The organism is Pseudoalteromonas xiamenensis, assembly GCF_030994125.1.
In the GTDB taxonomy this organism is placed as follows: Bacteria; Pseudomonadota; Gammaproteobacteria; order Enterobacterales; family Alteromonadaceae; genus Pseudoalteromonas; species Pseudoalteromonas xiamenensis_B.
This window is the reverse complement of the sequence record NZ_CP099917.1, coordinates 2,890,515-2,948,185: the sequence shown is the minus strand read 5'-3', so window position 1 is coordinate 2,948,185 and position 57,671 is coordinate 2,890,515. Positions and strand designations below refer to the sequence as shown.

Genomic DNA, 57,671 nt, shown 5'->3' with positions numbered 1-57,671 from the left:
ACAAACGTTTAATGGCTATCACACCAGCAATGCGTGAAGGTTCAGGAATGGTTCGTTTCTCAAAAGAGCATCCGTCACAATATTTTGATGTTGCGATTGCTGAACAACATGCCGTTACATTGGGTGCTGGTTTTGCCTGTGAAGGTTTAAAGCCTGTTGTTGCAATTTACTCGAGTTTCTTACAACGCGCTTACGATCAACTGATCCATGATGTTGCTTTACAAAATCTACCTGTATTGTTTGCAATTGACCGCGCCGGAATCGTCGGAGCAGATGGTGAAACGCACCAAGGTGCTTACGACTTGAGTTTCATGCGCTGCATTCCAAATATGGTGATTATGGCACCTAGTGATACGAATGAATGCAGACAAATGCTTTATACAGGTTACCATTGTGGCAAGCCAGCGGCGGTTCGATACCCTCGCGGCAGTGCTGGTACAGCAGAAATCCAGCAATCCATGACGAAGTTCCCTATCGGTAAAGCTAACGTAATTCGTTCAGGTAACAACGTTGCGATATTAAACTTTGGTACGCTTCTAGGCTATGCAAAACCTGTTGCCGATGAACTGGATGCAACATTAGTTGACATGCGTTTTGTTAAGCCTCTTGATACCGAGCTACTCGACGAATTAGTGTTGAATCATGACCGCTTTATCACATTAGAAGATAATGCTATTGCCGGAGGTGCAGGCAGTGCAGTCAGTGAATATTTCGCGTTGAAAGGTTATACGAAACCAGTGAAACACATTGGTATCCCGGATGAGTTTATCAAACACGGAACGCAAGAAGAAATGTACGCGGAACTGGGTCTTGATTCAAATGGGATCCTAGCCCAAATCAAATCGCTTTAAAAAGGAGCCTTCGGGCTCTTTTTTATTTTCTCAATCTGGTTATCTATCCGCTTCACTAAATCATCGCTTAATTATTGGCTTGCTTCAGTAACATTATTGCCATAGGGTAAAGAATATTCATTCGATGCGACAAACATTACAATGCAAAAGAAACAGTTCGAATCGTTTTCTAGCTTTTATCCCTATTACCTTGCAGAACACAGCAACCCAACCTGCAGAAGACTCCATTATATTGGCAGTTCCTGCGTGCTTCTCTTAGTGATATGCGCGTTGATATTCAATAACTATTACTTACTAGCATACACCCCGATAGCAGGTTACGGATTTGCTTGGATAGGACATTTCTTTTTTGAAAACAATAAACCAGCCACCTTTAAACACCCTTTATATTCATTTTTGGGCGACTGGGTGATGTATGGAGCTTGGATAAAAAGCCTGTTTAAACGTGTTTAATAAGCGAAGATGCGTCAATTCTAACGCATCCAAACCTGAACCTCGGCAAGTCCATTGCTTTGCAACGACTGGAGTTGCTCATCAATATTGATCGATTGCTCGAACTCAAAGGCATCCAATTGATTGTCAAAGATGATCGTGGCCGCACCATCTCCACCTCGACGTTTAACTTGGTGTAGCGCAATATCGGCCAAGTTCACTGAAGATTCCCAGCCAATCACCTGACCACCTAACAATGGCAACGGATAGAACGACCAGCCGAGTGAGACCGTCAGTTTAATTTGTTGTCCATTTGGCAAACTAAATTCGTGGTCAGCAATCGCTTTACATAGCTCACTAACATATTGTTGGATAGCTGGTCGCTTGAAATCTCGGAGTAAAAGTAAAAACTCATCACCACTCCAGCGCGCAACATAGTCTGAGCCCTGAGTACGCGTGTTCAGCAATGTCGCCAATTGTTGTAAGCAACTGTCACCGCCAATCGTCCCAAACGCATCATTAATTTTACTGAACTTATCGATATTTAAGATCATCAATACCAATGACTTGTCTTGCTGCTGCAGAGAATGCGCGTTACGTTGATAATGTTCTACATCTTTTGGTAATTGATCAAACAAGAAGCGGCGGCTACGAAGCCCCGTAAGTTCATCTGTGTGACTAACGAGTTTCAGCTGCGTATTTACTTGATTCAATTTTTCATTCGCTTTCCTAAGCTCTGTCGTACGTTCAGCCACTAAGTTCTCCAAAGCCTGCTGTTTCCTTCGTTCCTGTGTTCTGAAAACCCAGAACACCAAATAAAATAAGAAAATAAATCCGCTCGTGATGAGGAGTCTAAAATACACTGTTTCATCAAAACGACGTGGGACTTTAATCAACAATGTTCTTTGTACCGCATTACGCCAATCTTGTCCTTGACGCTTTACTTCTAACGTAAAGAGATACTCCCCTGGAGACAGGTTGGTGTAAATTGCTTCTCGTCTGCTTTGAACCTTGCGCCAATCGGTATCCAATCCTGATAAGCGATAACGGAATTCAATGCTATTTGGTGCGTAATAATCAATTGCGGTGTAGCGCAGCGTTATATCTCTTTCGCTGGTCTTGAGCGTGATAGATTCCCTCAACACATCACTGAATAACGTTCTGTCAGGCGTTTCAATGCTCTCCATCTGTACATTAAGATTGTCTTTGCCAAACAACTTCACGTTTTTAGGGATTTCTACGACACCTTGCAAACTTGGGTACCAAAACGCGGTTTGCGTTTCTACAACGGAATCATGACCAATACCAGAGCAGCATTGACTCGGACGTCCATCCAATTGCTTGTCGAATGAACTAATCACTTGCTCAATCTGCAAATTAACGATAGGACCCGTAAATTGATCTAGTGGCATACGGTACAGGCCTTTCATCGTACTAACCCAAATACGATTGATGGACTTATCGTAGTGTAATGAAAAAATTGAACCGTAGGGCAAACCTTGGGACGCGTCTAGCTGAGCCCACTCACCATTTTCACTTTTATAAAATAAACCGTCATTTAATGACCCGACCAATGTCGCTACACCGTCAATATGCAATACGCTGGTCACATAAGCGTTGTCTAACGTTGTTTGACCACCGATTTTTTCGATGCCTCTATCGTTATAGCGATACGCCCCTTTATTTGTACCGATGAATCCATAGCGAGGATAGTCAATCACATAGGTAATGAATTTACTGCCAAGAAAAGCGTTGTAAGTAAACGGCGTGATCCCTGAATAATCGAGTCGATACAACCCACGCCCAGTGCCGAGCCATAACCCGCCTTTATTAGATGGGCTTATTGAAAAAACGGGATTTTGTCTAAGTTCACGATAGCCAAGTGTTGAAAGTTGTTTATTTTCATACAACATGACTCCTCTATCGGTGCCTAAATACAGTCTATCACCGACAAACTCTAAATCGTGGATTGAAGAACGCTTCAGTACCTCTTGAGGAATTTCCTCAACGTAATTCTCATCTTTATCTAAATACCCAAGCCCATTGCTGCCTGCTATCCACAGCCGTCCATCGGGGCCTTGAGTAATCGCCATCACGGCTTGAGCTTCAGCAGCAACTGACGCGTGACGCTCAACTTTACCCGCATGCGCAAGCCAGAGTCCTTCACTGAAACTCGCAAACCAGACATTGCCGTCATGATCTCTGAATATATCTGAAAACCAGATGCTTTGATCGAGTTGAACAGGTTCAACCCACTGCCATTGTCTATCACTGTCACGGTAGAGTAGACGACCATACGTAGAGATCCAAAGACCGCCATCAGGGTCACTAACAAACTTATAAACGGCGGCATTACCCCCGACTGGAAATTGATACGGTCTTAGCTCATCATCAATATCAAGAAAATAAGCCCCTAACTCAGAGGCGAGTAACAGATTTCCTTCAATCCAACTGAGATCATGAATAATCGTTTGTGCTAATCGGTCTGGCAGCGACACTTTAGCACTGAGTTCCAAACGCAGTGCATCGGACGGCGCAGAAGTCGAATCGCTAAGACGAAGTAAATGGCGTTCATTAACAAGCCAAATCCCCTTTGGCGACCAAGCAATTTTACTGACTGAGCCGACGATTTGATTTATTGAATTGAGTGTTGGAACATCTGAAAGAGCATTGGGGTCTTGACGATTGATCTGAGGTTCTGTGAGTATAAATAAGCCGTTGGCCGCAACCCATATGCGCCCTCGCTCATCTTCCAGAATGTCTTTTACTGGTCCGTTAATTCGAAAAGACACGGTTTCGAATGAGCGTGGATTTAGCCTCACTAAGCCATTACGTGTACCAATCCAGATAAACCCATTGCTGTCTAGAAGCAGTTTATTGATACCGTTACTTGGCAAGAACTCAACATTTTGCGTGTTGAAATTCGTGAATGTACTGCCATCAAAACGACTTAGGCCAAACTGAGTTCCAATCCAAATGTACCCATCATTGTCTTGGACTAGGCTACTTAAAGACTGCGATGGTAGGCCATTTTGAATATTCCATTGCTTAACAACATAGTCGTTGATTGCCGCCTTGACGGGAAACAATACAAATGAAAGCAAGCAAAGTATAACCTTGCAATATAACCCGACTTGTCGTGTTCGCAATGACACCAGCATAATTCCTTTAAATTGTTAGGTAACCAGTTTTGATCAAAGCTTGTAAACAAATCAATGAAAATATACCAGCAAGAATATCATCTGCCATAATCCCAAAGCCGCCCTGCAACTTTCTATCCAAAGTTCGGATTGGGCCTGGCTTTGCAATATCAAAGAATCTAAAAAGGAGAAAACCCACCAATAATGTAAGCCAATTAATGGGTGCAAACATCATGGTAATATAGAATCCGGCAACTTCATCCCAAACTATCGCAGGATGGTCATGCACGCCTAGATCGTCAGCAGTTTTTCCACATGCCCAAAATCCAATCAAACAGAAGACTACTGCAATTGCTATCTGTAACCAGATAGGCCATCCATTTGATAGGAAGATAAAGGGTAACGCCCCCAAAGTACCAAATGTGCCGGGTGCTTTTGGTGCGAGACCCAAACCATAGCCCAACGCCAAAAACTGATGCGGACGACTTAAAGAATATTTAGACTGCTTCACTCTATTCCTAACTACTCGTTACTAAAATGCTCGTATCCACGCGCTGGTAAAGCAAACTTTTGCCCTCGTAAAGTCAACTCTAGTTGACCATTTCCTGCTAAGATCTGCCCGATGCATTTTGCTTCAACGCCATACTGCTTTAACTTATTCGCTAGTGTACTTTTGTTGGTATCAGAGACTGTAAATAACAACTCATAGTCATCGCCGTAACTTAAAACATACGGCCAACGTTCTTGTTCACTTAACGTTGCCTTCATCGCTTCTGATACCGGCACTTTTTCCACTTGAACCGTCGCATTCACATTCGATTTTCGAAGTATGTGCCCAAGATCCGCCACTAAACCATCGGATACATCAATAGCTGAAGTTGCAAGTCCGCGAAGCACTTGCCCTGCTGCAACTCGTGGTGTCGGGAAATAAAAACGTTTTTCGACATCCTGCCTATTTTCAGGAGTAATGTTAAGCCCTTGTTTTCGCGCTTCAATCGCAAGTCCTGCATCGCCAAGCGGCCCTGTCACAAAAATCCAATCACCAACTTTTGCACCACTGCGAGTCAGCGCTTTCCCTTTAGGAATAATCCCTTTAGCACAAACCGTAATTGTCAGAGGACCTTGCGTTGTATCTCCACCAATAACTTGAACGTTGTAGTATTCTGCAATTTCGTGAAGCCCTTCAGTGAACGCTTCAAGCCATTCTAAATCTACACTTGGTAGCGTAAGCGCCAGTGACACCCAAGTTGGCTCCGCGCCCATTGCCGCTAAGTCACTGAGATTTACAGCTAAAACTCGATGTCCAAGAGCTCTTGGGGGAATGTCTTCAAAGAAATGCACGCCACACACCAATGTATCGGTTGTGATAGCCAATTGACTGTTTTCAGGAACTGAAACCAGTGCGCAGTCATCGCCAATGCCTAAGTCCACATCACGTCGCGTGATACCTCGGCCTTTGAAATAGCGATTAATTAACTCAAATTCCTTCATACACAAAAAAGCCGGCCTACGCCGGCTCTCCTGAATTATTGCTTGGCAGAAAACTCTTTTGAACGAAGTAGTTTCACTGCTTTATCAAGCACACCATTAACGAATTTATGACTGTCTTCAGCACCGAACATTTTTGCGAGTTCAATACCTTCGTTAATAGCCACTTTGTAAGGGACATCTTCACGGAACTTAAGCTCATACGCACTCAAACGAAGGATAGCGCGCTCAACCATGTCTAAGTCATCAAACGGACGTGATAAATGTGGAGATACCACTTCGTCTAGTTGCTTTTGATTTACTACAACACCACGAGCAATATCTTTAAAGTATTCAACATCGATTTTTGATACGTCGTTTTCGATCAACATTTGCTGTTCGATGTCTGCAATCGGGTTACCACTTAGCTGCCATGAGTACACTGCTTGTAGTGCTAAAACTCGTGCTTTACGTCTCGCTGCTGGTTTCACTTAAATTCCTCTGAGATTCTTAAATAAGATCTAGTACGTTTACCATTTCTAGCGCACTAAGTGCAGCTTCGCCACCCTTATTGCCCATTTTAGTGCCCGCACGTTCAATTGCTTGCTCGATGCTTTCTGTTGTAAGCACACCAAATGCAACTGGAACATCATAATCAAGCGAGACACTCGCAAGACCTTTGTTTGATTCATTCGCAACCAAATCAAAATGAGGTGTACCACCACGAATAATTACACCTAACGCAATAATTGCGTCGTGTTCTTTTTTCATCGCAAGGCGCTTAGCTGCCAATGGCAGTTCAACCGCACCAGGCACATAAACGACTGTAATATCTTCGTCCTTCACACCACCTACTCGTTTAAGCTCGTCAACCGCTCCGTCTAACAAAGCACGACCAATAAAGTCGTTAAAACGAGAGATTACAATGGCAAACTTTTTACCCGGTGCGTATTTATTACCTTCGATGATTTTCATTCGCTGTTCCTAATTATATCTGAGCAATAGCCAAATAGACGCGCATAATAGCACATAAAAGTTAAGTTCGCCTACTGTGTAAAACCGTAGGCGATGATTCTAATTCTTCATTCTAAACTGAACGAAATGAGATGAGTGAAAACTTACTCGGTGTAACCTTCTGGTGCTACGTATTCCACCACTTCAAGGTGGAAGCCTGACAGCGCATGATACTTCTTCGGTAAACTCATCAGACGCATTTTTTGGATACCCAAATCAGCCAGAATTTGTGAACCCACCCCCACCGTGCGTGAGGTACCTTGGAATTTGTTCACTGACACGTGTTCGCCCGCATCTTGCTTAGCAAAATTCTTCACAATCGCTTCTAAATCAGACGTACGCTCTTGCTTTGCCAAAATGACCAATACGCCGTTGTTTTGTGCGATATGTTGCATTGCAGACGTAAGGCCCCAGCTACGTTCCCCTCCTCGGCTTGACTGCAAAATATCGTTGAATGTACTTTGCAAGTGAACACGCACGAGCGTTGGAGTCTCAGCAGTTACTTCACCTTTAATGAGTGCGTAATGAAGTTGGTTATCAATGGTGTCTTTATAGGTGACTAAATCGAACTCACCATATTCAGTTGGCAATTTGCAAACAGCCACTTTCTCAATCGTCGTTTCATTTAAATTACGGTATTCAATCAGATCCGCGATGGTCCCAATTTTAATACCGTGCTCTTTTGCAAACACTTCAAGTTCTGGACGACGAGCCATAGTGCCATCTGGATTAAGAATTTCAACGATAACGGAAGAAGGCTCAAGACCCGCTAAGCGCGCTAAATCACAACCTGCTTCTGTGTGACCGGCACGCGTTAATACGCCACCTGGCTGCGCCATGATTGGGAAAATATGACCAGGTTGAACGATATCCTCTGGCACTGCACCTTTAGCAACTGCAGCTTGTACTGTCCGCGCTCTATCCGCGGCTGAAATACCCGTTGTTACGCCTTTCGCCGCTTCAATCGACACGGTGAAATTTGTTGAGAACTGCGCACCGTTTGACTTGACCATTAAAGGTAGATTTAATTGTTTGCAACGCTCTTGAGTCATCGTTAAACAAATCAATCCTCGGCCATAGGTTGCCATGAAATTGATAGCTTCAGGGGTAATATGTTCGGCCGCCATGACCAAATCCCCTTCGTTTTCACGGTCTTCGTCATCCATTAAAATGACCATTTTACCGGCTTTAATGTCTTCGATAATTTCTTTTACGCTATTTAATGCCATGTTTTACCTACGCTTTAAGGTCTGCTCAACTCTATAACTAGCGAATAAAGCCAGCCTGTGCAAGCAAACTCGTTGTGAGAGTCGATTCTGATTTAACGGTGTCGTCCTTTCCAAGCAAGCGCTCTAAATAGCGTGCTATTTGGTCGACTTCAAGATTCACTTTGGTGCCTACTTTAAAATCCGCAATGGTTGTCTCTTGGGCCGTGTGCGGAACAATGGTCAGCTTAAAGCGGTCATCCTCAATGGCATTGACCGTCAAACTAATCCCATCAATTGCGACAGATCCCTTGTAAGGAATGTATTTTATCAAGTGGGATGGTGCTTTTAACCAATACTCGGTCGCTCTCGCATTCGGTGTGACTGCCACAATGTCTGCAACGCCATCAATATGTCCTGAAACCAAATGTCCACCTAAGCGAGAAATAGGTTGCAGCGCTTTTTCCAAATTAACCGTTTGTCCAATTTTATAGTCGCCAAAACGCGTCAGTGATAGCGTTTCATTCGACACATCAGCACGAAAACCATCTGAAAATTTTTCAACCACGGTTAAACATACGCCATTGGTCGCAATACTATCGCCCAGATGAACGTCTGCCATATCAAGGTTGCTGCTTTTTACTCGCACAGACAGGTCGCCCTGTTGCAATTTCAACTCGCTTAAATGACCTGTTGCTTCGATGATACCTGTAAACATAATTACCTAGCTTGTCTTGCGTGAATTCGAAGATCAACGCCGATTGATTGAACGTGTGTAAACTCCAATGCCATTGCATCAGATAAGTGAGCAAGTGGTTTTGTTGCAAAAAGGCCTTTACTGCCTTCGCCTAAAATTTTTGGAGCTAGATAAACAATGTACTCGTCAATGAGGCCTTCTGCATGGAATACACCTGACAATGTTTGTCCTGCTTCCAACCAGACACGGTTGACGCCTCGTGCAGCAAGTACTTTCAAAAGCGCAAGGCAATCCACCTTACCATTTTTTGCTTCTACGACGATTTCTTCCACGAAATGTGGCCACGGTGATACATTTTCAATAGCGGAAGGAGTTGTTCGCACAAGAATTATCGCCGACTCACAGGAAAATAAGGCAAGTTCAGGTGTCAGTCGATTATTTGAGTCAAGGATCACACGAATTGGTTGTCTGGGTTCTGTTTGTAAATCTGGATAAAAATGCTCTCGCACATTTAATTTAGCATTATCAGCAAGGACAGTATCAGCACCGCTAATAATCGCGCAACTTTGTGCACGAAACTGTTGAACGTCCATTCTCGCGTCCGCAGACGTGATCCATTTACTTTCACCATTGCTTAACGCTGTTTTGCCATCGAGACTGGCCGCGAGTTTACAACTGACGAATGGCAAGCCCAGTTCCATTCGTTTAAAAAAGCCTTCATTTAAGGCTCGCGCATCACTTTCAAGTAAGCCAAACGCAGTCTCAATGCCCGCGACTTCAAGCATTGCTAACCCTTTTCCTGCGACTTGTGGATTTGTATCCACCATGGCTGCAATAACTTTGCTTATCCCAGCGTCAATTAGACCCTTCGCGCACGGTGGAGTGCGTCCATAATGACTGCAAGGCTCTAATGTCACATAGGCTGTAGCACCGACAGCTTTCTCTTTCGCCATACGAAGGGCGTGCACTTCTGCATGCGGCTCACCAGCACGAATGTGAAAACCTTCACCAACAACTTCATTATTGTTCACAATGACACAACCGACATTAGGATTCGGTGTCGTGGTAAATTGTCCTTGCTTGGCGAGCTCAATCGCTCTTCGCATGTATTGTTCATCTAGTGAAGAAAATGCCGACACGTTAGTGCTCTCCTAACTTCGCAATTTCTTCGCCAAATTCTTTGATGTCTTCAAAGGAACGATAAACTGAAGCAAAGCGTACATACGCAACTTTATCTAGACGCTTGAGCGCTTCCATAATCAGTTCACCGATAAAATGACTAGACACTTCTCGTTCGCCAGTTGCTCGCAGTTCAGATTTGATTTTATGAATAACTTCTTCAATTTGTTCCGTACTAACCGGCCTTTTTTCCAAGGCTCTATGCAAGCCATTCAAGAGTTTATCTTCATTAAATGGCTCTCTAGAACCATCTTGCTTGATCACTCTTGGCATCACTAATTCAGCGCCTTCAAACGTCGTAAAACGTTCATGGCATTCAATGCATTCACGTCGACGCCTGACTTGATAGCCTTCTCCAACCAAACGCGAATCAATCACTTTAGTTTCTTTAGCTGTACAAAAAGGACAATGCATATGAAGTAGTTCCTTGAAAAAGAAAAGGCCGCTAAACAGCGGCCTTTATCATAACAAAAATCAACTCAGTTGTTAGCGTAATTACGCGTAAACTGGGAATTTTGCACAAATTGCTTTTACTTTCTCACGTACTGCAAGTTGTACAGACTCATCCGCGATGTTGTCTAGAATGTCACAAATCCAACCTGCAAGTTCACTTGCTTCTGCTTCTTTAAAGCCACGGCGTGTGATTGCTGGCGAACCAATACGCAAACCTGATGTAACGAACGGTGAACGTGGGTCATTTGGCACAGAGTTCTTGTTTACTGTGATATACGCATTACCTAACGCAGCATCAGCATCTTTACCTGTGATGTCTTTCTTGATTAGGTCAAGAAGGAACAAATGGTTATCTGTTTTACCTGATACGATGTCATAACCACGAGCTTGCATTACTGCAACCATTGCTTGCGCGTTTTTAACAACTTGCGTTTGGTACGTTGTGAATTCTGGTTGTAGTGCTTCTTTGAACGCAACTGCTTTCGCGGCGATAACGTGGCACAGAGGACCACCTTGGCCACCTGGGAATACGGCACTGTTTAACTTTTTATAGATTTCTTCATCGCCACATGCAGACAGGATCAAACCACCACGAGGACCAGCTAACGTTTTGTGTGTTGTTGTTGTTACAACGTGTGCGTGTGGTAGCGGGCTTGGGTAGATACCTGCCGCAACAAGACCTGCAACGTGCGCCATATCAACAAGTAAGTATGCACCTACTTTATCTGCGATCTCACGGAATTTAGCCCAATCAACGATGCCTGAGTAAGCAGAAAAACCACCGATGATCATTTTTGGTTTGTGCTCAAGCGCTAGCGCTTCAACTTGCGCGTAATCAATTTCACCTGTTTCAGCGTTCAAACCGTATTGGATTGCGTTGTATGACTTACCTGAGAAATTTACGTGCGAACCATGAGTTAAGTGACCACCATGCGCAAGGCTCATACCTAGAACGGTATCATGTGGTTGAAGTAACGCTTGGAAAACCGCTGCGTTTGCTTGTGAACCTGCGTGAGGTTGAACGTTTGCGTAATCACACTTGAATAATTCACATGCACGGTCAATTGCCAATTGTTCAACAACGTCAACGTGCTCACAACCGCCATAATAACGCTTACCTGGATAACCTTCAGCGTATTTGTTTGTTAACTGAGAACCCTGAGCTTCTAAAACGCGTGGGCTACAGTAGTTTTCAGATGCGATAAGCTCGATGTGCGATTCTTGACGAGCGGTTTCCGCTTCAATCGCTGCAAACAATTCTGAATCAAAATCAGCGATGTTCATGCTACGTTCTAACATGGGGTCTCCTAGGTACACGTATATTGTGAAAAGCCGTATTGTACGCCTAAATTGACCACTTGCCTACGCAAACGGGGCGTAACTTGAGTGAACATATTTAATCAAGGATTGAATTTATTTCACAGTCTTTTGACAATGATATTTTTTAATTTAAACATTTATAAAAATTATAAAAACAACCAAACTAAATAAATATTTTAAATGTAGCAACAAAAAGAGGCCTGTTGGCCTCTTGTACAACAATGGGGTTATTGCACCGCGAGCTTTGCGTAAACCGCCGCTTTTAACTCGGCGTAGTCCGCTTTCAACGGTTCCGCCAGACAAGGCTTAGCCAAGGCGTCAGACAAGGCCTTTGGCAGCTCTATGTCCGTGCCAAGGACTTCATCAACAGAGTCTTTAAATTTGGCTGGATGTGCTGTCGCAAGGAAAATCGAACTCGCGTTCGCAAGCTCATCTTCAACCATGCCTTTGTAAGCGATCGCAGTATGAGGTTCGACTAAATAACCCATTTCATGGAGTGTGTGCATCGCTTGTTTCGTTTCTTGTTCAGATACTGAACGTGAAAAAAAGTCATGCTTTGAGAACATTGTTTCTTTTAGCATTTGTTCCACTCGCGGCCAGTTATTAGGTTTGCTCACATCCATTGCGTTCGACAGTGATTCTTTCGTTGCATTTGGTGACCATGTATTGTCAACCAAATAACGTGGAACCGTATCATTTTGGTTTGTCGTAGCGCTGAGTCTTTGAATAGGTAAACCGATAACCGCAGCAATCATCGCGGCACATACATTACCAAAATTACCGCTAGGCACAGAAACATGGACACTATTACGCTTATCTTCCGGCAACTGAGCAACAGCCTCAAAGTAATAACAAACTTGCGCAAGTAGACGACTTATATTGATCGAATTCGCCGAGTTCAAACCAAGCTTCTGCTTCAATTCCTCATCCAAAAACGCCTCTTTTACCAACGCTTGGCAATCATCAAAACTGCCATCGACTGCGTAGCAGTGGATATTCTCACCCAAAGTTGTGAACAGCTTTTGTTGTGCGAGAGAAATTTTGCCTTCAGGGTATAAGATCACCACATCGACATTTGGCTTTTTATAAAATGCATGGGCAACAGCTGCCCCTGTATCACCACTGGTTGCCGTTAAAATAGTTACTCGCTCGCCTTCGCTAAACAGGCTTACGCATTCCGCCATAAAACGACCACCAAAATCTTTAAACGCCAACGTTGGACCATGGAACAGTTCTAAACAATATGTATTTTTTGCAACATTAACTAACGGCGCAGGAAAATTAAACGCACGTGACACCATGTCGCTCAACACATCCTTTGATAGCTCATCACCAATTAAATGACTCAGAATTTTTGCACTGCGTTCCGCAAAAGGCAGACTGAGCAAGGCGGATACTTGACTAAGAGGAGCTAACGTTTGCGGGAAAAATACACCTTGCTCTCGCCCTAGACCGATTTTAACGGCTTCAACAAACGAAACCTGTTGAGACGCATCTTTTAAATTAAATAAGTTCATATTTTTTATCCTTGTTACAACTCGCGAGTGCCAAAATGATCGAGCTTACATATGTGACTAAAACCCTGCTCGTTAAGATAATTTTCCTGTAACCACTGCTCACATTTCTCTGCTGCTTGTTGGCTTTTGCAAATTGAAAATAATGTTGGACCCGCACCAGAAATACTGACCAATTCAGCACCTAAACTCGGTAATGCGGCTTTCGCTTCTGCAAACCCTGCTATCAGTTCAGCTCGGTATGGCTCAGCGACTGGATCTTCCATAAGCTCAAGTGCTTCGTCAAAACGTCCCGCTTGCATTAAAAGTACAAAGGCGCTCAAACGCTGGGCAAAACAAACGGCATCATGAGTTGACTGCTCTTTTGGTAGTACTGCACGAGCTTTTGCTGTGTTTAATGCAAACCCCGGATAAGCAACAACGTAATACCAATCTTCAGGGGTTTGGACACTCATGGCTCGATTAGGCACAAGTTCAGCCGTCAGTTGAAGACCACCTAAATAGCATGGCGTAATGTTGTCGTAGTGACGACCACCTGACACTTTGCCTTCGAAATCAGCCATTAGTTCAATTAACTCAATTTGGCTTAACGTTGTTTTGGCAAAGGCATCAAGGGCCGCAAACGTTGCAACGACTGAACACGCACTTGAGCCCAAACCAGATCCGATTGGAAGACGTTTTTCAAGAGTCAAAGCAACTGGAGGCATTGTTGGCGCGACAAATTCACGAAAATGTTGTAAACATTGAAACGCTAAATTCTCTTGTGCATTTGACGGCAGAAATGACGCGTAGGCGCCAATGCATTCAAACGTATCCTGTGGCGCATCCTGCACATGAACGACATCACCAAGAAGACTGCCATCAATTGGGGCTAGTGCTGCCCCTAGAGAATCAAAACCAACGCAGAAATTACCGATTGATGCTGGTGCATACATACTAACCATGACTCACTCCTATCGAGACAATGTTTTGAGAATATCAGCAAATACGCCCGCTGAAGTCACTTCAGCTCCAGCACCGTACCCACGAATCACAAATGGACGAGGCTGATAATACTGACTTAATATGGCAAGCGCATTTTCACCATCTCGAATCGCATTGAGGGCATGCTGTTTATCAACGGCTTCAATTCCAACTCGACATTGCCCATTCTCAATTGTCCCAACGTAACGCAGCACCTTACCCTCTGCCGCAGCACTTTGCACTCTATCCGCAAATTGCGCATTCAATTCTGGCAACTTTTCCATGAATTCATCGACACTTGAGCCTTCTGCAAAGTGGCCTGGTACGACAGGTTCTACAACGATATCCGACAACTCAAGCTCAAGCCCTGATTCTCGAGCGATGATAAGTAATTTACGAGCAACATCCGTCCCGGATAAATCATCACGCGGATCAGGTTCTGTAAATCCAAGCGATTTCGCCTTTTCAGTTGCTTCAGAAAGCGATAACCCGTCTTCTATCGCACCAAACATGTACGACAAACTACCCGATAAAATTCCATTGAATGACAGTAGTTCATCACCCGCACCAAACAATAATTGGAGGTTATCAAGTACAGGTAGCCCTGCACCAACGTTTGTCTCGTACAAGAATTTACGACGCATCGATAACGCAGCAGCCTTCAACTCTTGGTAATATGCGAAGCTACCCGTGTTCGCCTTTTTATTCGCAGCGACAACGTGGAAGCCTGCACGTAAAAATTCAGCGTATTGGGACGCCAACTGTTGAGAGGAACTGCAATCCACAATGACTGGGTTGATTAGGTGGTTTGCTCTGACGAATTGTTCAACTCGCGTTAAACTGAATGGTTCCGCAACCTTGCCGAGCTCCAATTGCCAGCTATCAAACGGCACCCCATCAGAATTCAGGTAACATTGTTTCGAATTTGCCACACCATATAAATTCAACTTAATGTTGCGTGCTTCCAACCAAGCTTGCTGTTTTTCTAACTGCTTTACTAATTCCTGACCCACTAGGCCAACACCAAGTAAAAACACGTCTATCGAAGGGACATGCGTAAAGAAGTTCTCATGGCAAACTTTCACCGCATCGTTGCAGAGTGCGCCATCAATGACCGCTGAAATCGCACTTTCCGTTGAATCTTGCGCAATCGCAACTATGTTTACTTGTGCTTGCGCCAACGATGCGAAGAATTTTGCAGCCAACCCTTTGTGGGCTTTCATGTTATCCCCCACCAAAGTCACTATGGCGAGCTCGCGTTGAACTTGAATTGGCTCAATTAACCCCGCTTGTGATTCAAGCGCAAATGCCTGCTCAAGCGCATTTAGCGCCAACGCTAAGTCACTTTCGTGAACACAAAAGCTAATACTAAATTCACAAGAAGATTGCGTAATGAGTACGATTGAAACATTGTCATTAGCAAGTGCGCTAAAGACCCGTGATGCCATACCCACTTTACCTTTCATGCCTGGGCCTGATACCGTCAACATAGCTAGTTTTTCTAAACTTGATATAGCTTTAACCGTCTCATCACCTTGACGCTCATGGCTAATCATCGAGCCTGGTACGTCAGGGTTGTGTGTATTCTTGATTTCACAAGGTACGCCGACTTTTGCACACGGTAAAATAGTTTTCGGGTGCAAGACTTTCGCACCAAAATACGAAAGCTCCATTGCTTCTTTGTACGATAGCCAATTAATTTTACTGGCCTTTTTAATAAAACGAGGGTCCGCATTATAAACACCATCAACGTCTGTCCAAATTTGACAAACTTCGGCTTCTAAACAGGCTGCGGCAATCGCAGCAGAATAGTCTGACCCATTTCGGCCAAGTACGGACAACTCGCCCTGCGCGTTACTACCAGTAAAGCCAGGCATGATGTAATAGGGAAAGTTGTTTTGCTGCAGTTGTTGACGGAATGCGTCTTTACTCGCCACTAAATCAACTTCGGCCTCCAAATAGTTGCCTTCAGTCCGAATACAATCTGTTGCTTCCAAATAATAGGCATTGTCAGAGCCCATCATTGCTTGCATCAGTGCAACGCTCACACGCTCGCCAAAACTAATGACGTACGCACGTACTTGGTCTGGGCAATGTTTGAGTAATTTAACACCAGCCAATTTATCCGCGAGTTCATTAAAATTCGGCCAGTGCTCAACTTTACTGAATGCGGCTTCAACTTCTGAGCGCAGCCCTTCTGACCGCAGAATTAGCGCATCCCAACGTTCGCTGTAATCCGAACCTTGTGCCGCTAAGTCGGCAAGTCCAACAAGATGATCTGTCATGCCCCCTGGCGCAGATAGCACAACCAGCGAATCAGGCCCCGCATAGGACAATATTAATTCTTTTACCTTTGATAAACAGGCGAAATCCGCAAGGGATGAACCACCAAACTTTAAAACTCGCATAATTTATGTTCCTCATTCCAAAAACGAAAAAAGGCCTGTGTTCGTAGTGAACACAGGCCTTTTTTGAATACGCAACGACCTATGCCACTATCCAGTCAGGATGGTGGTGGTAATAATAATGGTCGTAGTATTCAATAATTCTTTTTTCATAACGCAATTAGACTGCCGTAAAAACAGCCAAACTGTCAAGGTGAATTTCGGGAATAGATTATGTGAATTTTTCAAGTTGGATTTTAACGAATGCCAAATTTATGCAAAACAGACAACAATGAGTCTGACTTAACAGGCTTTTCAATAAAGTCGAGCGCACCCAGCGAGGCAACTTTTGCCTTCATTTCGGATTGAATATCAGCGGATATGACCACCACAAAACTTTCAATTTTCTGCTCTTTGATCCCTTCAAGCACCCCAATTCCATCCACTACAGGCATAGTTAGGTCTAAACAAACCAAATCTATCTGCTTTGATTGCAACAGCGCCAATGCTTCCGCGCCATGCTGCGCCTCGACAATGTCAACATCCAGTGAAGCTTGCAAACAGCGTTTTACTTGTTTACGTGCGACTGTTGAATCGTCACAAACTAGGACAGAGTAACTCATCGTGTTTTCAAATATCCAAAAATAGCATCGAGCTCTTGACTGATAAGCTGTTATTGCTAAAAAGTTTAGTTCTCAATAGCAACCTCGTTAGCAACTTATACCACAAGAACGAAAAATAAGTTAAGTGATATAACAGTCTAAATTGTAAAAGAGGTAAAGATATTGAGATAAATCCATTATATTTATTTATTTTTAATCGGTTATTGGCTAAGTTTATAAGCAGACAAAAAGCTGTGAACTTATTTTGAGGAGCACGGGTTCATTCATGCTACAAAAAAGCCTATCAAAAAAGCTACTTACAAACGTGCTTTCGGTTTACTTCTTATTAACATTTGTCGTTACGTGCGGTCAAGTGGTTGCGGAGTATGTTAATACTAAAGACTATATTCGCAACGAATTGACCATGCTGCAAAAAACCTTCAGCCGAAGCCTAACTCGCGCTATATGGGAACTAAACACTAAGCAGACCGTAACCACAGCCGAAGGTTTACTCGCAATCCCGATGATTGAGGGGATTATTGTGCGTGATGACAGTGGCGAAATTATTTCGCAACTTGGTCGTTCTTTGGATATCCATGAACTATACAGTCAACAATTAGTTCAGGAAGAAGCAATAATCGAGGACACACCCTCTGGTCTATTTGGGTATACTTTTCCACTTATTTTCGAATTTTCAGGACGCGCTACCCAAGTTGGTGACGTAACGCTTTTTTCAAGCCGCGAAGTTGTGTTCAGCCGTATCATGATTTCAATCTACTTCTTGATTGGCAACGCGATGATCAAAACAACCTTTTTGATTATCCTATTTTTACTTGCGTTCAGAAAACTACTGACCGAACCATTGTCTCAGCTCACAGAACAAATTGAAGAATTCGAGCTTGATGATGCCGATGGCCATCGCATTGAGTTGGACACCACTGAGCGCAACGAATTGAAAGTGATGGAAGAAGCGTTCAACAAACTCATCGATAAAGTAGCTGAATACCGCAAAAAACTAGATCAAACGCAAAAAGAACTCATCATCAGTAATGAGAAACTAGATCAGCACAATCTGCAGCTAGAACAAGAAGTTGCGCGCAAAACATCAAATTTAAGCCAAGCAATGATGGATTTGCAGCAACAAAAATACGAACTTGAAAAACAAAAGCTTACTTTAACTGAGGAAGTCGATAGGCGTAGACAAACAGAGCAAGAGTTACTCACCAAACAAAAAGAGCTTGAACGGTATCTAGATGAACTCAATTTAGCCCAAGAACGCTTGGTGGGTTCAGAGAAAATGGCTGCCTTAGGGGGGTTAGTTGCGGGTATTACCCACGACATTAATACACCGGTTGGAATTGGCGTTACAGCAACGTCCTTCTTGCAAGAACGTCTAGAGCAAATAGAAATTGCGTACAAAGAAAAAACGCTTTCACCCAAAGCATTGGAAGAATTTATAAACGATGCGAAGCAAAGCACCAGTTTACTTACAACAAACTTAGACCGAGCCAGTGAGCTGGTCGCGAGCTTTAAACAAATCGCGGTTGACCAAGCAAGTGAAGCGGTCAGAACGATTAACTTTAAAGAATACTTAGGGGAAGTTATAAAGTCTTTGCACCCTAAACTCAAAAAGACCAAACACAACATCAATGTGAGTTGCCCTGATGATTTGATACTCAATCTTCCAGCGGGCGCGATTAGCCAAATATTCACAAACTTGATCATGAATTCTCTCATTCACGGTTTTGAGGAAATGAATATTGGTACGATTGATATTGCGATCACTGAAGACAATGATGACGTTAAAATTGTGTACAAAGACAATGGTAAAGGTGTAAGTAAAGCGCAGCTAGAAAAGCTCTTTGACCCGTTTTTTACGACTAAACGCGACCAAGGGGGTAGCGGTTTAGGAACTCATATTACACTTAACTTAGTAAAACAAACATTGAATGGCGAGATTGAGGTTGAGAGCGAAGAAGGCAAAGGCTTGACCTACTACATTCGCTTTCCAAAAGACATGCAGCAACCACCGTTAGAGATGTTTAGTTAAATCTAGAACCGTTATAAACAAAAAAGGAAGCCAGGCTTCCTTTTTTGTTTTTCCATCACGATTAAGGTGTGATAGCGCTTGCCTAAACGCGTCTGTTTGTATTGAACGTTACGGCTTATTAAATAGATCCAAAGCACTTTGCGTCATCGCAGTTACACCCGTTTTAATCGTCAATGGGTAATCAGGGGCAAATTTGCTTGAATGTAATGACGGTAATGTTTTCCCTGCGGCGACACTTTGTGCATAGAACGTTGGCTCGACAGCACCCAGCCAGAAGATGGTTATTGGCACTTGCTCATCAGTACGCCCGTACAATCCAAAATCTTCTCCTGCCATAACAGGTTCAGCCTTTTCAACATTACTTTGACCTATTGCCGTTTCAATACTTGCTTTCACTTTAACTGCTAGTTCAGGTTCGTTGTACGTTGATGGAATTCGCTCTTCTTCGTGTACATAGACACTCGGCATCAGCTCATCAGGTAAACCAGCACTTAAAGCAATACCATTCGCCATCCGCTTTATTGTAGCAACTTGTTGGTCTCTAACTTCAGGATCGTAGGAACGTAGTGTTAATTGTAACGTCACTTCATCCGAAATAACGTTATGCTTTGAACCACCGTGAATGGACCCGACAGTAATAACTGAAGGCTTCAATGGTGAGATTTCGCGACTGGTGATCGTTTGTAATGCGAGCACTAAGCGAGAGGCAATTACGACAGGATCGATTGTCGTATGAGGATAAGCGCCATGCCCGCCCTTACCTTTAACCGTTATATCGACGGAGTCGACATTTGCTAAAGCGTAACCTGGGGCAACCGCGACTTTACCTGCAGGTAAATTGGCGCTAACGTGCAAACCTAAAACGTAATCTGGCTTGGCGTATTTGCTGAAAAGTCCCTCTTTTAACATTGCCTTTGCACCACCGCCGACTTCTTCTGCTGGTTGCGCGACCAACATAAGAGTCCCCTTCCAACGCGACTTATTATTCATTAACTGTTTTGCTGTGCCCACTAAGCTGGTCATATGTATATCGTGTCCACAACCGTGCATTACACCAACCGTTTGATTGCTAGCATTGAGTGTCGTCACTTTTGATGCGTACGCCTTTCCTGTTTCTTCAGTAATAGGCAGCCCATCGGTATCTGCCCGGATCATTACCGTTGGGCCTTCACCATTTTGAAACAGCGCAACAACACCATGACCACCAACACCTTCGGTCACCTTCATACCAAGCGCTTTAAACTCTTCAGCAAGACGTTTAGCTGATTGCTCTTCATGATACGAAAGTTCAGGGTTTTGATGTAAATGGAGATAGAGTTGCTCGAGACTTGGTAGTTGTTTGTCTAGTTGTGCTGATAAAGTAGCCGCTGAAGTTTGGCTTGCAACCAATAAAGCCAAACTTGTTATTGTCCATTTCATAATTATCCCGTTCTTGTCGTTATTTACCTCCCAAGCTATCACATGCGAAGCTGATTTGGTAACTCCATCAGACGAAGTGAAAACAGGTGAAATATCGCTCCACGAAAGCCAAAGACAAATTTAGGTCAGCTAAAATAATCTTGTAAGATTTCGCAATAGATTAACTCTATTGTATCGAGATCAGTCAGTGGTAAATGTTCATTTACCTGGTGTATCGTATGATTGCGTACACCCACTTCAATGACTTGGGTATGTGCATTAGAAAAGAATCGACCGTCGGAAGTCCCACCAGCGGTGCTTAATTGCGGGTACTGACCTGTACACTTAAAAATGGCATGTTCTATAAGACCTAAAAAGCAGCCTGCACCTTGTTCACCTGTATAATAAGATTCACAAGGCCTTTCCCAAGCCAACTCAAACGTGTGTGACCAAGCTGATAAACAACGCTCTATGCATTCAATTACTTCATCACTGTTATAACCATGACTATAACGAATATTGAAGGTTATCTCACATTTGGCTGGCACAAGATTATCGACGACGTTTGGAATATTAATCCCCGTTACCTGCAATGTTGTTGCCGATCCTGGTTGATCGTTTTCCCAAGTGAGCGACGATAAGGCATTAACAATTTGACCAGCTAAGTGCGCAGCATTAATTGTATTTTGTGGATAAGCAACGTGTCCCGCTTTTCCTCTAACTTGAATCCGCGCGGATATCGCTCCACGACGACCATTTTTAATCGCATCGCCTACACGTAGCTCACTTGTCGGCTCCCCCACTAGACACGCATCCAGTGTAATATTATTTTCCGCAAGATATTGCGCTAAATATTTGGAGCCAAACTCTGCTTCACCTTCTTCATCCGACGTAATAAGCCAATAGAAAGAACCTCGAAGCGGACTAAGATCATGCAAATTAACCAACTTTTGGCATGCAGAGAGCATGGCTGCAATGCCACCTTTCATGTCACACGCACCACGTCCATACACCGCACCTTCAATTATGTCAGCTGAAAATGGCGCTGCTTTCCAAGCACTCCCTGCTGCAGGTACAACATCAACGTGACCGGCAAAAGCAAACACGGGACCTGGCAAAAAATGTCGAACAGCGATGAGGTTATCAACACCATTTAATGGCAAGCGAATTATCTCAAAACCCATCAATCCCAATTCAGAAGAAAGCCAGTCTAATAGCCCTGCGTCGTTAGGTGTAATAGAAGGAGCTTGGATCAATGTTTTTAGCGCGCTTAAAGCATAAGACGGTTGGTTTAAAACGTGAGTTTGAAGTGCCATGATTCCGTAGCCAAAGTTCAATTTCCACGTTCATTTAAGCAACCTATTATGATCAATACATGGCAATTTCATGGCAAAGAGATGTCACCGAGACGCAAATAAGTGCAAAAAGTTAATCTAAATCAAACTTTCAGAAAGATCTGAAACTACCTTTTAAAAATCTTGATCTAGAACAGTTTTTTCAAAAATGGAGAGAGTAATAATAAGCCCAACAAAGAGATTCGCCTTAAAAGGCCCAGGAGATGAAAATGAAAAAACAACTTAGCGCAGCACTACTTACTTCACTTTTGGTAGCAGCTCCTTTTGCAAACGCAAATTTAAGCGTGAACGTAGGTGCAATCAACGTTAATCCAACTAACTCTTCGTCGCCAATCGACCAAAACAATGCGTTGGGTTTGAGCGCTGACAGCAACACACAGCTAGGTATTACATTCGACTATGCGTACACAGACAACATCGTGTTTGAACTAGTTGCAGCAACACCATTTTCTCACACAGTAAACGGTGAAGGCGGTTTGAAAGGTGCAGAAATTGCAGACGTTAAACATCTGCCACCAACACTTTTGGCACAATACCACTTCTTTACGAAAGATTCAGCGTTCCGTCCATTCGTCGGTCTTGGTTTGAATTACACGGTTTTCTTTGATGAACAACCAAGTGCAGCGCTGAAAGCAACTCTAGGTACAAATGACGTAAAACTTGATTTAGATTCGTCATTTGGTTTAGCACTTCAAGTCGGTTTCAACTACAAGCTAAACGAAACATGGGGTCTACATGCCATGGTGTCTAAAATGGACATCAATACAGACGCTACAGTATACGCAAACGGCGCTAAAGCTCTTACTTCAGATGTTGAGCTTGACCCAATCGTTGCAATGTTTGGTGTGAAGTACAACTTCTAAGAATTCGGGCTGGAATCAGCCCAAACACTATCATTTCATGATATTGACTTTCTCAATCCCAAGGCCACGTTTGTGGCCTTTATCCTTTCAGATTGAGTAAAGGGCAAGCAGATAAGCTCGTTATTGATTTGACGATTTTTTCTCTTCCAACATCGCTTTCCAATGCATCACTTCTTTTGGCAATATTGGCGCTACTCCATCAAACCCTGCCACATCCAGCATTTCTTCAACTGGCACGACGCCTTGTTTACGTCTAAACACACCTCGAATATAAGCGATGGCATGTAATCCTCGATGAGAGTGAAATTTTTGTTCAATATAAAAATACTTGTGGTCCCAACCGACCAGACGTGTAGTTACCGTAAATTTTTGCAGTGGTTTGATATCTCGAATGTAGGTGATAGCAGTCGCATTGACGATAGGAAACCAGCGCTTCTGATAAATCGCACCGAATAAACCTACACGCTCAGTTAACCACATACGAGCCAAATCCATAAACGCCAAATAACGAGAATTCGTCAGGTGCATATTGATGTCGCAATCACTTGGCAACGCGCGAAATTCTATATCAATCGGTGTGAGCAACGTGTCGTACTGGCGATTTTGTTTAATTCGCCAAAGTAAAAGAATGAGTCGGAAATATAAATTCATAACTAATGGTCTAACCAGTGTGCAAAAAATTCAGTCTATCACAATCATTTTTAGAACAGATAGATGCGAATAGAATTATTAATACTGAAAAATGAACAAAGTGAGCTGTCTGTTGTCACTATTCAGTTTTCGCTTTGGAAACGATGACAACGTTGTCCCTAATTACAGACTGAAGGTTGCTAAAAGCATAGGACTACACTAACCTGATAAATAGTTGTAACTATAAGAATATTATCTATGAAGAAATTTTTTCTTGGGGCGTTCCTTTTTTTATCAGCCTCCCCTCGTTTGCTGAATTTGAACTACCTGGTAAAGGTGTTATTCGTTACTCTACGGGCGTTGAAAAGCCATTTAACTTTGGTTTTGCATGGTCTCCAGTGGAAGACAAATTTACGATTGGTAACAAAGCATACAACATGGATCTACCCGAGAGCTACTCCGTAGCAGTCACGTTAAGTAAGGATGATTCACAGGTCTGGGTACAAGAATTTGCGCAAAGCTTTATTGAAGGGTTTGAATGGGAAATTGGTGACCACAAAATCATTCTCCGTAAGGCAACATTTGCTCAACCAGTTAAAGGTAATTATGTACTCTCTCTTGACGGGGTAGATTACTTTTTAATGAAAAACAACGTTAGCATTACGTTCAACTTTGAACATCGCGGATTAACCAGCGTGCGTCTAGAGGGTGTAACAAAAGACATGGGCACCAAACATTAGTGTGATGCCCTAAAGATTTAACTTACTATACTTTTACCGATTTACGATTAATTCCGTATTCGCGTAACTTATTAGCCACCGCAGTGTGGCTCAACCCCAAGCGTTTCGCAAGCTGTCGAGAGCTCGGATAAGCAGGGTATAACTTTCTTAAAAGCGTCGCTTCAAACCGCTTCACGACATCTTCCAAGCTACCTTCAAAATCGGTATCAAGGTAACCCAAATCACCGGTAAATGTTGGCAACTGCATGTGGTCTATACGAAGTTCTTTTCCATCAAGTAATGAAACAGCTCTATAAACTGCATTTTCTAACTGACGAACATTGCCAGGCCACGGATACTGCTCTAAAAATTCCAAACAGCTATCTGCTAATCTAGGTGCTTCTTGCCCCGTTTGATGTGCATACTTCTGAATAAAGTGTTCAGCTAATGGCCCAACATCCGCTTTACGCTCTCTAAGTGGAGCAATGTCAAGCGTTAACACATTGATACGATAGTACAAATCCTCACGGAATGTCCCCTCTTGCACCATTGCAGGCAAATCTTTTTGCGTTGTCGCAATGATACGCACATTTACCTTAACTTCGCTCTCACCACCCACTTTTCTGAACGTACCGTCTTGTAAGAAACGCAGAAGCTTAGTTTGCAGCTGTGCTGACATTTCACCCACTTCATCTAAAAAGACCGTGCCGCCATCGGCTTGCTCAAGTACACCGCGCTTAGACGGTGAATGCTCGTCTTTTCCAGCGTATCCAAATAACTCCGACTCTGCCGCTTCATCAGGTAACGAGGCACAGGATAACGCGATGAACGGTTTGATTGAGCGGTTCGACGCAAAGTGACACGCTCGGGCAAGCAGTTCTTTACCTGTCCCCGTTTCGCCCGTTATCAAAATAGGCGCCTCTAGTTGGGCCATCTTTCGAGCTTCACGAACTACTTTTCGCATCGCCGTGCTATTACTGTGAATTGTCGCAAAACTTTCCTGACCATATCGGCGAAATGCGCTTACCTGTTGACCTAAACGGCTCTGCGATTTGATATTGATAACAGCGCCAGCGAGCACGTCCCCCTCGGCGCCTTGAGGCACTGAGATAGGCAAAATATCTGCGATATAGTCTTCACCCGCGACTTCGACACGTGTGGTTTGGCCTAACACCTCTTTCCCTTCTAACCAACGGGCAAAATTAAAGCCTTTAAGCAACGTGTTTATCGAAGCACCTAAAATCTCCGACTCCCGCATATTCAAGTCTTTGGCCGCAGCATCATTACAATGCCTTACATTGCCTTTCGAATCGATGGATATAATGCCATCTGGTAGCGCACTTAATAATGTATTTAGTTCGTTATGCTCTCGCTCAGAAGGCAAATAGGCAGTAGTGCGAACATCTTCAACACCATCGATTAAGCGAATCTCTGGCATGATTTTTTTAAACTGTTCGAACTCAATAGGAGGGAAACTGACGTACATTCGACAGTTCACCGAGTCAACTTCAATACCTTTCAAGTCAACACGATATTTAACCAGTATATTCAAGATCTCTTGGGCAATACCAATACGATCCGCGCAGTGGATCTCGAGACGCATTTGTTCCTCAAACAGGGTTAGGTCAATTGATTGGATCATACTCTAAGAATAGTCGGTCGCCTAGAGGATTGTAAACATTTTTGAACACCTCCGACGTTTAAATCGTACTTTTTCACTCTATTCAAAGTGTATGAATGAGTAAGGATATAACCTATAAAATTCATAAACTTAAATAAAGAAAACCCACATATTTTTCTGGTTCTATGGGTATTTTAAAACAAAATACCTAAAAAGACGTATGGTATTTAAACGTTCAGCAGGAGCAAGATTCAAACAAAAAATTTGTACTAGTGTATTGAATCAAATCGATTTGTTGGCTTATTCAACCCATCTGCGTGGTCATTTTCATGTCAGAGTTACTTTATTAAACGCAAAAACAGACATACTTGTTCATTCTCAGTAAATAACGAGTGATTGCGAGAAGGTCTTCAACATTTCAATGATTTGGCAAATTCATCGGAACAATCCGTCAAATATCCAAGTGCGATGATTTAACAAAAAAGCCAGTTGAACAACGGGCTTTTCAATGGAAGTGCTGTCCTAAAGGCTTCCACAGAGCCACGCTACTGGGTATACTGATGTGCTTTTAAGATAATTGAAGGTCCGCTTAGAGACCCAATTCAACTGGCCACCCGTTCACGACGACAAATATAACAATGGCCTGATGACAAAATTAGTTAGGAAGAGTTTATGAGTTCAGTACCTAAGACAGGTGATTTTTTAGGACACCCTAAAGGATTGTTCCTGCTGTTCGGCACAGAGATGTGGGAACGCTTCGGTTATTATGGCATGCGTGCCATTTTAGTATTATATCTTGTTGCTTTAACACAAGATGGTGGTTTTGGTTGGACAAATGCAGACGCATTAAGCCTTTATGGTACGTTCACTATGGCCGTTTACGTAACGCCTCTACTCGGTGGTTGGTTGGCTGATAACGTACTGGGTCAACGCAAAGCAATCATCATCGGTGGTTTTTTAATGGCTGCAGGCCACTTTATTATGGGTATTCCTCATAGTATGGTTGCAGGCCACGAAGAAAACGTCTTCTATTTAGGCCTTGCACTTCTTTGCTGTGGTAACGGTTTATTCAAGCCAAACATTTCGACAATGGTTGGTGATTTGTATGCAGATGGCGACAAGCGTCGTGACGGTGCGTTTACTATATTCTATATGGGTATCAACTTAGGTGGTGCATTAGGTCCACTTGTTGCTGGTTATATTGCTTCGGTTGCGGGCTGGCAGGCTGGTTTCATTACCGCGGGTGTTGGTATGATCATCTCTGTTATTCTGCAAATGACGCTAAGTCAAAAATACTTAGGTGACATTGGTCGCGTGCCAGCAGCTAAGCTTTCACAAGCGATGTCTTCAAGCAACACTAAAGAGCCACTCAGTAAAGAAGAAAAAGACCGCATCAAAGTAATCTTTACTATGAGCGTATTCAGTATCATTTTCTGGATGGGTTTTGAGCAAGCTGGCGGCTTGATGAATATTTTCGCCAATGATTACACCAACCGTATGCTAATGGGCTTTGAAGTACCAGCGTCGTGGTTCCAATCACTTAACTCTATTTTCATTATCGTGTTCGCGCCAATCGTCGCCATGATTTGGTTGAAGCTAGATAAACGTGAACCTAATTCACCAGTAAAATTCGCTATCGCCCTTATCTTCTTGGCACTTGGTTTCTTAACGATGATGATGGCGCTTATCACTGAAGGTGGCAGCGGCGATTCAATGCAAATTAGCATGATGTGGCTTGTATTATTCTACCTATTCCATACGCTGGGTGAGCTTTGCTTATCGCCAATCGGCTTATCAATGGTAAGTAAGTTGGCTCCACTGCGCCTTGCTTCAATGTTGATGGGTATTTGGTTCCTATGTACTGCCGTTGCAAACAAAATTGCCGGTGTTGTAGGTTCATTTATCGGTGAAGGTGAAGCCGCTGTAGAAAATGCGATGGGTATCTTCATTGGCTTAGGTGCGACAGCATTGCTGTCTGCTGCAATCATGTACTTCCTAAGCGACAAGCTCGTTTCTTGGATGCACGGTGCAGAAGGCACACATGAACCAGCAACACAAGAACACGTGTTAACTGAAGAATTGGAAATCTCTGCAGCAAAGCAGTAATCCATCACTTCAGAGACAGAGGGCGCAATTAGCGCCCTTTTGTATATAAATATTTACAGTTTATTGCGTTTCTTTCTTTTTACTGTGTGCTAACACCCCGTCTTAAAAATCATTCCTTTTTTACAAAAAAACAAATTAAACAATTTAAATCAACAACTTAACAGCAAAAAATTCAATTCACTCGACCTGTTCGACGTGCAATTAGCGTCAATATCCCCCCAAAATTAGTCAAAATTAAAATTGGCGCATTTCAGCGGAAATAAATGGTTTCTTGTGCAACTAAATTTACATTTCCAACAATCCCATTTAGGGCCGAGATCTTCCTCTTTGAAACGATTTGCAAGATGATCAGTCCACAATATAAAACGTATCGCAGCCGTTAATTGCGGGAGAAAGACAATGAGTGAAGTAAACAATCCATTAGGCCTTGTAGGCATCGAATTTACAGAATACGCGACTCCTGATGCAGATTACATGCACCAAGTGTTCAGTGACTTTGGTTTCTCAAAACTAAAGAAGTTTAAAGACAAAGACATCAGCTACTACAATCAACACGATATTCATTTTCTTCTAAATAACGAACGTGCTGGTTTTTCTGCTGAGTTTGCAAAAAGCCACGGCCCTGCAATTTGTTCTATGGGCTGGCGTGTTGTTGATGCTCAAAAAGCGTTTGATCTTGCGGTAGAGCGTGGAGCTAAGCCAGCAACAGAATCAGCAAACAAAGATCTCCCTTACCCTGCAATCTATGGTATTGGTGATAGCCTAATTTATTTCATTGATGTTTTTGGCGACAAAGGTTCTATTTACGAGCAAGACTTTGTTGATTTGGAAGAGCCAACAATTGTTGAAGATAAAGGTTTCCTTCGTGTAGACCACCTAACGAACAACGTTTACAAAGGCACTATGGAAACATGGGCAAACTTCTACAAAGAAGTGTTCGGCTTTACTGAAGTTCGTTATTTTGACATTAAAGGTCAAAAAACAGCTCTGCTTTCTTACGCATTGAAGTCGCCGTGTGGCACATTCAGCATTCCTATCAATGAAGGTAAAGATAATAACAATAACCAAATTGATGAATACTTGAATGAATACAATGGCCCAGGTGTTCAGCATCTTGCATTTTTAACAAACGACTTAGTGGGTTCATTGGATAAACTGGATAAATCTTGTATCCAAACTCTCGATATCGTTGACCACTACTATGACACAATTTTCGACCGTGTACCGTGGGTTAAAGAAGATCGTGAGAAAATCAGACAACATCAAATCTTGGTAGATAGCCAAAGTGAAAACTGTTATTTACTGCAAATCTTCACTAAAAACCTGTTTGGTCCAATCTTTATTGAAATGATCCAACGTGTTGATGATGGCGGATTCGGTGAAGGTAACTTCCAAGCGCTATTCGAATCAATCGAACGTGACCAAGAACGTCGCGGCGTGATCTAAGCTCGAAAGTGCAAACAAAAGCAGCTAAAGTATTAGCTGCTTTTCGTGTTTATATAATTCAAAACCTTAAAAAATGAGAGGTTTCTCCTCCGGTTTAAGGTTGTAACTCTAGGAATGACAATGTCTTTTATCAACGAAACACATGACGTTGCCCTGAAAAGTTGGGTCGAGTCGGCAAATACTGGCAAAAGTGATTTCCCTATCCAAAATCTGCCGTTCGCTATCTTCCGCCGCAAAGGCAGTGCTGAAGCATTCCGTGGTGGTGTTGCGATTGGTGATCAAGTTGTCGATCTTGCTGCAGTCGCGACATTATTCAGCGGTGAAGCGGCAACGGCCGCGAAAGCGGCAAGCGAACCCACGCTAAACCACTTTATGAGCCTGGGCCAATCATTCTGGTCAGCATTACGTTTAGCGCTCTCTAAGGCACTGCGTGAAGGCGCGAGCGAAAAGGCCGCTATTGAAGCAACTCTTATCGCTCAGGAAGACGTTGAATATGATTTGCCCTGTCACATTGGCGATTACACCGATTTTTATACTTCTATCTATCACGCCACCGCTGTAGGTAAATTGTTCCGTCCTGATAATCCATTACTACCAAACTACAAATGGGTACCGATTGGCTATCATGGTCGTTCATCATCGATCGGGGTTTCTGGCCAAACGTTCCCTCGTCCTAAAGGACAAACTAAAGCACCTGATGCTGAGGCGCCGAGTTTTGGTCCGTGTAAACGTTTAGATTACGAACTAGAAGTAGGTATTTACCTTGGGAAAGGTAATGCATTAGGTGACAGCATTGCTCTTGACGATACAGATAGCCACGTATTCGGTTTCTGTTTGTTCAATGACTGGTCTGCTCGTGATTTACAAGCTTGGGAATACCAACCACTTGGTCCATTCCTTGCGAAAAACTTTGCTTCAACAGTTTCTCCTTGGGTTGTTACGAACGAAGCTTTAGCGCCTTACCGTACGACTTGGTTACGCGATGAAAACGATCCGCAGCCTATGCCATATCTTGAATCAGAGAAAAATCGCGAAGTTGGCTCTTACGACATCATGATGGATGTGGCGATTGAAACGGCTAAAATGCGAGCAGAAAGCGCAGCTCCAAGCGTGGTTTCACAATCAAGCTTTAAACACTCATACTGGACTGTGGCGCAAATGGTTGCGCATCACACAGTAAACGGCTGTAACTTCCAAGCTGGAGACATGATTGGTTCGGGAACACAATCGGGTCCTTTACACGAAGAAGCAGGTTCGCTACTAGAACTTACTCGCGGTGGTAAAGAGTCAATCACGCTAAACAACGGCGAATCTCGCACATTCTTAGAAGATGGCGATAAAGTGATTATGCGTGGTTGGTGTGAAAAAGCCGGTTTCGCACGCATCGGTTTCGGAAGCGTTGAATCGACAGTTTTACCTGCTAAATAACATTGATTTTTTATTCAAGTAAAACAACGGGGTGTTCTAAAAACACCCCGTTTTTTGTTTTTTTGCTGGCGTTTTGGGCAAAACTTGATAAATTATGCCGATCTTTGAACTAATATTGACTAGATGACAGCACGTATCACGCACATTTTTTCGCGTATATTCCAACCAAAACAAATACTCATACGTCGTTCGGGCCACGTTTCAACTTGGCACGTAAGCCGCGCTATGCAGTGGTTTATGCTGTTTCTATTCTTGGCTACAACCGCTTGGACTACCGTATCAACTCGAGGTTTTTTTGATAAAACCGCAGTAATCGAATCAATTACCGCTGAAGGTCACTCAAATTCGTCTAAATGGCTTGAAGAGAAACAAAAACTCGAGGCTACCATCGCTGAACAACAAGCTCAGCTAACTAACTTGCAGCAAAAACAAACATTATTACAAGAAGTCGTCGATTCTCTGCCAAGTAGTCTTACTCAGACTCCTACTGAGTCAATCGCAGCGCTAGACACGAGTCCCGAGTTAACAACAGAGCATGCAGCGGAAGAAGCGGCTTTGACACAAGAAGAATTACTTAATTTGCCCGATGTGCATCCTACAGAGGTACAAGATCCGATTCAATTGTCTGTTCCGGATGCACCTCAAGAAGAAAAACAACGCGATGAGTCGCTTAGCCTTCCACCCTTTGCGATGCAAGTTGATGCACTCGATGAACAACTGCAACAATTCCGCGACAGACTCGCAATGCAAATCGAATCGAGACAAGAAAACATTAAAACGAGCTTATCTGAAGCAGGCGTGTTGAGTGCTACGCAAAGCACTGAAGCACAAGGTGGTCCGCTTCATCAAGTTGAAGACGATACACTGCCCGTCGATTACCTCCAACTGGCAGACGAATTAGTTAAATTGAATGAACTGGAACAAGTCGTTGCACAGCTCCCAAGTTCCCTCCCCGCTGAGAATTACTATATTTCGAGCAATTACGGCCTTAGAAAAGATCCAATGACCGGACAACGTGCTTTTCACAAAGGCGTAGACTTAGCTGGTTGGCACAAAACTCGGATTTTCGCACCAGCTGATGGCACAGTAGTTCGGGCTGGACGCAATGGTGGTTACGGTAACTTTATCGAGCTGCAACATGCGAACGGTGTAAAGACTCGTTTTGGTCACTTACACACGATTAAAGTGGAAAAAGGTCAACAAGTCACAAAGCAAGATGTTATCGCTTTGATGGGAAGTACTGGACGTAGCACTAGTACGCATTTACATTATGAAGTATTGCATAATGATAAACATATTAATCCCATTAAACTGACGAAGGCGTTAAGCAGTGTTCAATAAAAAGAAAGAGTCCAATACGTTTTCCTATCTAGCCCAAGGGTTCGAATTAAAAGGCGAAGTTCAATGTGACGGCGAACTTCAGCTGGATGGCTCGGTAATAGGACAAATACACGTTACCCATCTTGTTGTTGGAGAGTCCGGACGTGTTAAAGGCAATGTTCACGCCCAAAGCGTTATCGTGCAAGGTTCTGTCGAGGGGACCATCAACGCGGAAAAAGTAACAATCGAAAAGACCGCCAATGTCAACGGTGATGTCATTCATGATACGCTGAGTATGGAAGCCGGTGCGATTGTAGAAGGCAACCTTACCCATAAACATCAAGCTGCCAGTGTTACTTCTATCGCGGTTCCTTCGCAAAAGAGTGTCGATGCTCAACAATAATCCTCTAACATCTAATGCAAGGGCAACGTAGTAACAAGTTGACATGAAAAAAGCGCTTAATGCGCTTTTTTTGCTGTAATGTAGATTGTTACATCGGCATGAAAAACTAAATTGCCACCATCGTCAAAGATTTCAACTGGAACAATTAAGTCTTGCTTGTCTTGCCACACTGCTGGAACGTGAATTTCAGCGATGGCGCTGAGATCACTCGTTGCTTTTTGTAGGTATTGCACATTCATCCCTCTTGGGATCCAGCGGTGGGTTTTATTTGGTATCGTCGCATCCACCATCACACCCGCACACAGTTCAGCGAGATTACATTGTGCAATGGCGTGGACCGTCCCGATGTGATTTAGCACCGCACGACGTTTTGGCATAATCGCTTTACACGAACCTGGCTTTAACTCTTTGATATACGGTTTAATGGTGGAGAAATAAGGGGCTTTAACGCACACCGCTTTCGAGAAAAGCCAGTTACCAAAGGGCAACATCATCATTCTTTTGTACGTTTTTAATAGTGCTGAGCTCATGCTACTTCTCCAAAAATTTGCTCAAACAGCATACACATCTGACCAGTTCAAGTAAACCTCTATGAATACGAATGAACAATGACCATATGGTACTTAAGTCCTGTTCATTTGCGTTCAAAAAGCTAGAATAGCCACTCTAATTTGGAGTGCTTATGACAACTATCACCCGTCCCACTTTTCACATTTGGCTAATTCTGATTTTTCTCGTTATTTTTTGCCCGTTGGCAATAGACTTATATTTGCCTGCGTTTGTCGCTATGTCGGATGACTTAGCGGTGAGTGAAGCCAAGATCCAACAAACCGTCTCCATTTTCATGTTAAGTGTCGGACTAGGTCAACTTATTGCAGGTCCCTTGGCCGATAGACTAGGTCGTAAACCAGTTGCGCTTATAGGTATTATGCTTTATGGCCTGGGTGGGTTGCTAGCGACCTACGCAAATGATTGGCCAATCATGATGGCTGCACGAGTAATCCAAGGCTTTGGTGCATGTGCAACGTTCGTCGCGTGTTTTTCGATTGTCCGAGATAGCTTTGACGGGAAAAAAAGTGGTGCAATCATCACCTATTTGAATGGCATTGTGTGCTTTATTCCTGCGCTTGCACCTATTTTTGGTGCTTATCTTACTCAGCAATTTGGATGGCGAGCCAACTTTTTATTTTTGTCTTTGTTTGCCGCATTAGGTTTAATTCTTGTCAGTATTCTCTTCAGAGAAACTAAGCCAAGCGATACTGTTTATGAAGGCCATATTTTAGATTTTCGTCGTTTTATGCCTTTTGTACGCCACAAACAGTTCATGTTTAATGCAGCGATTACAATGATTGGTATGTCAGGCATTTTGGTTTTTGTCACCACTGTACCCGGCTGGATTATGATACATCTCGGTAAAGACATGAATGAGTTTACATTCTGGTTTACGGTAAATGCTGTCATCAGCATTGTGGCAAGTTTCATCGCGCCAAAGTGGATAAAAAACCACAGTCGTCATGCCCTCATCACCGGTCTTACGCTGTTTGTGATTTCGGCTGTAGGTCTTTTACTCGCAAAGGACATTGCATCCCCAATAGCAATTATGCTCCCTATCTTCGTTGCATCTGTTGGTTTTTCATTAAGTCTCGGGGCCGCTGCCGGCAACGCCCTGTCACCCTTTGCTAAACAGGCCGGTACTGCTTCTGCGTTAATTGGTGTCATGCAAATGAGTGGCGCTGGGTTTTTGGCATTTTTAAGTCAACCGCTAGGTTTGGCTGCCCCTGAGCGAATTGCACTTCATCTACTAGCCTTATTACCATTTTGCCTCGCCTTACTATCCCGAAAAAGACAACAGTACCACCCAATCTAAACAAATCCGACCTCTTGCATAATTGAACCTGAATAAGGTTCAGTTATGCAAAAAAATCTCAATACCATTGCCGTACCCCAATAAAATACAGCAAAACGTATAGACTTCCAGTAATATAAAATCTTTATACCTATAGAATAAATCGCTCTCAAACATACCGATTTTTTCAACAAAATCTATTTACAATGTTTCAAAATTCGTCCATCTTAACCAGCGTTAACTGGTTATTTACACATAACCAACATCACGCAACAGGTTGTTAAGAGATAATAAGAATGAAATTGAACAAATACACATCAGCATTACTTCTTGCGGGCGTTTGTTTTGCAGGTCAGACAATGGCAGACAACGATCGTTACATTATTCAAGTAGATAACAATTCCAAAGGCATCATTAAAGCGCTTGCTAAGCAAGCGGGTGCAGAGTTACACGTCGATGGTGACGGTTTCTTTGCAGCGACCTTTTCTGGTAAAGATTTAGACCACGTTAAAGGTCTAATGAACAACCCTCATGTTAAAGCAATTGAAGTAGACTACAAACGTACTGCTATGGGTCTTTATAACGACGATCTTGGCGATCCAATGACCAAACAGATCACACCATACGCAGTATATCAATCACAAGCGAACCAAGTAACTTTCAATCCTAATGCAGGCATGAAGGTGTGTATCATTGATTCTGGGCTTGATGCTTCTAACCCTGATTTCATCTGGGGCAACATTACAGGTGACAATGATTCAGGCACAGGCAACTGGAATGAAAACGGCGGCCCACACGGTACACACGTAGCAGGTACAATTGGTGCAGCGGACAATAACATTGGTGTGATTGGTATGGCACCAGGTGTGAATATGCACATTATCAAAGTGTTCAACGCGGAAGGTTGGGGCTATTCATCAGACTTGGCACATGCAGCAAATCTATGTTCTGCAGCGGGTGCAAACATCATTAGCATGAGCCTAGGTGGCGGTGGTTCAAATACAACTGAGTCAAACGCCTTTGCAAGCTTTACCGCAGCGGGTGGCCTTGTTGTTGCAGCGGCAGGTAACGATGGAAATGACGTACGCTCATACCCTGCAGGCTACCCATCAGTAATGATGATCGGTGCAAACGATAATAACGACCAAATTGCAGATTTTTCTCAATACCCTAGCTGTTTGTCTGGCCGTGGTAAGCAAGCAAAAGAAGATGAAACTATCTGTGTTGAAGTAACAGCGGGCGGTGTAGATACTTTGTCAACGTATCCTGCAGGCATGGCTACAACCGCAAGTATGACGGTTGATGGTGCGGCATTTGCTTCTTCATCAATGGAAAATGCGGGTAATGCATCTGGTTCTCTATACTTTATGGGAACAGCGGAAGCGACGGACAATGCGGCGAATGGCAAAGTGTGTTTGATTGACCGAGGCACTATTTCATTCCACGACAAAGTAGCAAACTGTGAAGCGTCTGGCGGCATTGGCGCAATTATCGTTAATAATGAAGCGGGCATGCTTTACGGTACGCTTGGCGACACGAATACAACGACAATCCCGGCAGTTGGCGCTGCGTTTGAAGATAGAACGGCTCTTATGTCGGCATCAAGTGCAACAATTAATATCGGTACTGCAGACTATGGCTTCATGAGCGGTACCTCTATGGCGACACCAGCGGTATCTGGTATGGCTGCACTTGTTTGGTCTAACTTCCCAGAGTGTACAGGAACTGAAATTCGTAATGCACTTAAGGCAACTGCGCGTGATTCAGGTGCGGCTGGTAAAGACGTTCATTTCGGTTACGGTATTGTGCAAGCAGCCGATGCAGTAACTTATTTAACGGCAAACGGTTGTGCTGGCGGCGACAATGGCGGTGACAACGGTGGCGGTGATTCGTCAATCACACTATCCGTAAGCGGTTATAAGAGTCGCGGAAACAAATATGTCGATTTGAACTGGCAAAATGCGGGCACATCAAGTGTAGATATTTATCGTGACGGTAACAAAATTGTCACAACAGCCAACGATAATAGCTACACAGATACCATCAGCGGTAAAGGCAGCGGTAGCTTCGCTTACCAAGTTTGTGAACAAGGCTCAACCACAGCGTGTTCAACTACTCAAACTGTGGTGTTCTAACTCCCAACCAGTTATATTGCGGACCTAAGTGGTCCGCTTTTTATTTTTTACACTCGTATTGCATTTCAAATTTATATCTATCTCGTTAGACTAGAGCCTTCCAAAATAATAAAAAATACCCTGTCATGATCTTAAATCCTGAATTCGTTCTGTCTTTTTTGTTGGCAAGCTTCGTCATTGCAGTCGCGCCAGGCCCTTCTAATGCATTTTTAATGGCACAAACGTTTACGCATGGACGACGTGCCGGAATGCAAAGTGCGCTTGGATTCGCGTTAGGCGGAGTTGTACACACTATTTTTGCTGTAGTGGGACTTTCAGCAATTTTGAAAGCGTCCCCGACGGCTTACGCTACAGTGCAATATTTAGGTGCCGCGTACTTGTGCTACTTGGGTGTGACGACGCTATGGGACACCTTTAAGCCACAAATTGAAAGTGAGAACAAACCTCATGTCTCAACCAAACCGGCGAAAAATGTCACGTTTCAAGCCATGATGACGGAAGTCCTTAACCCAAAAGTTGCTTTGTTCTTTATTGCGTTTATACCGCAGTTTGTTGATACTTCACTTGAAACCTCGACAACAATGCAATTAGCACTGTTTGGTTTGATGTACCCGATCTTCGCCTTTCCTATCGACTGTATGTACGTATATGGAGGCGATAAAATTGCGAACTATTTTCGCACTCATCCAGCCGCACCAAGATGGATAGACCGTATTTCGGGGATCATTTTTATAGCTTTGGCAATTAACTTATTGTGGTGATGGACATGGATACAAAAATTCAGCCTCTTCCGGCGACAAAACACATTGCATTGGTTGCTCATGATGGCAAAAAAGCAGCACTTCGCGCATGGTGTAACCAGCATCGTGCGGTGTTAAGCCAACATGTATTATACGCGACAGGCACCACAGGCCATATCATTGAACGGGATACCGCTCTGCCAATCACCAAATTGTTAAGTGGTCCTATGGGGGGCGATCAGCAACTCGGCGCAAAAATCGCGGAACATGATATTCATATGCTGATCTTCTTTTGGGACCCTCTCGCCTCTCAGCCCCACGACCCTGACGTTAAAGCGCTATTACGCTTGGCTGCAGTTTGGAACATTCCCGTCGCCTGTAATGAAGCAACTGCGGACATGCTGTTATCCAGTGATTTAATGCAATGTGAAATTGACCGTCATCTACCCGATTACGATAAATACTTAGCGACGCGGATGGACAAATAGTCGGATGCCATCGTAACGAAAATTACGATGGCGTAGCCCTGTTTAGTCGGGCATTTTTAAATAGAATGGTTTACATAAAGCTTCAAAGTCGGCGCTGTAAGTGCCTCCCTCTTGTTTTATTTCTAATTCCTCTTGCATCATCACTCCAGAAATCCAAGCAAACTCGAGCAAACTTCTTGACGGCATTTTGGTTGGTGTTGTTTTAACTAGGCAATGGCGACGAAGTGATAAACCAGCCTCAGCAGCGACACTGATAAAAATCTGCGCTTCATTGCAAGGCAACACGACCGCGAATCGCGATAAACTATGGCTGTGTGCAACAAACGCTTCCACTAATTCTGAAAAACTCAGAGTATCAGTATGACGCGCCGTATTACGCGATAGTGTTGGACTTTTGAGAGAATCATTAAAATAAGGAGGATTACTTATCACTAAGTCAAACGGCTCGGCAACCATCACATTTTGCACCGCACCAGGAATTAAATGGAGGTCACTCCACGGACAACGTTTAAAATTCGCCTCGGCATCGATTAACGCATTTTCATCAATTTCCACCGCATTAATAATGGCCTCGGGTTGACGTTGCTTACACATCAGCGCCAGTAAACCCGTACCTGTGCCGATATCCAAAATTCGTTTGACGTTGTTAAGATCGACCCATGCTCCGAGTAAAACCCCATCTGTAGAGACTTTCATCGCAGCATGCGCTTGTTGTATGCTAAATTGTTTGAATTGAAAGGTAGACATTAAACGCCTTTTACTCCTCTAGTATCCCGCGTATAATTACACCTATTGTCCTTTATTTTTGATGCAATATGCAATTTAGTGATTTCGACTTAGACGCCAAACTTCTGGCAGCGATTAATAAAATGGGGTTTAAGAATGCCACCAGCATTCAGCAATTAGCTATCCCTGAAGCCTTGATTGGTCGCGATATTTTAGCATCAGCACCGACAGGTACTGGTAAAACAGCGGCTTTTTTAATCCCTGCCATTCAATACTTGCTGGATTTTCCTCGTAAAGATCCAGGGTTTGCGCGTGTCCTAATCATGACACCAACACGTGAATTGGCTTATCAAATTTTTGAGCAGTGCCAACTCCTTGCGGCAAATACACACCTAAAAATTGGTGTTGTTACCGGTGGTATCAACTACGGCAGCCACAAAGAAATCTTTGAAAAGAACAACGATGTTCTTATCGCGACGCCTGGTCGTTTGATGGAATACCTAGAAACAGAAAACTTCCATGCTGAGAATGTTGAATTACTGGTTCTTGATGAAGCTGACCGTATGCTCGACATGGGCTTTCGTAAAGAAATGCTACGCATTTGTGATGAAGCGAAAAACCGTCGTCAATGCTTCTTGTTCTCTGCAACACTTGAAGGAGATAGCGTTGAGTTATTTGCTGAACGCATCTTAAATGATCCTGCGCTCCTTGAAGCGGAACCATCGCGTAAAGAAAAAGCGAAAATTCATCAGTGGATCCACTTAGCTGATGATTACGAGCATAAATTAGCGATCTTGGCACACATGCTTAAACAAGAAGACGTGACTAAAGCGATTGTGTTTGTGAAAACACGTGAACGCTTAGAGACGCTAGTTGGTGAACTTTCTTCTCGCGAAATCCGCGTCACGTGGCTTCGTGGTGAAATGCCGCAAGACAAACGTATGAAAGCCATGGAAGCATTCCATAGTGGCCGCACCAGAATTCTCGTCGCAACCGATGTAGCGGCTCGAGGTATCGACGTGGCTGACATCAGCCATGTTATTAACTTTGACATGCCGCGCACAGCAGACGTATACGTTCACCGAATTGGTCGTACCGGTCGCGCGGGTAAAAAAGGCACTGCGGTTTCATTAGTTGAAGCACATGATATGGCTGTGCTTGGTAAAGTAGAACGCTATACAGACCAAAAACTCAAACGTCGCAGTATTGAGGGTTTAGAAGCGAAACACAAAGAAGCCACGTTGCCGAAAAAGAAAAAAGACCCTGCAAAAATTAAAGCGAAGAAAAAAGCCCGCAAAAAAGCAGCTAAGAAATAATAAAGAAGCCCCGTTAGGGGGCTTTTTTATTACAACTTTTTATCGTGAAGATAAAAAATCCGCGTGGGTAATCTCGTTTAAATAAGGCTATAGTCCAGCGAATAATTGCCAGCTTGATTAAGGCGTTAGACGTGAAAATTTGCTTTATTATGTACCCTTGGGAAAGGGTTGAACCAGAAACTGACAGTACGATTCGACTTATTCATGAATCGGTTTCTCGCGGCCACACCGTAGCTATCACCACCATCAATAACCTGACCATTCGCGATAGTATTGCAATGGGTTTTTGTGATGTGTTTGTCAATACGGCTAAAATACCTGACAACATGGTCAGCTTTTACAACAAAGCGGAATTTAAACGCGTACAGCTGCCGCTTGCAGGTTTCGACGCAATATTCATGCGCGCAAACCCACCTCTTGACCCACTGGCGATGAATTTCCTTGATTCAGTGCGTGCCGATACCTTTATTCTTAATGATATTGACGGCCTTCGTATTGCCAACAATAAAATCTATACCGCCTCTTTTGAAGGCACGGCGAAAGAATTTATTCCGGCAACGCACGTATCTAAAAACAAAGAATACTTAGAGCGTATTTTTGATGAATCACCTGGCGACAAAATGATTTTAAAGCCGCTTGATGGCTTTGGCGGCCGAGGTGTTATCGTTGTTGAAAAGCGGGCTAAGCAAAGTTTCCGCTCGTTGCTCGAATTTTACATTGGCGGTGATGAACATGGACGAGGTAGTAACTACGTCATTTTACAAGAATACGTAGAAGGTGCTGATGAAGGCGATGTACGTATTTTGATGCTTAATGGTGAACCGATTGGCGCAATGAAGCGCATTCCAGCCAAAGACGAAGTCCGCGCCAACGTGCACGCAGGCGGAAAGGTGGTAAAACACAAGCTTACCGAACAAGAAAAAGCGCTGTGTAAACACATCGGTCCGAAGTTAGTTCGTGATGGACTTTACTTCGTGGGTATCGACGTTATTGGTGGCAAACTGATTGAAGTCAATGTACTGAGTCCAGGGGGGATTTCTCGTATCAACCGTTTAAACAGAACGAAACTTCAAGTTCAAGTAGTTGATTTTATTGAAAGCGTTGTACAGGCTAAAGAAGTTATTACACGCCGCAAAAACCAATTTAGACAAACGATAGAAGATGCCCATGCACATCACTGAACAGCAAATTGACGACGCGCTAGCCTCTCAAAGCCCGATTGAAGGCTTTGTGAGTGAGGGCGGATTCTACCTATCTATTCGCGAATACGTCCCTTACGTCGCCACTGCAGTTCATGCGGGTCATCGTGTGCGAGAGGAGCTTGCACCCTACTACGCGATTAATGAAGAGTCTCGCTTTAAAGAAGAAGATCCCTATACCGATGCTTTTATTGAATCGTTGCCGATTACGCTTATAGCCAAAGATTCTCGCTATGAATATGACTTAAACCGAGCGCCCGAAAATGCGATTTACGATGTCGCTTGGGAACAACAGGTTTGGCATTCTCCACTACCCGAAGAGATGAAACAACGCTCGCTCGAAAAGCATGCTTGTTATTATCGCGTTCTAGGAAAATTACTTTCCAAACTTGAAGCAATTTTCGATGCCGCTTTACTCTTTGATGTTCACAGTTACAACTGGCAAATCCGACACCATCACTACGCACCGGTGGTAAACCTTGGAACCGTGCAAGTAGATACGTTACGCTGGCGTCCGATTATTGATGGCTTTAAAAAAGCGATTACAGCGAAGCCGATTGCCAACATTAATGTTGATTGTGCAGAAAATACTGTGTTTCAGGGACTCGGCTACCAAGCTTCGTTCGTGCTCAGTAATTTTGACAATACACTTGTGCTCCCTATCGAGCTGAAAAAAGTGTTCATGGATGAGCAAACGAATGAGCTTTATCCATTAGTGTTTGAGAAACTGCAGCGCAACATGCATGTTTCTATCACAAAGACCGCACGCCTGTTCAGTCAACTGTGCACGAAAAAGGTTAAGCGTCCTCGAAAAGCACAACAATCTGGTCTTGACCCTAAACTCGTGCAATTAGACAGTCAGCTATACAAGTTGGCACGTAATCTCGACACATTGCATTATGTGAACCCAACGAATATAGCGCAAGAAAAGAAACGCTTTTTCTCACGCCGAGATTACGAACCGCAGTTTCAATATCGCCCTTTGAAGATAGATCCATATGAGTTCAAAGAGCGCTTATATCGTCTACCCGTCAGTCATTTAACGGATCCGATTGTCAAAGATTTGTATCGCAAGGTCATCGACAATTACGCCACAAAAATTGAGCTAATTACACAAATCGGCCGGGATCAGTTTCTATATAATTCGCTTCGCTATTATGGTGAGCCGAGTACAACTGACATCGCCAATGCACACTTTATTTTGCATGCTTTAGAAACCGAGCCACAGCCAGAGAAAAACATTGATGCCAAAGCTGCGTTAATCCATTTTCAGCGCGCGATAGAGCAAATGCAGATCCCGTGCAAAGTGAGTTTGTCTTCGAAAATAGTCTCCAAAGCGATGGTCGACAATGGCAAGAAATTGCTTCTAATCAATAACTCAGCGCAATTTTCGACGCTAGACATTGAAGCCTTGATAGAACATGAAATTGGGGTGCACTTGGTAACGACGCTAAATGCCGATCAACAAGCGTTGAAAGTGTTACATTTGGGCCTACCTGGTAACACCTACACCCAAGAAGGCTTGGCAATTTATCGCGAATTGATGTCAGGCAACATGAACTTAACCCGTCTCAAAGTGTTGGCGCTGCGCGTTATTGCTGTGAACAAAATGCTCAAAGGAGAACGTTTTAACGACGTCTTCCAGTATTTGGATAGCTCTACCTTTATTTCCACCAGTGAAGCGTTTGCACTAACCACTCGAGTATTCCGAGGGGGTGGCTTTACAAAAGACTTCCTCTATCTAAGAGGGTTTAGAGACATTGTTAAGCTTTCAAAAACACGCAAACTCGACAATTTGTATCTTGGTAAAACGGGCAAAAGTTTACTCGACTCGCTCGATACCTTAGTTGAACAAGGTATTTTCTCTAAGCCTAAGTATTTACCAACAAAGACTATCGATATTCAGACGAAAAACCCTGTATTGAGCTATTTGATTGATTCTATCAAATAACTTTATTTGCCCTTTTCATCTCAAAATGCCTAATTTCCTTTAGGCATTTTCTACATTTTTTTACATTTCAATTTGCTTTGTCCCCAATAAAGTTTGTACCAACTGAAGCTGCCTGTTAATTTACTCAATACGCCTTTTTTGGTCGTTCAGTTAATTGTAAATACTCTGAATAATATCCTTAATAAAAAAGAAGGAATCTCCATTGAAAACTAGGATTTCAATACTCTTTTCTGCCCTTTGCTTTACACAAAGTGCATTCAGCGATACACCTAACGAACAAGTTCTAGACGTACTTAGTCAATCCGTTACATTGCGACAAGCTAGCATTGCACCTGATGGAAAGCATCTTGCTATTGGGGTCAATAGTGAAGGTGAATCATCCATTGCAGTGCTAGAGCTACCTTCATTTCGACCTATAAACAACATGAAAATGGGCTCATCATTTCAAATGGGCGATTTTTTTGGGCAAACAAGACCCGCCTAATCTCGCAAGTGAGGGACAAGCTAACCAGCAGAGAACGACCTGTGGATACCGGTAATCTCTATGCGTTTGATTTCGATGGTCGCAATGGCAAAATGATTTTTGGTGGTCACGCTTCTCAACCGTCCGCCGCAAGTCACATTAAGAAAGCGCCAACAATACTGGGACTTGCCAATTTTCTTGATCCCCTACCACAAGATGAAAACCAAATTCTACTGAGGGTGCTTCCAGCAACGCTAAATGCAAAGGGAAGCTCAGCAAAAATTGATGGTTCAGAACTCGCTAAAATTGCCAGAATTGACGTAAACAACGGTGTAATTCGTAGTTACGGTTACCAAGCTCCTATTGCTCGCGCACAGTACGTCCTCAACGAGGATAAAAAACCGATTCTCGTTTCAGGTATGGCTGAAGATTTAAGTGTTCAAACATACCTGTTTAACAGTGATGAAAAGGAATGGAAGAAACTTGAATTGCCGGGCAACTTTGAAGCATTTCAAGTAACAGAAAACGACAAATTTGTCGTTGGCTTAGCTGGAATTGGAGAAGAAAAAAGAGGTATCTACAAGCTAAATTTAACAACATTACAATTGGAAAAAGTGTTTTCGGATGAAAAATATGATGTCATAGAGTTGTTTTCAAGCATCGATAAAAAGACCGTAATAGGTGCGCAAATTGCTTCTCCTCTACCGACTTACATTTTGTTAGATAAAACGCACCCCGATGCACAAATACTCAAATCCGCCATTAATACGTTCCCTAACGAACAAGTCTCATTGTTCAACAAAACCGAAGATGGTAGTCAGGCGCTAATTTGGGCAGGTTCAGACAAATCGGATGGTTCTCTTTATTTGTTTGATATTAAAAATCAAAAAATCCGCTATTTGTATAGTTTCCGAGAAGCTGAAAAACAAATTCCGTTAACCGATACAACGCCCATTTCGTTTACTACCTCTGACGGGATTAATCTTGAGGGTTTCTACACCCAAGCGCTAGAAACGAAAAAAGGTAAAACGAATAAATTAGTCGTCCTTGTTCACGGTGGTCCGTTTGGCGTTCGTGACACGTTCTTATTTGATCCGGAAGTACACTTACTTGCGCAACATGGTTACAACGTGTTACGCGTAAATTTCCGCGGTTCAGGTGGTCGAGGCGAGGCGTTTGAAGCGCTTGGTTATCAAAAGTGGGGAACGGACATTCAGCGCGACATTTATGAAGGGGTGCAATGGGCAATTAAGGAAAAAGGCATTGATGCAAACAAAGTTTGTATCATGGGCACCAGCTTCGGTGGTTATTCTGCCGTGATGAACCCAATTCGCTACCCAGATACTTATCAATGTGCAATTGCAAATGCCGGTGTCTATGACCTATCGATGCTATATGAGGAAGGTGATGTTCCTAGAATATACTCAGGCAAAACCTTTTTGCATACAACGTTAGGCACAGATCAAGCCATGTTAGCTGAAAATTCGCCAAACAAATTAGTCAATAAATTATCAGTGCCACTGCTACTTGCACATGGTCGTAGAGACAGTCGCGCACCATTAGCGCATTTCGAAGCGCTAACCGATGCGCTCAATAAGGAGAAAAAACCTTATACTGTGTTCTTAGGTGAAAAAGAAGGTCATGGATTTTATAGTGAAACGGTTCGTAAAGATTACTTTAAAACTGTACTCGCGTTTTTAAATCAACACCTAGACGACTAATCATACTCAGTGCCTTTTCAGCGCGAAAAGGCACGTCTTTTGGAGAATTCGATGCGCGTCATGCTTTCATTTTTAATGTTGTGCTTAACGAGTTGTGGTGGCGGCACAAGCCAATCGGCGATACAACCTACCCAACCAGTAAAAACACCGATATTTAGCGAACCTAACGGTGACTTTCCACTTCAAAATAATCAAGGTAAGCCACCGTACTCCATCGTCTTTTTTGGTAATAGTCACAGTACCAACATTCCGACTTATCTCGCTTTGCTATTTCGAGCAAATACTTCTTTACTTGACGTAACGATCCAACGAGCACCTAGCATCGCATTTCTGTCTGAGCGACTGTATGAGCAAGAATCGATTGATTTACTCTATTCAAGGCCTTGGACGCACACCATATTTCAAGCACAAAAATACTCTCAAAGTAGCTCAACGACCTATCCAACTACGGCGGCTGAACTTTGGCTTAAGCGCGCGAGAAGCCTTCAGGCAACACCCGTGCTTTATCCTGAACATCCACAACAAGGAAACACCGATGAAGGCCAACAACTGCAATCTCTGCATATTGGTATTGCTTCACGATCTCCTGCTTGCATCGCACCTGTTGGGTTAGTCTGGGATGAATTTCAAATTCAATATCCCAATATTGTATTACACGAAACGGATGGTAATCACGCGAACATTGCAGGACATATATTAACCTCATTGGTTTTTTACCATGTGATCACTGGGCTTGAAACGAAGAGTCTTCCTGCGATAACCGAATTGCCTATTGATCACGATGTATTTGTAAAAATGAAAAATGTGGTGGACTTTATTGTCGCTCACCAACATCTTTGCTACACGTAATTGGAGCAAAACACATTCAATATATACATAGCTCTGATAGGCGTTGAGTCAACAATCACGCCAGCCATTGCTGAATGAACGCAGTAACAGGATATATCTTTTTATCAAACAGTTACCCCCACTCAGCTCGCTTCTGTCAGTTTGCTTTTACTCACGCGCAAACGAGTGAGAATACCTAAAGCAATTAGCATTAACACAGCAAACACCATCCAGTTCATCGCCTGCCAACCCAGTGAACTTTCGAGCCAACCTGCAAAAAGCGAAGAAAACGTGACCATTGAGTACACGCAAAATTCATTTGTCGCCTGTGCCTTCGCGCGCTCAGCAGGGAGATAGGTTTCACTCACCATTTGCGTTGCACTAATAAACATGAAGTTCCATCCAACCCCTAAAAGCATCAGCGCAAACAAGAAATGAAGGTGTGTCACACCAAATAAATTAACGATGCAACAAGCAATAATCAGTAGAATGCCACCGTACATAACAGGCAACTGTCCAATACGCTGAATAAGCTTGCCCGTAAAAAATGACGGAACGAACATCCCGAGGACATGCCACTCAATCACTAGGGCCGACTCTGCCAAATCAAAACCATGGCGATGCATAGCAAGCGGTGTGGCTGTCATCAATAAGTTCATCGTGGAGTAGCTGACCATGGCCACCAACACCGCAATGATAAATTTTGGTTGAGTAACTATTGCCCGCCACGGTCTCGTTGAAGCATGTCTTTCCTCGTGTTTTATTTCATTGAAGGTAACAAATTGCAATAAAGTTAACGCCAATATGTACAACCCACTTAAGGCAATAAACACATTGGCGTAGTTAATATGTGGATAATGATGATTAACCCAAACCGCCAAGTTTGGTCCAAGGATGGCGGCAATGACACCACTGGCCATAACGGCGGACAACGCTGTAGATGAATTATCACTGGCCTCAATCGCAGCAAACCGATAGAGTGTCGCAAAACCAATCCCAATACCGATTAGCCAAGTCGCGGTACTAAACAGCCAAAATTCTTCAATTTGCAGTGAATAAAACCCAAGTATTGTCCCGCAAAGGCCCATACTATTACCAATACTAAAGCCCACCTTACGCCCTACTCTGGCCATAATCCACGATGCAGGAATCGTCGCAAGCAACAAACCGAACATTTGCATTGCGACAGGGAATGTCGTAAACGACTCAGATGGGCTCAGTCTTTGTCCAACTAACGCGGAGATCGTAACTAGTAAAATATTGCCGGTGGTAATAAGTCCTTGGCAACACGCCAAAAGAAACACATTTTTATTCATCGTATCGCCTAGAAAAAAGAAAAGCGCCATCGCGCTTTTCACTTCATTTTAGCTCTGCAGGCAAAGTGTTATGCTTGCTCATGTCTCAAAAAGACCGGCTCGTTCGCCTTTTTCGTTTCAGCTTCACTGAAATAATAACCTGCTACATTAAACTGTTTTAATTGCTCTTGCTGGGTAATTTGTTGCTCCATGATGTACCTTGCCATCATACCGCGAGCTTTTTTCGCATAGAAACTGATCACCTTAAATTGGCCATTTTTCTCATCTTTAAAAATTGGCGTGATCACCGTTGCATTTAACGCCTTCTTATCCACCGCTTTGAAATACTCGTTCGACGCAAGGTTTACGAGGACCGACGATTGCGATTCCGCTAACGCCTCATTCAATTTCTCAGCAATCACACTGCCCCAAAAAGCATACAACGAATTACCTTTTGGGTTGCTAAGCGAAGTCCCCATTTCCAATCGATATGGCTGCATTAAATCCATAGGCTTCAACGCGCCATAAAGGCCTGAAAGAATCCGTAAGTGATTTTGCGCATAATCCATCGTTTCTTTCGATGCACTGTAAGCATCAAATCCGGTATAGGTATCGCCATTAAACGCATAAATCGCTTGTTTTGCATTGTCTGACGTAAAGGGTAAGGACCAAGAAGCAAAGCGAGCTACATTAAGCGCAGAGAGTTTATCACTGAGTTTCATCAACTTTGCCAAATCTTGGACACTCAAATCGCGACAAACTGAAATAAGCTCTTCGCTGTATGACAGTAATTCTGGTTGAGAATACGCCGAAATTGGCGCAGTCGTTTCGTAATCGAGGTTTTTAGCTGGCGAAATAACGGTGATCATGACTACCCTATTGACTTCAAAATTAATTAGTGTCAATTTCAACACTAAATGAAACGAAAATCACGTTTTGTTTCCCGCCTTATAATAACAATACCTTTCAAGCGGATAATGTCTCTATCATCAGAGTCGTTAAATACAATTGAGCACAAACGAATCACACGTCTTGCTAATTGTTCTGCATAGGACATTTGACCTATGTCAGCCCAGTCACGGTATTGCAACATAAGGCACATAAGCTCATCAAAACTTTGACGTCGAATAGGAATGAGGAACGCCATGACATCAGCATTAGACAGGCTAAAAGCACATTCATCCATCGTTGCCGATACCGGTGACATTGAGGCTATCCGCAAACTTCAACCAGAAGATGCGACCACTAACCCTTCTTTACTTTTAAAAGCAGCTGAAATGCCAGCCTATGCCGCGTATTTGGATAAAGCGTGGACTTATGCAAAAAGCGAAGAATCGGATGCAATTAAACAGCTTGAACTGGCGTGTGATTATTTTGCCGTATTACTTGGTAAAGAAATCGCAGACATCGTTCCTGGATACATCTCGACAGAAGTTGATGCGCGATTGAGTTTCAATACAGAGGCCACGATTGCGAAAGCCAAGCAACTACTCGCTCTTTACAAGCTTGAAGGCGTGAGCAAAGACAAAATCTTGATTAAAATTGCGTCGACTTGGGAAGGCATTAAAGCAGCAGAAGCTCTTGAAAAAGAAGGTGTTAAATGTAATTTAACCTTGTTATTCAGTGAAGCCCAAGCGCGCGCATGTGCTGATGCCAACGTCTTTTTAATTTCGCCATTTGTTGGCCGTATTCTTGATTGGCATGTAAAAAATGGTTTAGCTAAACCGACCGATCCGCTTCAAGATCCAGGTGTACAATCCGTTCGCAGCATTTATGAATTCTACAAACGCCACGGTTATAAAACCGTAGTGATGGGCGCAAGTTTCCGAAATACCGGCGAAATCGTTGCATTAACAGGCTGTGATAAATTAACCATTAGCCCACAACTATTAGAAGAACTGGCTGAGATGCCTGCTGACGACAGCTTCTTACTTGAAACTATCGAAGCAACAGAGTCAAAACCAGCGCCATTAACAGAAGCTGAGTTCCGCTGGTTACATAACCAAGATGCGATGGCGACCGAAAAACTTGCTGAAGGGATCCGTGCCTTTGCTGAAGCACAAGAAACACTTGAAGCGCGTTTCAAAGCACTTTAATTGACATAAATTCTATCCTTCAAAACGCCACCGGTGTGGCGTTTTTTTGTGCCTAATTTTAAATATTTTTTCCTGTAATACGTGAAATAACTTCAATCCATACCACTGTTTTTCTTTATATTTTAGTTCATATTCACCTTTTCAAACATCCAGCTAGAAGTGCTAACCCCTCGATATTCAAGGCCTCTGCGCCCATACTTCCGTTTAAAAAATTTTGTTGATTTTCATCAAAGCATCACGTTGTTTTAACGTAATTGAAATATTTGTGTTTTATTTTTGAGCGGTCTGTGATATACCAACCTTACCCAAATGCGTGTGGAAAAAGCGTAACGGGTTGCGTGGGTGTGCGCAATGAGGTCAATCATCAATAGGAGAAATTCATGGATAGCCTAGACGATTTATTTGAGTTACTCGAGGGTTCGGGAACGGCTAAACGTACCTCTCAAAAAAATAAAAAAAGAAGATGGCGTGAGATTGAAGCACTGAAGGATAGACAAAGACTTCGAAAGGAACTGGAAGATCTCGATATTTTTGCAGACAATATCGATCTTGAAAGTATAGATTTTTAGTAAAAAGGGCTCACTGAATACAGTGGGCCCTTTTTGCTTTAATCGACTTTGTACCTGAATAACACCGTAAGCAACCCATGTTTTACGTGTTATTCGGTATTTCTACCTTTTGTTTTTGCCTGCATAAGCAAGGAACATTTGACCCTTTAATGGTTACCAGGGTTGCTTTTGTTTGCGCAGCGGCGCCGGCATAAAGGGGGAGGCGTGTCGAAGTATTGCAGTAACTTTGCTAATGATTTACTTTGTCTTAGCAATGGTGTTTTTGTTTGCACATCAACGCGGAAATATTGTCAGTAAACCTTATCAAGAATCATTGGAATATCGACCATACCGTTTCTGTTCCGTATGCCATCAACTCGCTTGAATCCAAAGCGTAAGTACACATTCTCGGCGTTTACTGCGGAATTGACAGTAAAGCGGCCACAATTTCCATTTTTCAACGCTGCCTCTTTAACTTTATCCCACAGTTTACGTGACAAACCTTTACCTTGATTTTCATCGTCCACAAACAAATGAAACAGATGTGAATAATCTCGCATTCCTGCAACGCCAATCACTTTCTCTTTACAATCAAGCGCAACGACATACAAATAACCTTCGGATAAATATTGCTCGATACGCTCAGTCGACATAGATCCAAGCAACATATCACGAACCGTAGGATCGCATGTTGGACAGACATATTTGTCGGTCATGGCTACAACCAAATCGCTGATAGCCTTTGCATCCTCTATATCGGCTTGTCGAATGTATATGTTCATTGTTTTTCGCTCGTTTTGTTAAAGCACCATTGCCGATTTTTTTGAGATTTCAAATCTAAAGTTTGCTATCTAAAACCCACATTGAGTGTGGCATCATTCTAACATTGAAACAAAGTCCCTAAGTAGGCCTGTCATTTTAATTGCTTTTCAATAAGACCTAAATCACAGCAAACACATCAAAGAGGCATAAATAGAGCCCAATTAACCGATGAAGTATTCCGTTTCGCGTGAATTTTCCGTAATCACTTTAAACAGGTGGACATTGTACTCATCAAAAAAGTTATTAAGACAAGCACTCGCCTTTCTAACTTTACTAGCTCACGCACACTCACATGAGACACGTCAGATAGACGTATACGTTTGAACTAGTGGCTCACTAATGGGCAATTGAACTCGACGGCTAATTGAAATAGACCTATAAAATGAGTGAGAAATGATATAGTTCATGGGGAAACAGTGGAAATAGAGCACGAGACCAAGCGCCTCGTACTCTATAGGGCTAGAGCTTTTGCTTCACATATTCCCCAGGTGCCTCATAAATACCTGGGTTATCCTCTGATTTTGCTGGTCTCGCAGGGACTTCGTCGCCTTGATATTGATGTAACCATTTGCACCAATGAGGCCACCAAGATCCACTCTCATGCTGAGCTTTGTCCAACCAAGCTTGTGCTTCACCTGATGCATCAGGCCCAAACCAATAGCCATATTTACCTTTGCTTGGAGGATTAATTACACCAGCAATGTGGCCGGACTCTCCAAGCACAAACGTTGTCTGAGCACCAGTTGCCTGGATCCCTTTAAACGTTGCTTGCCAAAGAGCTATGTGATCATCTCGTGTAGAAAGCATATAGACGGGCTGTTTAACCTTGCTCAAATCGATTTTCGTGCCACGTATACTCACTCCCTTCGCTTCGACCAAGCGATTGTTGAGATACAATTCACGAAGCATAAAATTGTGGCATGTCGCGGTTAAATTTGTGCTGTCCCCATTCCAATAAAGCAAATCTAAATCCATCGGCGCTTTGCCTTTGAGGTAGTTATTAACGTAGTAGTTCCAATACAAACTATTTTCACGCAACATACTAAATGACACACCAAGCAAATGCCCATGCATCACACCATTTTGTTGGTTATAGGTTTCAAGTGCCGAAATCGTCGGTTCATTGATGAACACTCCTATTTCACCCGGTTGTGAAAAGTCGAGCAATGTCGTCAATAGCGTTGCACTTTTGATGCGAGGCTTCATTCGCTTCGCAGCAAAATAGGCCATTGCAGTCGTGACTAACGTTCCCGCGATACAATATCCCACCGCATTAACTTCACTTTCTCCCGTTTGCTTCTCGATTGCCTCAATCGCCGAAATCACACCATCCACGACATAGTCTTCAAATCCAACTTCCGCCATGCTGGGATCTGGGTTTTTCCAAGACACCATGAACACGGTGTGGCCTTGATCAACGGCATGTTTTACGAATGAATTCTCCGCGCGTAAATCCAAGATGTAATATTTATTAACGTACGGTGGCACCACCAGCAGAGGCGTTGCATGCACTTGCTCTGTGGTCGGGTAATATTGGATAAGCTCGAAGAGATGATTTTGAAACACCACGCGTCCAGCTGTTGTTGCGATGTCTTTTCCAAGCTCAAAAGCATCGTCATTGGTCATGCTAATACGTAGCATGTCCCCACCGCGCGCCAAATCTTTTTTAAACAGTTCAAAGCCTTGAATAAGATTCTGACCGTTTGATTTTACCGTTAAATCGATTAGCTCAGGGTTGGTACTAATGAAATTGGAAGGTGCTACTGAGTTCACGGATTGTCTGGCAAAAAACTCTAAACGTTCTTTTAACTTTGAATCAAGTCCGGGGGTTTCACGAATAGATTCTAACAGGGATTGCCCAAACAATAGATAACTTTGCTTGATGTAGTTAAACCATGGATTTTCTTGCCAAGCCTCTGAGCTGAAACGCTTGTCTCCAACTTCAGGTGCAACAATATCACTTGCCTGCTCACCAAGCATTTGGCCCCATGTGTTTTGCATAACTTTAAGCTGTTTTTGCCACCAGTCGAATTGTTTTTCATACATCACTTCGGGCTGTTTCGATACTTCATTTAGCCAAGTGGCAAAATCTTTGGCATTTTGTTCATTCAGGGCTTGTTGGAGTGGATTACCTTTTACCATTTGCTTCGAGAACAAGTTGTAAAACTCCTGCCCATACTGCCACCAATCTGCAACGATTTTGTCTAGTTCTGGGTTTCTAGTTTCCATGACTCACATCCTAATGGGACGAACCTTTGAAAAAGGTTAAGGGTAGAAATTGCAAAATACGAAAGAGCCCAAACGGGCTCTTTGTTTTAAGAGATTAAACTTGTGCTGTTTTAAGCGTTTCTTTGCTTAAGGCTTCAAGGTTGTCTTTGAACTCTTGACCAAGTTGTTGCAGTTTTTGACCGTCAGCAATCATTTTCTGGCTCAACGTATTTAATGCATTTAATTGGCTTGCATTAAAATCAACAAACGTTTTCACATCAGAAATTTCAGCGGCAGTTTTAAGTTGTGCCAACGTTGTTTCAGTGTACGATTGCGCAGCGTCAAGCTGCAGTTGAGCTAACTGCTCAATGTTCTTTGCCACAAGTTGGTTAAACTTGAACATTGGTGAAAAATACTTTTCGCTTTGCTCTTGAAATGTCTTCATTAAATCGTTGTACATGGTCTTCTTCCTTATCTAAACAAGTCTTAAATTAGAACTTATTCCCAAATACCACTGAGCACACTTCACTCGTTTGAGAATCCGTTTCTCTATCGTTATTGCATATACAGACCACCATTGAGTGCTAAGGTCTCTCCGGTGATATAACTCGCTTTATCTGATGCTAAATAAGCAACTGCCTGAGCCACTTCTAAAGGCGTTGCCAATCGCTGCATAGGGACTTGTGCTTTGATACTCTCAAGCACGTCTTCTCGCATCGCTGCAACCATGGGGGTCTCGGTGTAACCTGGAGCAACGACGTTTACCGTTACGTTTGCTCGAGCACCTTCATAGGCGAGCGCTTTACTAAAACCAATCATGCCCGCTTTTGCAGCGGAATAGTTTGCTTGACCAAATTGGCCTTTCTGACCATTCACGCTGGAGATATTGATAATTCGCCCGAATTTACGCGCGCACATTTGCGCAAACAGCGGCTGAGTCATATTAAACAATGAATTCAGATTGGTATTGATCACTTCATTCCATTGTGAGGCCGACATTTTCTTAAAGGTCGAATCACGAGTGATCCCCGCATTATTCACCAAAATATCGACATGACCATAGCTATCAATCACATCACTTAAGGCATTTTCGCATGCGATTTGATCGGTAACATCGATAAAAAGAGGTTTCACTTTGGTTGGATTGATCTGATGCTCATTAAGCCAAGCATCAAAATCGGCTGAGGTTCGTTTCGCACTCGCGACAGCAAGCACAAAACACTGTTCTTCGATAAGTTCTTTTACGATAGCGGTACCGATACCACCAAAAGCACCAGTAACGATTGCGATCTTTAGGTTTTCCATAACTTACGTCCAAGCAAATAAGCAACTGAACAACCGCACATCTCAGTCGCGACACCCGTTAACTACCCTTACAACGGAGGTTAAAAACTGCCACTATTCTTTAATGGGAATATGACAACTTCATCTCACAAACATGTAATTTTGAAGACACCTTACCCACCAAAAAAGGCTTCATTTCAGAGTGTAGAAGATTAGAGTAATAACTCAAATTTATATTCTTCACTCGTTGCTATTTTGACCGATTCCCATTTTGAAAAATTGATTTAGCGCAGGGTCTATTTAAGTCCCTTTTTTGATTCCAGCTTAACTAAAAGAATAGATGCGTTTGTTGGGTTACATTTTTTTACGATTCCAAACGCTCGCTGACATATTCGTAACGCTTTTCGACAGTAAACCGCGCGTAGCTTTCTTAAATTATAGCCACTGGCTAATCCAGCCTGTTGTGGTTGCAACAAACGAGGCTCCATTTTTCTTTGAGCCAAAAAGTCACCCATTACAGCCAATTTGGCACCAGACCATAAATTTTCGACAAGGATACTCGACCATGTTTCGCCAAACCGTTCAGCTTTCTGCGATAGCAATTTTTGCAAGTCTCGCGCTTAGCGCGTGTGATTCCTCCTACAACGACATTAAAATTCCAACTTTTCCTCAACTAACGACAAAAGGTGTTTGGGAAAGGGTTGGCTATGGAGAATTACTCGAAGTCACCGATAGCTCTTTAACCTACTATCAATTTAACCAGTTTGGTTGTACCAAAATACTTGAAACGACCGAGCAAATCGCACTAGACCAACTCAGACTCCAAATCACGCCTAACTCATTGACGCGACTTGCTATTCAAGAGCAAGACCTTATAGAACCCTATTATCTGCAACGCATAAACACCTTGCCTGTCAGTTGTACAACCTCGATATCCATATACAGCCCGGTCAGCCAAACGTATGTTTTTGATTATATTTGGAGTCTCTTTAACGACTATTACGCTTACTTCGACACCCGTGAAGTCAATTGGCAAACTCAATACGACACTTATCGACCTCTCATCAACGACAACATGACAGACGAAGCCCTATTCCAAGTGTTAAGTGAATTGGTTGCCCCACTCCAAGATGCCCATGTCAACATTATCAATGAATCTAAGGCGCTGTATTTCAATCGCCCGAAAGACACTCCGTTTTCTCGCACAGTACGAGGGATGATGTTTGCGTCGCTCCGAGACGGTGAAGTACTCGACCCAAGTGAAATCCAATCAGAGCTGAATCAACTTTACTCTCAGATAAGCACATCATACATGACGCCAAATTCGGCTAATCGCTTCCCTTCAGATCCACAAGACGAAGCGACGGTTCTATGGGGAATTACGCCCGATAATGTGGGGATTATTACAATCAACAACATGATGTCTTTTGCATCCGACTCAATGAGCGAAGAAGCAACGTTAGCCGCGGCAAACTCGCTATTTGATACCATCATGATGGAGCTCGCTCAAACCAAGGGGATTATTGTTGACGTCAGAAATAATCAAGGTGGGTATGACAGCGTGTCACTTGCTATTGCACAACGATTTAGCCAAACAGATCATGCGGTGTTCTACAAGCAGGCCAAAACACAAACTGGAACTGGTGACTTGTTGGAGCGTGAGTTAACCGGTCGCAGTGATGCATACACGAATCCAGTGTTTTTATTAACAAGCGAAGCGACTGTAAGTGCTGGTGAGATTTTTGTTATAGCAATGCGCTCACTTCCTCAGGTTACGCAAGTAGGTAAAGCAACCTCAGGCGCGTTATCAGACCTACAATTCTTCGATATACCTAATGATTGGTCTATAACCCTGTCAAACGAAGTCTATTGGACTTCGGATAATCAATACTTTGAAAAAACCGGCATTCCACCCGCAGTATTGCTTCCTGCTTTTTCCGTCGATGATTTAAAAATGGGTCGCTTCCAGACCTATGATTATGCGCTAAAAGCCTTAGGTAGAACATCAGATAAAACGTTATCCGAAGCCGAATTTGAGCAGAAGATCTTGCAGCTTAGCAATCAAGCAAACATTAAAAACATGTCTATTTCCATAATAAAAGATAATGAAATCGTGTATGAAAAAGGCTTTGGAGTGAATGCGCGAACAGGCGAAGCAACCTCACCCCAATCCGAATTCTATTTAGGGTCTGTCAGTAAAACACTATTAGGTGCAACCATTGCTGCTGCACTCGAAAACCAACCAGAATTTTTGGATACCGCTTTACAACCCATATTGCCTTTTGTGATAGATTCCGCTCAATTTGCACAAGATAACCCGCTCACTTTACGACAATTAATCACTCACACCTCTGGGATTTTAGATTCGGATCGAACCTATCTGTGCAGTTACTTTATCTATGAAAACAGTCAAAGTTTGGCGTCGCGCTTGGCGCCCGAAATGGGCTGTCCAGAAACAGTTTCGTCGGACGAACAACTGTTTTTCTCCCAATACCTCTCTGCGCAAGGCGAGTTGCATACACAGGAGAATTTTATTACTCAATACGGTTTAAAGAACAACCAAGCTTATGTTTATTCTAACATTGCCTCGGCACTTGCAGGACTTGTGCTTGAGCAAAAAACTGGCCAATCACTTTCACACCTAAGCACCCAGTTTGTGTTTAATCCGCTTGGCATGGCACATACTTATTGGGCAGTGACTGAGTCAGAGACATCAACTCCGAGGTACGTATTGGATGACGATTCACAATCGGTGTACGTTCCAGAATATCGCAATATCACGTATGCCGACGGTATGGCTGTATCAAGCAGTCATGATTTAGCTCGTTACCTGATTGCGCTCGGTAATTCGGGGAAAATTAATGGTGCTCAAGCACTCAGCCCCACCGTTGTCACCGCTTTGTTAACTCCGCAAACGACGCTCCCCACACCGGAAGGTGACATAGGCTATTTCTGGCAACTCGATGGCGATATTGTTAGTCATGATGGTTCTGACCCTGGTGTTGCGACAAATGTGCTACTAAATCGTCGCGAAAAATTCGGCTATGTCTTATTGAGCAACGCCGATGCCGACAATGAACAAGTTGCAGCGGCTTTTCAAGCCATCAACGGGCTTGTACGTCAATTCGCGGAACAGCAATAAAGTAAAAGCTTCAATATCAGGTGAATTTATCCCTGACATCCGATTGTCTATGGTTGAACACTACCTTTGATGCAATGGGAATAAATGTAAGCAGGAAAAGAAAAAACGCAGCCGAACAAAGCGCTGCGTTTATACTAAGTACGATACATTTTACGACCGATATGTGGGCGCTACACTTGCCACTGAATTGGCGCTTTCCCCATGCTTGCGAGTAATTCATTGGTTTGAACGAAATGCTGGCAACCTAAAAAGCCACGATGAGCAGACAATGGCGAAGGATGAGGCGCTTGCAACACATGATGA

Annotated in this window: 51 protein-coding genes (2 of these 51 cut by a window edge); 23 read left to right on the top strand and 28 right to left on the bottom strand. The window is 43.1% G+C overall.

The window, feature by feature from the left end:
- Positions 1-851, top strand: the end of a protein-coding gene (gene dxs / locus NI389_RS13650; RefSeq protein ID WP_308360411.1) for a 1-deoxy-D-xylulose-5-phosphate synthase. Its footprint begins 1,006 nt before the window's first position; only the last 851 of its 1,857 coding nucleotides appear in the window; its start codon lies beyond the left edge, outside the window; the stop codon is at positions 849-851.
- Positions 852-992: 141 nt separating this feature from the next.
- Positions 993-1,304: a DUF962 domain-containing protein gene (locus NI389_RS13645; RefSeq protein ID WP_308360410.1), complete on the top strand. Its 312-nt coding sequence runs from the start codon at positions 993-995 to the stop codon at positions 1,302-1,304.
- Between the two features lie 20 nt (positions 1,305-1,324).
- On the opposite strand, the gene NI389_RS13640 is transcribed toward NI389_RS13645, so the two are convergent.
- The 14 genes from NI389_RS13640 to NI389_RS13575 form a co-directional block, all read right to left on the bottom strand.
- Positions 1,325-4,444, bottom strand: coding sequence for a ligand-binding sensor domain-containing protein (locus tag NI389_RS13640; protein ID WP_308360409.1), 3,120 nt, complete (start codon positions 4,442-4,444; stop codon positions 1,325-1,327).
- A gap of 7 nt (positions 4,445-4,451) precedes the next feature.
- Complete coding sequence (locus NI389_RS13635) at positions 4,452-4,934, bottom strand: phosphatidylglycerophosphatase A family protein (RefSeq protein WP_308360408.1); 483 nt, start codon at positions 4,932-4,934, stop codon at positions 4,452-4,454.
- An 11-nt stretch (positions 4,935-4,945) separates the two neighbouring features.
- Positions 4,946-5,914, bottom strand: coding sequence for a thiamine-phosphate kinase (gene thiL / locus NI389_RS13630; RefSeq protein ID WP_308360407.1), 969 nt, complete (start codon positions 5,912-5,914; stop codon positions 4,946-4,948).
- Between the two features lie 35 nt (positions 5,915-5,949).
- The gene (gene nusB, locus NI389_RS13625; protein ID WP_308360406.1) at positions 5,950-6,381 is read right to left on the bottom strand and encodes a transcription antitermination factor NusB; all 432 of its coding nucleotides are present in this window, start codon (positions 6,379-6,381) and stop codon (positions 5,950-5,952) included.
- Between the two features lie 19 nt (positions 6,382-6,400).
- Entirely contained in the window at positions 6,401-6,865 is a 465-nt protein-coding gene (gene ribH, locus NI389_RS13620) for a 6,7-dimethyl-8-ribityllumazine synthase (protein WP_208842529.1), read from the bottom strand.
- Between the two features lie 143 nt (positions 6,866-7,008).
- Positions 7,009-8,133: a bifunctional 3,4-dihydroxy-2-butanone-4-phosphate synthase/GTP cyclohydrolase II gene (ribBA, locus tag NI389_RS13615; RefSeq protein ID WP_308360405.1), complete on the bottom strand. Its 1,125-nt coding sequence runs from the start codon at positions 8,131-8,133 to the stop codon at positions 7,009-7,011.
- A gap of 37 nt (positions 8,134-8,170) precedes the next feature.
- Complete coding sequence (locus NI389_RS13610) at positions 8,171-8,827, bottom strand: riboflavin synthase (protein ID WP_308360404.1); 657 nt, start codon at positions 8,825-8,827, stop codon at positions 8,171-8,173.
- A gap of 2 nt (positions 8,828-8,829) precedes the next feature.
- On the bottom strand, positions 8,830-9,912 hold the full coding sequence (gene ribD, locus NI389_RS13605; RefSeq protein WP_372588634.1) for a bifunctional diaminohydroxyphosphoribosylaminopyrimidine deaminase/5-amino-6-(5-phosphoribosylamino)uracil reductase RibD: 1,083 nt from the start codon (positions 9,910-9,912) through the stop codon (positions 8,830-8,832).
- Between the two features lie 34 nt (positions 9,913-9,946).
- Entirely contained in the window at positions 9,947-10,399 is a 453-nt protein-coding gene (nrdR, locus tag NI389_RS13600) for a transcriptional regulator NrdR (protein WP_208842526.1), read from the bottom strand.
- 81 nt (positions 10,400-10,480) lie between these two features.
- Positions 10,481-11,737: a serine hydroxymethyltransferase gene (gene glyA / locus NI389_RS13595; RefSeq protein WP_308360402.1), complete on the bottom strand. Its 1,257-nt coding sequence runs from the start codon at positions 11,735-11,737 to the stop codon at positions 10,481-10,483.
- 248 nt (positions 11,738-11,985) lie between these two features.
- The gene (gene thrC, locus NI389_RS13590) at positions 11,986-13,275 is read right to left on the bottom strand and encodes a threonine synthase (RefSeq protein ID WP_308360401.1); all 1,290 of its coding nucleotides are present in this window, start codon (positions 13,273-13,275) and stop codon (positions 11,986-11,988) included.
- A 14-nt stretch (positions 13,276-13,289) separates the two neighbouring features.
- Positions 13,290-14,216 carry a homoserine kinase gene (gene thrB, locus NI389_RS13585; protein WP_308360400.1) on the bottom strand — a complete coding sequence of 309 codons (927 nt, stop codon included), beginning with the start codon at positions 14,214-14,216 and terminating at the stop codon, positions 13,290-13,292.
- A gap of 9 nt (positions 14,217-14,225) precedes the next feature.
- On the bottom strand, positions 14,226-16,643 hold the full coding sequence (gene thrA, locus NI389_RS13580) for a bifunctional aspartate kinase/homoserine dehydrogenase I (RefSeq protein WP_308360399.1): 2,418 nt from the start codon (positions 16,641-16,643) through the stop codon (positions 14,226-14,228).
- Between the two features lie 233 nt (positions 16,644-16,876).
- A complete protein-coding gene (locus tag NI389_RS13575; RefSeq protein ID WP_308360398.1) occupies positions 16,877-17,242 on the bottom strand; it encodes a response regulator in 366 nt (121 codons plus the stop codon).
- A 265-nt stretch (positions 17,243-17,507) separates the two neighbouring features.
- On the opposite strand from NI389_RS13575, the gene NI389_RS13570 reads away from it, so the two are divergent.
- Complete coding sequence (locus NI389_RS13570) at positions 17,508-19,271, top strand: sensor histidine kinase (protein ID WP_308360397.1); 1,764 nt, start codon at positions 17,508-17,510, stop codon at positions 19,269-19,271.
- A 108-nt stretch (positions 19,272-19,379) separates the two neighbouring features.
- Here the strand turns inward: NI389_RS13570 and NI389_RS13565 are convergent, their stop codons facing one another.
- Positions 19,380-20,690: a M20 metallopeptidase family protein gene (locus NI389_RS13565; RefSeq protein WP_308360396.1), complete on the bottom strand. Its 1,311-nt coding sequence runs from the start codon at positions 20,688-20,690 to the stop codon at positions 19,380-19,382.
- Between the two features lie 125 nt (positions 20,691-20,815).
- Positions 20,816-21,985 carry a succinyl-diaminopimelate desuccinylase gene (gene dapE / locus NI389_RS13560; protein WP_308360395.1) on the bottom strand — a complete coding sequence of 390 codons (1,170 nt, stop codon included), beginning with the start codon at positions 21,983-21,985 and terminating at the stop codon, positions 20,816-20,818.
- A gap of 248 nt (positions 21,986-22,233) precedes the next feature.
- Between dapE and NI389_RS13555 the strand changes: the two genes are divergently transcribed.
- Positions 22,234-22,887 (top strand): OmpW/AlkL family protein, encoded by a 654-nt coding sequence (locus NI389_RS13555; RefSeq protein ID WP_208842513.1) that lies wholly within the window; start codon positions 22,234-22,236, stop codon positions 22,885-22,887.
- A 120-nt stretch (positions 22,888-23,007) separates the two neighbouring features.
- Here the strand turns inward: NI389_RS13555 and NI389_RS13550 are convergent, their stop codons facing one another.
- On the bottom strand, positions 23,008-23,538 hold the full coding sequence (locus NI389_RS13550; protein WP_308360394.1) for a thioesterase family protein: 531 nt from the start codon (positions 23,536-23,538) through the stop codon (positions 23,008-23,010).
- A gap of 377 nt (positions 23,539-23,915) precedes the next feature.
- Here NI389_RS13550 and NI389_RS13545 point away from each other — a divergent pair, with 377 nt between their 5' ends.
- Positions 23,916-24,257, top strand: coding sequence for a hypothetical protein (locus NI389_RS13545; protein ID WP_308360393.1), 342 nt, complete (start codon positions 23,916-23,918; stop codon positions 24,255-24,257).
- A gap of 25 nt (positions 24,258-24,282) precedes the next feature.
- Here NI389_RS13545 and tyrR read toward each other — a convergent pair whose 3' ends face one another.
- A complete protein-coding gene (tyrR, locus tag NI389_RS13540) occupies positions 24,283-25,839 on the bottom strand; it encodes a transcriptional regulator TyrR (RefSeq protein WP_308360392.1) in 1,557 nt (518 codons plus the stop codon).
- 690 nt (positions 25,840-26,529) lie between these two features.
- Here tyrR and NI389_RS13535 point away from each other — a divergent pair.
- The 5 genes from NI389_RS13535 (at position 26,530) to NI389_RS13515 (ending at position 32,560) form a co-directional block, all read left to right on the top strand.
- Positions 26,530-27,963 (top strand): peptide MFS transporter, encoded by a 1,434-nt coding sequence (locus NI389_RS13535; RefSeq protein WP_308360391.1) that lies wholly within the window; start codon positions 26,530-26,532, stop codon positions 27,961-27,963.
- A gap of 399 nt (positions 27,964-28,362) precedes the next feature.
- Positions 28,363-29,409 carry a 4-hydroxyphenylpyruvate dioxygenase gene (gene hppD / locus NI389_RS13530; protein WP_308360390.1) on the top strand — a complete coding sequence of 349 codons (1,047 nt, stop codon included), beginning with the start codon at positions 28,363-28,365 and terminating at the stop codon, positions 29,407-29,409.
- Between the two features lie 120 nt (positions 29,410-29,529).
- Positions 29,530-30,837 (top strand): fumarylacetoacetase, encoded by a 1,308-nt coding sequence (gene fahA, locus NI389_RS13525; RefSeq protein ID WP_308360389.1) that lies wholly within the window; start codon positions 29,530-29,532, stop codon positions 30,835-30,837.
- A 123-nt stretch (positions 30,838-30,960) separates the two neighbouring features.
- Positions 30,961-32,178 (top strand): M23 family metallopeptidase, encoded by a 1,218-nt coding sequence (locus NI389_RS13520; RefSeq protein ID WP_308360388.1) that lies wholly within the window; start codon positions 30,961-30,963, stop codon positions 32,176-32,178.
- A complete protein-coding gene (locus NI389_RS13515; protein WP_308360387.1) occupies positions 32,168-32,560 on the top strand; it encodes a bactofilin family protein in 393 nt (130 codons plus the stop codon). The genes NI389_RS13520 and NI389_RS13515 overlap by 11 nt, the downstream gene beginning before the upstream one ends.
- A gap of 56 nt (positions 32,561-32,616) precedes the next feature.
- Here NI389_RS13515 and NI389_RS13510 read toward each other — a convergent pair whose 3' ends face one another.
- Positions 32,617-33,090, bottom strand: a complete 474-nt coding sequence (locus tag NI389_RS13510) for a hotdog fold domain-containing protein (RefSeq protein ID WP_308360386.1) — start codon at positions 33,088-33,090, stop codon at positions 32,617-32,619.
- Positions 33,091-33,242: 152 nt separating this feature from the next.
- Here NI389_RS13510 and NI389_RS13505 point away from each other — a divergent pair, with 152 nt between their 5' ends.
- The 4 genes from NI389_RS13505 to NI389_RS13490 all read left to right on the top strand — a co-directional run bounded on the left by NI389_RS13505 (position 33,243) and on the right by NI389_RS13490 (position 37,769).
- On the top strand, positions 33,243-34,427 hold the full coding sequence (locus NI389_RS13505) for a multidrug effflux MFS transporter (protein WP_308360385.1): 1,185 nt from the start codon (positions 33,243-33,245) through the stop codon (positions 34,425-34,427).
- 275 nt (positions 34,428-34,702) lie between these two features.
- Positions 34,703-36,541 (top strand): S8 family serine peptidase, encoded by a 1,839-nt coding sequence (locus NI389_RS13500; RefSeq protein WP_308360384.1) that lies wholly within the window; start codon positions 34,703-34,705, stop codon positions 36,539-36,541.
- Between the two features lie 128 nt (positions 36,542-36,669).
- Positions 36,670-37,302: a LysE family translocator gene (locus NI389_RS13495; RefSeq protein ID WP_308362560.1), complete on the top strand. Its 633-nt coding sequence runs from the start codon at positions 36,670-36,672 to the stop codon at positions 37,300-37,302.
- A gap of 5 nt (positions 37,303-37,307) precedes the next feature.
- Complete coding sequence (locus NI389_RS13490; protein ID WP_308360383.1) at positions 37,308-37,769, top strand: methylglyoxal synthase; 462 nt, start codon at positions 37,308-37,310, stop codon at positions 37,767-37,769.
- Between the two features lie 42 nt (positions 37,770-37,811).
- Here the strand turns inward: NI389_RS13490 and NI389_RS13485 are convergent, their stop codons facing one another.
- On the bottom strand, positions 37,812-38,516 hold the full coding sequence (locus tag NI389_RS13485; protein WP_308360382.1) for a tRNA1(Val) (adenine(37)-N6)-methyltransferase: 705 nt from the start codon (positions 38,514-38,516) through the stop codon (positions 37,812-37,814).
- Between the two features lie 68 nt (positions 38,517-38,584).
- On the opposite strand from NI389_RS13485, the gene srmB reads away from it, so the two are divergent.
- The 6 genes from srmB (at position 38,585) to NI389_RS13455 (ending at position 45,994) form a co-directional block, all read left to right on the top strand.
- Positions 38,585-39,811 (top strand): ATP-dependent RNA helicase SrmB, encoded by a 1,227-nt coding sequence (gene srmB / locus NI389_RS13480; RefSeq protein WP_308360381.1) that lies wholly within the window; start codon positions 38,585-38,587, stop codon positions 39,809-39,811.
- A gap of 131 nt (positions 39,812-39,942) precedes the next feature.
- Positions 39,943-40,992 (top strand): glutathione synthase, encoded by a 1,050-nt coding sequence (gshB, locus tag NI389_RS13475; RefSeq protein ID WP_208842490.1) that lies wholly within the window; start codon positions 39,943-39,945, stop codon positions 40,990-40,992.
- On the top strand, positions 40,979-42,961 hold the full coding sequence (locus NI389_RS13470; protein ID WP_308360380.1) for a flavohemoglobin expression-modulating QEGLA motif protein: 1,983 nt from the start codon (positions 40,979-40,981) through the stop codon (positions 42,959-42,961). The genes gshB and NI389_RS13470 overlap by 14 nt, the downstream gene beginning before the upstream one ends.
- Before the next feature lie 202 nt (positions 42,962-43,163).
- Positions 43,164-43,445, top strand: a complete 282-nt coding sequence (locus NI389_RS13465) for a hypothetical protein (protein ID WP_308360379.1) — start codon at positions 43,164-43,166, stop codon at positions 43,443-43,445.
- Positions 43,446-43,486: 41 nt separating this feature from the next.
- Positions 43,487-45,145, top strand: a complete 1,659-nt coding sequence (locus NI389_RS13460) for an alpha/beta hydrolase family protein (RefSeq protein ID WP_308360378.1) — start codon at positions 43,487-43,489, stop codon at positions 45,143-45,145.
- A 51-nt stretch (positions 45,146-45,196) separates the two neighbouring features.
- Positions 45,197-45,994 (top strand): hypothetical protein, encoded by a 798-nt coding sequence (locus NI389_RS13455; RefSeq protein ID WP_308360377.1) that lies wholly within the window; start codon positions 45,197-45,199, stop codon positions 45,992-45,994.
- Between the two features lie 122 nt (positions 45,995-46,116).
- On the opposite strand, the gene NI389_RS13450 is transcribed toward NI389_RS13455, so the two are convergent.
- The 3 genes from NI389_RS13450 to NI389_RS13440 all read right to left on the bottom strand — a co-directional run bounded on the left by NI389_RS13450 (position 46,117) and on the right by NI389_RS13440 (position 48,415).
- On the bottom strand, positions 46,117-47,289 hold the full coding sequence (locus NI389_RS13450) for an MFS transporter (RefSeq protein ID WP_308360376.1): 1,173 nt from the start codon (positions 47,287-47,289) through the stop codon (positions 46,117-46,119).
- Positions 47,290-47,357: 68 nt separating this feature from the next.
- Positions 47,358-48,137: a peroxide stress protein YaaA gene (yaaA, locus tag NI389_RS13445; protein ID WP_308360375.1), complete on the bottom strand. Its 780-nt coding sequence runs from the start codon at positions 48,135-48,137 to the stop codon at positions 47,358-47,360.
- A 44-nt stretch (positions 48,138-48,181) separates the two neighbouring features.
- The gene (locus NI389_RS13440) at positions 48,182-48,415 is read right to left on the bottom strand and encodes a hypothetical protein (protein ID WP_308360374.1); all 234 of its coding nucleotides are present in this window, start codon (positions 48,413-48,415) and stop codon (positions 48,182-48,184) included.
- On the opposite strand from NI389_RS13440, the gene tal reads away from it, so the two are divergent.
- Entirely contained in the window at positions 48,414-49,364 is a 951-nt protein-coding gene (tal, locus tag NI389_RS13435) for a transaldolase (RefSeq protein WP_308360373.1), read from the top strand. The genes NI389_RS13440 and tal overlap by 2 nt on opposite strands.
- A 380-nt stretch (positions 49,365-49,744) precedes the next feature.
- On the top strand, positions 49,745-49,933 hold the full coding sequence (locus NI389_RS13430; RefSeq protein ID WP_208842477.1) for a DUF3545 family protein: 189 nt from the start codon (positions 49,745-49,747) through the stop codon (positions 49,931-49,933).
- Positions 49,934-50,223: 290 nt separating this feature from the next.
- Here NI389_RS13430 and NI389_RS13425 read toward each other — a convergent pair whose 3' ends face one another.
- From NI389_RS13425 to NI389_RS13410, 4 genes are all read right to left on the bottom strand, one after another.
- The gene (locus NI389_RS13425; protein WP_308360372.1) at positions 50,224-50,694 is read right to left on the bottom strand and encodes a GNAT family N-acetyltransferase; all 471 of its coding nucleotides are present in this window, start codon (positions 50,692-50,694) and stop codon (positions 50,224-50,226) included.
- Between the two features lie 499 nt (positions 50,695-51,193).
- Positions 51,194-52,963 (bottom strand): class I poly(R)-hydroxyalkanoic acid synthase, encoded by a 1,770-nt coding sequence (phaC, locus tag NI389_RS13420; protein ID WP_308360371.1) that lies wholly within the window; start codon positions 52,961-52,963, stop codon positions 51,194-51,196.
- Positions 52,964-53,057: 94 nt separating this feature from the next.
- A complete protein-coding gene (locus NI389_RS13415; RefSeq protein ID WP_308360370.1) occupies positions 53,058-53,402 on the bottom strand; it encodes a phasin family protein in 345 nt (114 codons plus the stop codon).
- A 95-nt stretch (positions 53,403-53,497) separates the two neighbouring features.
- Complete coding sequence (locus tag NI389_RS13410) at positions 53,498-54,247, bottom strand: SDR family oxidoreductase (RefSeq protein WP_208842471.1); 750 nt, start codon at positions 54,245-54,247, stop codon at positions 53,498-53,500.
- 544 nt (positions 54,248-54,791) lie between these two features.
- Between NI389_RS13410 and NI389_RS13405 the strand changes: the two genes are divergently transcribed.
- Positions 54,792-57,368: a serine hydrolase gene (locus tag NI389_RS13405; RefSeq protein ID WP_308360369.1), complete on the top strand. Its 2,577-nt coding sequence runs from the start codon at positions 54,792-54,794 to the stop codon at positions 57,366-57,368.
- Between the two features lie 170 nt (positions 57,369-57,538).
- Here the strand turns inward: NI389_RS13405 and ung are convergent, their stop codons facing one another.
- On the bottom strand, positions 57,539-57,671 hold the final stretch of the coding sequence (ung, locus tag NI389_RS13400) for a uracil-DNA glycosylase (RefSeq protein ID WP_308360368.1). Its footprint extends 527 nt past the window's final position; only the last 133 of its 660 coding nucleotides appear in the window; its start codon lies off the right edge, out of view; it ends in the stop codon at positions 57,539-57,541.

Coding starts and splice junctions, on each gene's coding strand:
- NI389_RS13645 (WP_308360410.1), top strand. CDS start 993: ATGCAAAAGAAACAGTTCGAATCGTTTTCTAGCTTTTATCCCTATTAC.
- NI389_RS13640 (WP_308360409.1), bottom strand. CDS start 4,444: ATGCTGGTGTCATTGCGAACACGACAAGTCGGGTTATATTGCAAGGTT.
- thiL (WP_308360407.1), bottom strand. CDS start 5,914: ATGAAGGAATTTGAGTTAATTAATCGCTATTTCAAAGGCCGAGGTATC.
- ribH (WP_208842529.1), bottom strand. CDS start 6,865: ATGAAAATCATCGAAGGTAATAAATACGCACCGGGTAAAAAGTTTGCC.
- ribBA (WP_308360405.1), bottom strand. CDS start 8,133: ATGGCATTAAATAGCGTAAAAGAAATTATCGAAGACATTAAAGCCGGT.
- NI389_RS13610 (WP_308360404.1), bottom strand. CDS start 8,827: ATGTTTACAGGTATCATCGAAGCAACAGGTCATTTAAGCGAGTTGAAA.
- ribD (WP_372588634.1), bottom strand. CDS start 9,912: ATGCGAAGAGCGATTGAGCTCGCCAAGCAAGGACAATTTACCACGACA.
- nrdR (WP_208842526.1), bottom strand. CDS start 10,399: ATGCATTGTCCTTTTTGTACAGCTAAAGAAACTAAAGTGATTGATTCG.
- glyA (WP_308360402.1), bottom strand. CDS start 11,737: ATGTTAGAACGTAGCATGAACATCGCTGATTTTGATTCAGAATTGTTT.
- thrC (WP_308360401.1), bottom strand. CDS start 13,275: ATGAACTTATTTAATTTAAAAGATGCGTCTCAACAGGTTTCGTTTGTT.
- thrB (WP_308360400.1), bottom strand. CDS start 14,216: ATGGTTAGTATGTATGCACCAGCATCAATCGGTAATTTCTGCGTTGGT.
- thrA (WP_308360399.1), bottom strand. CDS start 16,643: ATGCGAGTTTTAAAGTTTGGTGGTTCATCCCTTGCGGATTTCGCCTGT.
- NI389_RS13575 (WP_308360398.1), bottom strand. CDS start 17,242: ATGAGTTACTCTGTCCTAGTTTGTGACGATTCAACAGTCGCACGTAAA.
- NI389_RS13570 (WP_308360397.1), top strand. CDS start 17,508: ATGCTACAAAAAAGCCTATCAAAAAAGCTACTTACAAACGTGCTTTCG.
- NI389_RS13565 (WP_308360396.1), bottom strand. CDS start 20,690: ATGAAATGGACAATAACAAGTTTGGCTTTATTGGTTGCAAGCCAAACT.
- dapE (WP_308360395.1), bottom strand. CDS start 21,985: ATGGCACTTCAAACTCACGTTTTAAACCAACCGTCTTATGCTTTAAGC.
- NI389_RS13555 (WP_208842513.1), top strand. CDS start 22,234: ATGAAAAAACAACTTAGCGCAGCACTACTTACTTCACTTTTGGTAGCA.
- NI389_RS13550 (WP_308360394.1), bottom strand. CDS start 23,538: ATGAATTTATATTTCCGACTCATTCTTTTACTTTGGCGAATTAAACAA.
- tyrR (WP_308360392.1), bottom strand. CDS start 25,839: ATGCGTCTCGAGATCCACTGCGCGGATCGTATTGGTATTGCCCAAGAG.
- NI389_RS13535 (WP_308360391.1), top strand. CDS start 26,530: ATGAGTTCAGTACCTAAGACAGGTGATTTTTTAGGACACCCTAAAGGA.
- hppD (WP_308360390.1), top strand. CDS start 28,363: ATGAGTGAAGTAAACAATCCATTAGGCCTTGTAGGCATCGAATTTACA.
- fahA (WP_308360389.1), top strand. CDS start 29,530: ATGTCTTTTATCAACGAAACACATGACGTTGCCCTGAAAAGTTGGGTC.
- NI389_RS13520 (WP_308360388.1), top strand. CDS start 30,961: ATGACAGCACGTATCACGCACATTTTTTCGCGTATATTCCAACCAAAA.
- NI389_RS13510 (WP_308360386.1), bottom strand. CDS start 33,090: ATGAGCTCAGCACTATTAAAAACGTACAAAAGAATGATGATGTTGCCC.
- NI389_RS13505 (WP_308360385.1), top strand. CDS start 33,243: ATGACAACTATCACCCGTCCCACTTTTCACATTTGGCTAATTCTGATT.
- NI389_RS13500 (WP_308360384.1), top strand. CDS start 34,703: ATGAAATTGAACAAATACACATCAGCATTACTTCTTGCGGGCGTTTGT.
- NI389_RS13490 (WP_308360383.1), top strand. CDS start 37,308: ATGGATACAAAAATTCAGCCTCTTCCGGCGACAAAACACATTGCATTG.
- NI389_RS13485 (WP_308360382.1), bottom strand. CDS start 38,516: ATGTCTACCTTTCAATTCAAACAATTTAGCATACAACAAGCGCATGCT.
- srmB (WP_308360381.1), top strand. CDS start 38,585: ATGCAATTTAGTGATTTCGACTTAGACGCCAAACTTCTGGCAGCGATT.
- NI389_RS13470 (WP_308360380.1), top strand. CDS start 40,979: ATGCACATCACTGAACAGCAAATTGACGACGCGCTAGCCTCTCAAAGC.
- NI389_RS13455 (WP_308360377.1), top strand. CDS start 45,197: ATGCGCGTCATGCTTTCATTTTTAATGTTGTGCTTAACGAGTTGTGGT.
- NI389_RS13450 (WP_308360376.1), bottom strand. CDS start 47,289: ATGAATAAAAATGTGTTTCTTTTGGCGTGTTGCCAAGGACTTATTACC.
- yaaA (WP_308360375.1), bottom strand. CDS start 48,137: ATGATCACCGTTATTTCGCCAGCTAAAAACCTCGATTACGAAACGACT.
- tal (WP_308360373.1), top strand. CDS start 48,414: ATGACATCAGCATTAGACAGGCTAAAAGCACATTCATCCATCGTTGCC.
- NI389_RS13440 (WP_308360374.1), bottom strand. CDS start 48,415: ATGGCGTTCCTCATTCCTATTCGACGTCAAAGTTTTGATGAGCTTATG.
- NI389_RS13430 (WP_208842477.1), top strand. CDS start 49,745: ATGGATAGCCTAGACGATTTATTTGAGTTACTCGAGGGTTCGGGAACG.
- NI389_RS13425 (WP_308360372.1), bottom strand. CDS start 50,694: ATGAACATATACATTCGACAAGCCGATATAGAGGATGCAAAGGCTATC.
- phaC (WP_308360371.1), bottom strand. CDS start 52,963: ATGGAAACTAGAAACCCAGAACTAGACAAAATCGTTGCAGATTGGTGG.
- NI389_RS13415 (WP_308360370.1), bottom strand. CDS start 53,402: ATGTACAACGATTTAATGAAGACATTTCAAGAGCAAAGCGAAAAGTAT.
- NI389_RS13410 (WP_208842471.1), bottom strand. CDS start 54,247: ATGGAAAACCTAAAGATCGCAATCGTTACTGGTGCTTTTGGTGGTATC.
- NI389_RS13405 (WP_308360369.1), top strand. CDS start 54,792: ATGTTTCGCCAAACCGTTCAGCTTTCTGCGATAGCAATTTTTGCAAGT.